This is a genomic window from Pseudoalteromonas sp. SCSIO_11900 (genome assembly GCF_000576475.1).
Classification (GTDB): Bacteria; Pseudomonadota; Gammaproteobacteria; order Enterobacterales; family Alteromonadaceae; genus Pseudoalteromonas; species Pseudoalteromonas tetraodonis.
Genome location: NZ_KK070023.1, coordinates 2,173,799 through 2,231,469 on the forward strand (window position 1 = coordinate 2,173,799; position 57,671 = coordinate 2,231,469).

Genomic DNA, 57,671 nt, shown 5'->3' on the forward strand with positions numbered 1-57,671 from the left:
TAATACGGTTGATGTCGGTCTTGTTATACTCGATCGAGAATACAAAGTGCATGTATGGAATGGTTTTATGGAAAATCATTCTGGTTTGTTACCGAGCGCTGTGAAAGACAAAGACTTATTTGATTTATTTCCGGCCATTGATGAAAAATGGTTTAGAAGTAAATCTGAGTCAGTGTTTGTATTAAAGAATCGTTCATTTACTATTTGGGAACAACAGCCTTATATTTTTCGTTTTAAAAACTACCGACCAATTACCGGTAAAGCGGACTATATGTATCAAAATGCCACGTTTATCCCACTTACCAATGTGCGAGGCGAAGTCGAGCATATTTGTATTATTATTTACGATGTGACAGATATTGCGGTTAACAAAAAAGAACTAGAAGAGTTAAATAAAAAACTAGAACAAGTAAGCCAAACAGATAGTTTAACCCAGCTTGCCAATAGAGGGCACTGGGAGCATTTATTGCACCAAGAATTTTTACGAACGAAGCGAAACGAAGGTTGTTGCTCGTTATTAATTTTTGATATTGACCACTTTAAAAAGGTAAATGATGATTTTGGACACAGTGCTGGAGATGTAGCACTTCGTCATGTAGCGAGTTTACTGAAAACTGCATTGCGTGAAACAGACATTGCTGGGCGATACGGCGGTGAAGAGTTTGTTGTTACTTTATTAGATACCGATAAACAAGGGGCTATTGTATTTGCTGAACGCTTACGCCAGCAAATTGAAACCTCTCCAGCGAAATACAATGAGCACACGCTGCATTTGGCCATTAGTGTGGGTATTGCGTGTTTTGATGGTCAATTTAAAGATCACGAACGTTGGATTGAAGCTGCCGATAAAGCGCTTTACCATTCAAAAGAAACGGGTCGAAATAAAGTGTCGGTATACGCTGATATAAAAAATGATGCTTAGGCATCATTTTTTAATTGGGGGGTAAAATAAGCAAGTCAGTTTTAAGTAAGCGCATTATTTTTTCTGCAGTATTACCAATGAGTTTTGCTTTAATTCCTACATTCCCAACAGATCCTATAATCACTAAATCAGCATTGAGCTTGGCTGCTAAGCTTGGGATCACCTGCTCAGGTAAACCCGCTTTAATATAAAGTTTGTCGCGTAAGTTATTATCAATAATGAGTTGTTGCTGTGATTGAGGTAATTTCTCAAAGGCATTGACTAGTTGCTCTTCTGAAAATACTAAGCCTAAATCTCTTAATATTGGAGAAATATACACTGTGTAGCCGGCATAAAATTCACAGTCTGTTCGCTGTGCGTATGCTAGACCATATTTAATAATTGACTGATTAAGTTTATGTTTTGCGGTTTTTTCGCTAGCTAAATCAAGTGCGGCGAGTATGTTGGTATGCTTGCGCCATTTGTTATCTGCCGCTAAATACAAAGCGATGGGTGTAAAGCGGATAAGTTGCCAATCAAGCTCACTAAATTGGCTATCGCTGTCGATATGGCGTGTTTTTATCACCATTTCGTAATCATCAGTATTAATATCTTCGTTAAGCCACTGCTCGGGGGCTTCATGCCATGCGGTTTGAAAGGTATAACTGCAACCCTCCAGTTCATCGCTGATCAGTGGCTCCAACTGAGCCCTTAATGATGAAAGGCATTTATCTTGGAGTGAAAGCAATTGTTCTGGCGACAGAGAAAATAAAATATTGCTGGTTTCTTCAAAGCTAAATGCAACAATATCAATATGTTTATTGCCTTGCAGCGCTTTTTGTTTAGCGTGCTGCAATGACGTTTTTGCAAATTCAACCGAATCAATCAGTACAAGAAGCTTTTTTTTGTCCATTATTTTTACTCTGTTGTATGGCGTGAATCATCAATTGGACATTGACCAATGGTTGAAATCTCACCCGAATTTGACTCCTGTTCCAGTTTTACCTTAAAGCCCCATAGTCTGTAAAGGTGTTTTAATACTTCCCCATGGGAGTTAGCCAGTGGAATAGCATTATGGGGTACATATCGTAGAGTTAAAGAGCGGTCGCCGCGTAAGTCAACATCGTAAACTTGTATGTTAGGCTCATGATTACTAATGTTATATTGTGCAGAAAGTGCTTCTCTAACCGATTTGTAGCCATTATCGTCGTGAATAGCGCCTATTTCTAAATGTGGGTTACTAGCATGGTCGACTATGGTGAATAATTTAAAGTCCCGAATCAGCTTAGGGGATAAAAATTGGCTAATAAAACTCTCATCCTTGAAATTTTGCATTGCAAAGTGGAGTGTCTCGAGCCAGTCACTGCCCGCATGCTCAGGAAACCAGCGTTTATCTTCTTCTGTTGGGTTTTCACAAATACGACGTATATCAACCATCATATTAAAGCCCAGTGCATAGGGGTTAATACCCGAGTAATAATCGCTATTGTATGGAGGTTGGTACACAACATTAGTATGGCTTTGTAAAAACTCCAACATAAATGAGTCGGTTAGTTTTCCCTCATCATATAAATGGTTCAAAATAGTATAGTGCCAAAAAGTGGCCCAACCTTCATTCATTACTTGGGTTTGTTTTTGCGGATAAAAGTATTGTGATATTTTTCGCACTATCCTGACGATTTCTCGCTGCCATGACTCGAGTAAAGGGGCATTTTTTTCAATAAAGTACAGAATATTTTCCTGTGGCTCTTGCGGGAAGTGGCGTTCGTGTTTTTTTGACTCTTGCTGTTGAGAAGGAATGGTACGCCATAATTCGTTAACTTGTGATTGCAAATACTCAGCCCGTTCTTGCTGACGCTTTTGTTCTTCAAATAACGAAATTCGTTGTGGACGTTTGTACCTATCAACACCGTAACTCATTAATGCATGACATGAGTCGAGTATGCTTTCTACTTCGGAAATACCGTACTTTTCTTCACAGCGGCTAATATAGTTTTTAGCAAACAATAAATAATCAATAATTGAGCCTGCATCAGTCCAAGCTTTAAATAAATAATTACCTTTAAAAAATGAGTTATGCCCGTAGCAAGCATGTGCCATAACCAGTGCCTGCATCGGAAGGGTGTTTTCTTCCATTAGGTAAGCAATACAGGGGTTGGAATTAATCACAATTTCATACGCAAGTCCCATTTGGCCGCGTTTATAATTTTGCTCTGTTTGAATAAATTTTTTACCATACGACCAGTGAGTGTAGCCAATGGGCATGCCTACACTTGAGTAGGCATCCATCATTTGTTCTGCGGTGATCACTTCAATTTGGTTAGGGTAGGTGTCTAACTTGTAATGCTCAGCCACACGGGCTATTTCGTCTTGGTATTGTTGCAATAGTTCAAAGGTCCAATCGGGCCCATCACTTATTCGATTATCGTTCATAATGCTACCTCGCTTTGGCTATGCAGCCCCTTGCTGTTGACGACCTTTTTTAAATAGCTCCCTAAATATAGGGTAAATATCTTCAACACCTTGGATATGTTGGATGGCAAAATTACTGTTCGTTTGGCTAATGCTTTTATACTCGCGCCATAAACTTTGATGGGCACGTGTGGTAATTTCTATATAGGCAAAATAGCGAACAGCTTTAAGTATTTTATTACGTAAAATGTGTCCACATTGGGGCGTGTCATCGGCCCAATTATCGCCATCAGAAGCTTGTGCTGCGTATATATTCCATTCATCAGCATTATAGCGCTCAGCTATTATTTCATTCATCAGTTTTAGTGCACTTGAAACAATGGTACCGCCTGTTTCTTGTGAATAAAAAAACTCCTGCTCATCAACTTCTTTGGCTTGGGTATGATGGCGAATATACACAACGTCGATGTCTTTGTAGCTGCGAGTTAAAAACTGATAAAGCAAAATGTAAAAGCGTTTTGCCATGTCTTTTGTTGCTTGATCCATCGAACCTGACACATCCATAATACAAAACATCACCGCTTTACTAGTTGGGTGTGGTTGCTTGTCGTAGTTACGAAAACGTAAGTCGTAATTATCGATAAAGGGCACGGTTTTTATTTGCTGTTTGAGTGTGTCGATTTCTTTTTGTAATAAGGCCACAGCGGCTTTATCACAGTGTGGTTGTTCAAGCAGCAGTGCTAGTTGCCCCTCAAGCTCGCTAAGGCGGCGTTTTTTACTTGCGGTCATTGCAATACGACGAGCTAGAGAGCCTTGTAATGAGCGCACTACATCAATATTGCTGGGCATACCATCACTGCAAAACCCAGCGCGATGGGTTTTCATTTGCACTAGCTTATCAAGCTGATTTTCTTGCAAATTAGGGAGTTCTAAATCCTCAAATAACAAATCAAGGTATTCCTCTTTAGAGATAGAAAAAACAAATTCATCTTGGCCTTCGCCAGAGTCACTTGCTTCACCTTCGCCTGCGCCACCGCCTTTGCCTCCTTTAGGGCGTTCTATTTTGTCGCCAGTAGAGAACTGATCGTTCCCAGGGTGTATTTGCTCTCTATTACCGCCTCTACCTTGATGAAAAGTAGGTTCGCTAATATCACGCTGCGGAATAGAGATACTCTCTCCAGAGCTTGAATCAGTGACACTGCGTTTATTGATCGCATCAGACACCGCTTCTTTGATCTGCTTTTTATAACGCCTAATAAAACGCTGGCGGTTAACTGTGCTTTTGTTTTTGCCATTTAAACGCCTGTCGATAAAATGCGCCATAATGACCTCCTAAAAACTGCAATTATGAAGGTTATTGCGATTTTCTAACCCGTAAATACCACTCAGATAGCAAGCGCACTTGTTTTTGCGTGTAGCCTTTTTCAACCATACGATTAACAAAGTCCTCATGCTTTTGCTGATCTTCAGCTGATGTTTTTGCATTAAATGAAATAACAGGGAGTAAGTCTTCCGTGTTTGAGAACATTTTTTTCTCAATAACCGTGCGTAGTTTTTCATAACTCGTCCACAGCGGATTTTTGCCATTGTTATGAGCGCGAGCACGCAGCACAAAGTTAACAATTTCATTTCTAAAATCTTTAGGGTTTGAAATACCTGCAGGCTTTTCTATTTTTTCAAGCTCAGCGTTGAGTGCATCACGGTCAAATAATTGCCCTGTATCAGGGTCGCGGTATTCTTGATCTTGAATCCAAAAATCAGCATAAATAACGTAGCGGTCAAAAATATTTTGGCCATATTCTGAATATGACTCTAAGTACGCGGTTTGTAGCTCTTTACCTATAAACTCAACATATTGTGGAATTAAATAGCCTTTTAAAAAGCTTAAATAACGTTCTTCAACCTCGGCACTAAATTGTTCACGCTCAATTTGCTGCTCAAGCACATAAAACAAATGCACAGGGTTGGCGGCCACTTCGGTGGTGTCAAAGTTGAATACTCGCGATAAAATCTTAAACGCAAAGCGGGTTGAAAGGCCGGTCATGCCCTCATCAACACCAGCGTAATCACGATACTCTTGATACGACTTCGCTTTTGGGTCGGTGTCTTTAAGGGTTTCACCATCGTAAACTCGCATTTTAGAGTAAATGCTTGAGTTTTCCGGCTCTTTTAAGCGCGAAAGAGTGGTAAATTGGGCTAAAATTTTAAGTGTACCTGGCGCACAGGGGGCGTTGTAAAGCTCACTGTGTTCAATCAGCTTATCGTAAATTTTAATTTCTTCGGTCACTCGTAAGCAATAAGGGACCTTAACAATATAAACACGGTCTAAAAAGGCTTCGTTGTTTTTATTGTTTTTAAAGGTTTGCCATTCTGATTCATTTGAGTGGGCGAGTATCATGCCGTTAAATGGCAGGGCGCTTATGCCTTCTGTGCCGTTATAGTTACCTTCTTGTGTGGCTGTTAGCAGTGGGTGTAACACTTTTATGGGGGCTTTAAACATTTCCACAAATTCCATTAAGCCTTGGTTGGCTAAACATAATGCGCCTGAATAGGCATAAGCATCAGGATCATTTTGTGCAAAGTGTTCAAGTTGGCGAATATCGACCTTACCGACAAGAGCAGAAATATCTTGATTGTTTTCATCTCCAGGCTCTGTTTTAGCAATCGCAACTTGATTTAAAATTGATGGGAAGCGTTTAACCACTCTAAATTGACTAATATCACCATTAAATTCTTGTAAACGTTTTGCGGCCCATGGCGACATTACCGTTTTGAGGTAACGAGACTTAATTCCATATTCTTTTTCGAGTAGGCTGGCATCTTCAACGGGATCAAATAATGACAGCGGATGGTCATTAACCGGGGAGCCCTTAATTGCATAAATAGGCACTTGTTGCATTAAATACTTTAACTTTTCAGCAATCGATGACTTACCGCCACCTACCGGACCAAGCAAGTAAAGCACTTGTTTACACTCTTCTAATCCTTGCGCGGCGTGTTTTAGATAAGAAACAATTTGCTCAATGGCGTCTTCCATACCATAAAAATCGGCAAATGCAGGGTAACGTGCAACAACACGGTTCGAAAATAAGCGACTTAAACGAGTATCGGTAGCGGTATCTACCATTTTAGGCTCGCCAATGGCCATCAGTAATCTTTCAGGAGCACTGGCATAAGCAGACTTATCGGTTTTACAAATTTCTAGAAACTCAGCAACACTGTACTCTTCTTCTTGTGTTGATTCATAACGTGCTTGGTAGTGATCAAAAATAGTCATAATGACCTCCGAAACCTACTTGGAAAATGTATTCACCATTTAAAGTCTAGTCACGAATTTAAATTTTTGTGCAATAAAATTAAAAATTTATATGAAAAATGATCATGATGCACTTTTAGAAAACAACCTACGTATAACCTTAATCAAATAAAGTAGCGGACATAAAAAAAGACGCCTAAGCGTCTTTTAAAGATTAGTTTAAAACTAATTATGCGAAGTTAGCGTTCGCGAATTCCCAGTTAACGAGTGACCAGAAACCTTTAAGGTAATCTGGACGCACGTTACGGTAATCAATGTAGTATGCGTGTTCCCATAAATCCACGGTTAGGATTGGTGTAACACCTGCATCTGTTAATGGTGTTGCAGCGTTAGATGTATTAACGATGTCTAGTGAACCATCTGCTAGTTTAACTAACCACGTCCAGCTTGAACCAAAGTTATTTACTGCTTTGTCGTTTAACGCGTCTTTAAATGCGTCAAATGAGCCCCATTTAGCGTTAATTGCATCAGCAATTGCACCTGTTGGAGCGCCACCGCCATTTGGAGATAGGCTGTTCCAGTAGAAAGTGTGGTTCCAGATTTGAGCAGCGTTGTTAAATACACCGCCTTCTGAAGAACATACGATCTCTTCAAGTGATTTACCTTCAAACTCAGTGCCTGGGATCAAACCGTTAAGTTTAGTCACATAAGTGTTGTGGTGTTTACCATGGTGAAACTCTAACGTTTCTTGTGAAATATGTGGCTCAAGTGCATCAATTGCATACGGTAGTGACGGTAGTTCAAATGCCATTTTTTATCTCCATCTTCTTTTGGTTGATAGTCTATTTAGTAATACGTAATGCCTGCGCAAACAGGGCACTTATCTATACCAAACAGGAATATAGTGTTACTATAATTGTTGAGTATTTTACTCAAGTTTTAGCAAACAGCAATGCTCTTGCTAAAGCTATTTAAGATTGAGGCTTTAATTGCCTATGTTAATCTATATATCTGAGGCCACAGTGAAACTTTTTCAAGGCCTAATGTGTTCGCTATCGTCATTTTGAGGTTGTAAATGGAAACCATCGATAAAATTAAACAGCAAATTGCTGAAAACCCAATCATCTTATACATGAAAGGATCACCAAAACTGCCTAATTGTGGTTTTTCTTCACAAGCATCACAAGCATTAATGTCGTGCGGTGAACCGTTTGCATATGTGGATATTTTACTTAATCCAGACATTCGTGCAGAGCTTCCTGCTTACGCTAACTGGCCTACCTTCCCGCAACTTTGGGTTGAAGGCGAGTTAATTGGTGGCTGTGACATTATCATTGAAATGTTTCAACGTGGTGAATTACAACCACTGATCACTGAAACAGCTGCAAAGCATAAACCTGCAGACGCTGAATAAGCGTTTAAGTAAAAAAAAGCTGCAATTTGCAGCTTTTTTTATGTCTATAAAGTATTTACTCATAGTTGCTTATACGATGACAGTACCGAATGAGTAGGCAGCTTTTCGCGGTTTTTACTTAGCTCACTAGGTCATAAACTTCAGAACGCGATTGTATCATTTCTAAATTGGATGAGTTTTCAGCCTTAAAGCTAAACAACTCTCAAGGTAAACTTACAAAAACACTGATCCCGCCGACGTCCCGATTGTGTAGGCTAATTTGCCCATGGTGGGCTTCAACAATTTCTCGACACAGTGCCAAACCTAATCCACTTCCTGCCACCTTGGTAGAACAAAAAGGGATAAGCGCACTAGCCATAACTGTTTCACTCATGCCTTTTCCTTTGTCGCTCACATTAATATGAGTGCCGAGACTATCTTGTGTTACTTTTAAACTAATATGCTCTGCTAGCGACTCTGATTCATGTGCATTATTCAACAGGTTAATGAGCAATTGTTCTATTTGGGTTTGATCGGCTTGTGTAGTGATGTCTTTTTGAAGGTCGAAATTAAATTGCCATTGGCTTTGTAATTGGTCGAGTAATGAATGCCAGTCAACCGTCGTTATTATAGGTGGTGGAAGTTTAGCAAACCCAACCATAGCCTTGAACGAACTCGTTTTTTAAGGTTTTGTGCACCTTGGTACAAGGTGAAATCAGCAAGTTGACCGTCTACAACTTGAATGTTTCGAGGGGCACGCCGAGCAAGTTCTGCATCATGGGTAACCATGACAATGGTTGCGCCATCACGATTTATTTGTTCAAGCAGCTCCATTATTTGACGAGCCATAAGGCTGTCGAGATTACCAGTTGGTTCATCGGCTAATAAAAATCGTAGCTCGCCTTCAAGACGAGCTAAAATAGTGTTGCTGCTTTAATTCGTTTGTGAACTTGGGGCTCTCAACCATGGCTATTACATCATTCAGTTTTACTGAGTCACCAGCATTTACCTTCAATGAAACAAAGCCTCGTTCAGGGCTGTAAACTTTTGGTGCTCTGGCGGCCACAATTTTACCGCTGGCTGCAGCATCGCGTATTAGCGATTGGCGCACCTCTGTGGCTATTTGTAGGCTTACTCTATCAACCGAGATAGTACCTTCTTGATCAGTATTTAATAATGCATATACACATAGAGCAACTAAGCCCACAATAAATATAAACAGCCATATGTTTTTTTAAAATTTATAGGTCGTGAGATTTGCATGTCTTGCCCGCTAGTGTCTTTAATCATTATTTGTTCTCTTTGCTTAGTGTTTTTCAAACACAGTAATCATTAGCGAGGCAATAAACAGAATAATTGGTGAAATTAAAAATAAGCCAATAGTAAACATTAAATGCCCTCAAAATTAATGTAGTTATGCGATACTCGAATAGCGCTCCATTTTTTATCTTTTTGAATTTAATTACTTTTTATTTTTATATGTCCGCGGACATAAAAAGTGTCCGCTGCGGGGTGAGATTACCTCAACGTAAAGCAAAGAAAGTTGATAATTAATGCATAGCATAAGACTAACGTGCAAATTCATTGAATAAACTATGTGCTAATAAAAGTCGATGTAATTAAATGTCATGTTTAGATGTATTACGAATAAAGCAAAAATGATTGAATGACATTCGGTGAATAGTTATTCACATTGTGGCTCGTTTACGTTTACGTAAACTGCTTATTGTGAGGAGGCTTTATTTACAAGTTATTAAAAATAACACCGGTGTCATTAAAGTTTTCGATCCAATATCTACTCAAATGTTAATATTTAGCATTGTTTTATGATTTTTAATGAAGTTGAAATATATTCAATATAATGAATATATATTCAGAAAGATATTGACTCAGTTTAGGAATAACGCTAATTTTGATCGTCTGTTAGCAAATCGTCGAGCCGTTCATCCACGTTAACAGTGCAGCAAGGGGAGGGGTCCATGTTATATGACTCAAAACTAGAAAAAGATAATTGTGGCTTTGGCTTAATAGCCCAAGTTAATAACAAAGCGAGTCACCGACTCATCCGTACGGCGATCACCGGTTTAGATCGCATGCAGCACCGCGGCGGTATATCTGCTGATGGTAAAACGGGTGATGGTTGTGGCTTGTTACTTCAAAAACCAGACAGCTTCTTTCGTGCTATTGCTGCTGAAAATAATTGGCATTTAGGTAAAAATTACGCCGTTGGGATGATTTTCCTCAATGCTGATCCGGTATTAGCACAAGCAGCTAAAGATGTTTTAAGCGAAGAACTAGAAAAAGAAACGCTTAATATTTTAGGTTGGCGTGTTGTCCCTACCGATCCATCAATGTTAGGACCTATAGCCCTAAAGCAATTGCCTGGGTTTGAACAAATTTTTATTAGTGCGCCTGAAGGCTGGCGTTCTAAAGATTTAGAGCGACGTTTATATGTTGCACGTCGTCGTGCAGAAAAGCGCTTGATGGATGATGAATCATTTTATATTGCGAGCTTATCTGGGCTAGTCACCATCTATAAAGGCTTAATGATGCCTGCTGACTTGCCAAATTTTTATCTCGATCTTGCTGATATTCGCATGACCAGTGCTATTTGTGTTTTTCATCAACGCTTCTCTACAAACACACAGCCTCGCTGGCCTTTAGCGCAACCATTTCGTTATTTAGCGCACAATGGTGAAATTAATACTATTGAAGGTAACCGTCAGTGGGCCCGTGCACGCTCTTATAAATTTGCTTCGCCGCTTATTCCTGATTTACAAAGCGCAGCGCCGTTTGTTAATGAAACAGGGTCTGACTCATCTAGCCTCGATAATATGCTAGAGCTGTTTTTAGCCGGTGGTATGGATTTATTCCGTGCGATGCGTATGCTGGTACCGCCAGCATGGCAAAAAAACCGTGCTATGGATGACGACCTTCGCGCATTCTATGATTTTAATTCTATGCATATGGAACCGTGGGATGGCCCTGCAGGGATTGTTATGTCGGATGGGCGTTTTGCTGCCTGTAACTTAGACCGTAATGGCCTGCGCCCTGCGCGCTATATCATTACTCAAGATGGCTTTATTACTTTAGCCTCTGAAGTTGGGATATGGGATTACACCGCTGACGAAGTGGTCGAAAAAGGACGTGTTGGCCCGGGCGAACTCCTCGTTATTGATACTAAATTAGGCAAAATTTGGCATTCAGATGAAATTGACCAAGATTTAAAATCACGCCACCCTTATAAGTCGTGGTTAGAAGAAAACGTTAAACGATTAACGCCTTTTGAAGCACTTACCGAGCAAGATGCGGGCAATCGCTCATTTGATGATGAAACCCTTGTCAAATACCAAAAGATGTTTGGCTATACTAACGAAGAGCTAGACAGCGTCATTCGTGTCATGGGTGAAAATGGGCAAGAAGCCACTGGCTCAATGGGTGACGATACGCCGTTTGCCGTACTGAGCGAAGGGCACCGTTCACTTTATGATTATTTCCGTCAAAAGTTTGCTCAGGTTACTAATCCGCCAATTGATCCGTTACGTGAAAACCATGTAATGTCGTTGGCAACGTGTATTGGCAGTGAGCAAAACGTATTTAATGAAACAACAGGGCACGCTAAACGCCTGCAATTTGATACGCCTATTTTAATGTACGCTGATATGCAGCAGCTACTTAACGCCGATGAAGCGCACTACAGCTATTGTAAGATTGATATTACTTATACCGTAGAAGAAGGCCTTGAGAATGCGGTAAAGCGCATCTGTGATGAAGCACAAGCAAAAGCCGCATCTGGCTGCATTATGCTGGTATTAACGGATCGTAACTTTGATGACAATCAATTACCTATTCCTGCTGCTATGGCGGTGGGTGCGGTACAAAAACGCTTGGTAGATAATAACTTACGCTGTGAGTCAAATATTATTATTGAAACTGGCAGCGTTCGCGATGCGCATCAATTTGCGGTACTACTTGGATTTGGTGCAACCGCAATTTACCCGTATTTAGCGTACGAGTCACTTGTGGCTATGAGCGATACCAAGGTAATTAATAAGTCATACAGTGAAGTTACACTGGCTTATCGTCAAGCAATTAATAAAGGCTTGTACAAAATCATGTCTAAAATGGGCATTAGTACCGTGGCTTCGTATCGTTGTTCAATGTTGTTTGAAGCGGTTGGTCTATCGGACGCTATTGTTGAGATGTGTTTTAAAGGCGTGGCGAGTCGTATTAAAGGGGCATGTTTTAGCGACTTTGATGACGATCAGCAAAGCTTGCATAAACTGGCGCTTAGTAAACGTAAATTATTAAGCCATGGTGGCTTGTTTAAATACGTTCACGGCGGCGAGTACCATGCTTACAATCCTGATGTGATTCAAACGTTACAAAAAGCAGTACGTAGCGGCGAGTACAGTGATTACAGCGAATACGCAAAGCTAGTTAATCACCGTCCAGTTGCGACTCTGCGCGATATGTTGACATTAAAGCTGCCAGAAAAGGGTATAAGCATTGATGAGGTAGAGCCTGCCACTGAGCTTTATAAACGGTTTGACTCAGCGGCCATGAGTATTGGTGCATTATCGCCAGAAGCGCATGAAGCACTCGCAATTGCCATGAATCGTTTAGGTGGCTGCTCAAATTCTGGTGAAGGTGGCGAAGATAAGCTGCGTTACGGTACAGAAAAAAATTCACGTATTAAACAAGTAGCCTCGGGTCGATTTGGTGTAACGCCCCATTATTTACGTAGCGCTGATGTTATTCAAATAAAAGTGGCACAAGGCGCTAAACCAGGGGAAGGCGGACAACTACCAGGTGAAAAAGTCACTCCCTATATTGCCAAGCTTCGTTACTCGGTACCGGGTGTGACACTTATTTCACCTCCGCCGCATCACGATATTTATTCTATCGAAGATTTAGCCCAGCTGATTTTTGACTTAAAACAAGTAAACCCGAATGCATTGATTTCTGTAAAACTGGTATCTGAACCGGGTGTTGGCACAATTGCAACCGGTGTAGCGAAAGCGTATGCCGACTTAATTACTATTTCAGGCTATGATGGTGGCACAGGTGCAAGTCCATTAACCTCGGTTAAATACGCTGGCAGCCCATGGGAGTTGGGACTTGCTGAAACACAGCAAGCCTTGGTAGAAAATGGCCTTCGCCATCGCATTCGCCTGCAAACAGATGGTGGTTTAAAAACGGGCCTTGATATCATCAAAGCGGCCATTTTAGGCGCCGAAAGTTTTGGTTTTGGCACAGGGCCTATGGTGGCATTAGGCTGTAAATACTTACGAATCTGTCACTTAAATAACTGTGCGACAGGTGTGGCAACACAAGACGAAACATTACGTCAAAAGCATTATCATGGCCTGCCAGAAATGGCGATGAACTACTTTAAGTTTATTGCTCAAGAAGCGCGCGAAATTATGGCAAGTTTAGGGGTTGCAAACCTAACCGATTTAATTGGTCGCTTAGACTTACTCGAAGCCATTGAAGGCAAAACAGCGAAGCAGCAAAAAATAGATTTATCAGCGGTTATCGCTCAGCCAAATAACCCAACAGGTGAAACTTTGTTTTGCAGTGCACCAAATAGCTCGCATTATTTAGGTGAGTTAAATGAGAGCTTACTAGGCAAGGCACAAGAGGCAATAGATAACTCAAGTGGCATTTCATTAGTAAGTCGTATTTGTAATACCGATAGATCGGTTGGCGCTATGCTCTCTGGTTATATTGCTGATAAACACGGTAATCAAGGCATGGCCGCAGATCCGGTAGTTATTGAATTACATGGTACAGCTGGTCAGTCATTCGGTGTATGGAATGCTGGTGGCCTTGAAATGACTTTGGTTGGCGATGCTAACGATTACGTTGGTAAAGGGATGGCGGGCGGTAAGCTAGTTATTCGCCCACCATTGGGTTCGTCATTTGAAAGTCATAAAGCAACAATTATTGGTAATACCTGTTTATATGGTGCAACCGGCGGTAAATTGTTTGCAGCAGGATGTGCAGGCGAGCGTTTTGCTGTACGTAACTCAGGCGTGCAAGCCGTTGTTGAGGGCGTAGGTGATAACGGTTGTGAATACATGACCGGTGGCGTTGTGTGTGTACTTGGTAATGTAGGAGTGAACTTTGGTGCAGGTATGACCGGTGGTTTCGCTTACATTTTAGATGAACGAGGTGATTTTGAGAAACGCATTAACCCAGAGTTGGTTGAAGTGGTTACTTTAGATGACTTAAGTTCACATCAAGAGCATTTACGCGGCTTAATTGCTGATCATTTAGAGCTAACAGGCTCATGCAGAGCAGAAACTATTTTAGCTAACTTTGAACTTTATTTACCGATGTTCAAATTAGTAAAACCTAAATCAAGTGACGTAAAAAGTTTACTCGGGCACCGCGCTCGCAGTAGCGCCGAACTACGTGTTCAGGCGCAATAAGGGGGCAGTATGAGCGAAAATGTATATCAATTTATAGACGTGCAGCGTGTAGACCCACGCAAAAAACCAATCTCGTCGCGTAAAAAATCGTTCGTAGAAATTTATGAACCCTTTTCAGAAAATCAGGTTAATTCACAAGCGGATCGTTGCCTTGATTGTGGTAACCCTTATTGTGAGTGGAAATGTCCAGTACATAATTATATTCCACAATGGTTAAAACTGATCCGTACAGGGCGTATTTTAGAGGCCGCTGAGCTATCGCACCGTACTAACAGTTTGCCAGAAGTGTGTGGACGAGTATGCCCGCAAGACCGCTTATGCGAAGGCTCATGTACATTAGATGAAGAGTTTGGTGCAGTAACAATCGGTAATATTGAAAAATACATCACCGACACCGCGTTTAAAATGGGCTGGAAACCAGACATGTCCTATGTGACATGGACTGATAAAAAAGTTGCCATTATTGGCGCAGGGCCTGCGGGCCTGGGCTGTGCAGATATCTTAGTGCGTAATGGCGTAAAGCCTGTGGTATTTGACCGTCATCCTGAAATTGGTGGGCTGTTAACCTTTGGTATTCCTTCTTTTAAATTAGAAAAAGAAGTCATGCAAAAACGTCGCGAAATATTTACCGAAATGGGTGTTGAATTCAAGCTTAATGTCGAAGTAGGTAAAGACATTAGCATGGATGAAATACTTAATGAGTATGACGCTGTATTTTTGGGCGTGGGGACTTATCAGAGTATGCGAGCGGGGCTTGAGAACGAAGATGCACCGGGAGTACATGATGCCCTGCCATTTTTAATTGGTAACACTAATCGTGTTATGGGTTACGATGAGTCTAAACAAGCTTGCATTGATATGGCAAACCAAAAAGTAGTGGTACTAGGTGGTGGTGATACAGCAATGGACTGTGTGCGTACCTCTATTCGTCATAACGCGTTAAAAGTAACGTGTGCTTATCGTCGTGATGAAGAGAACATGCCTGGTTCAAAACGCGAAGTAAAAAATGCCAAAGAAGAGGGCGTCATTTTTACTTATAACGTTCAGCCTAAAGGGATTGTACTTGATGACAAAGGTGCTGTAGCCGGTGTTAAAATGGTAAAAACTCAGCTTGGCGAGGCAGATGAAAACGGCCGCCGTCGCGCCGAGGAAGTACCGGGTTCAGAGCATATTATTGAAGCCACACAAGTGATTATGGCATTTGGTTTTAAGCCACATAAAATGGATTGGTTAGAGCAGTACGACGTAGAAATTAACCACTGGGGTGGTATTAATGCACCCGAGCAAGGTGAATTTACACATCAAACCACTAATCCTAAAATATTTGCTGGTGGCGATATTGTTCGTGGTTCAGACTTAGTGGTCACCGCTATATTTGAGGGGCGTAACGCTGCAGAAGGCATTATGGATTATTTAAAAGTGTAAATAATGCTTTTGTTAGAATGGAGTCAAAAGCAAACCTTCTGGTTTGCTTTTTTTATTTCCTCAGTTTTACAAACAAAGGTAAATATTTATGGTTCCATAGTCGGTGTTTAAGGTCTACAAAAAGGGACGTAGGTTTTGACCTAGCTATTTACAATTATAAGATTTTACAAATAAAAAAGCCCGCAATACATAGATTGTGGGCTTTTTTAAACGCGCTGTTAGTTAATCCATCGAGAAGTGATCTAGGCTCGGTTTCACTCTGGCTTGTCGGCGTTTCACACTTTTATAGCAAATAACGTTACAAACAAGCTGTAGGCCAATAACTAACCAACTTAGTGTTATTAAGCCACTAATAGCTGTGCTGCTAAAAACTAACATAACAGCAATAACAATATGTACAATTAATGCCACATTTAAAAAGCGATATAAGCTCTGCTTAAATTGTGTATGTTTAAACTTACTAAAAACAGCCAAAAGTATACTGACAATCAGTAGCAGCCAGTTAATTGCTAAGCCAAAATAAATGACCGTCGTTTGCATTAATGTATCCTCACCGTATCAAGGTAACGCACTGTAAAGCGATTCACTTTATCCGTGCGCTTTTATAAGCTCTTTTGCATTTGCTTTAGCTGTTTTGCTAATGTTATCACCACCCAGTAATCGAGCAATCTCATTTACTCGACCATCTTTATTCAATGCCAGCATATGCGTAAATGTTTCACCGTCTGCAATTTCTTTGGCAACAAAAAACTGCTGATGAGCGCTACTGGCCACTTGCGGTAAATGGGTCACACAAATTACTTGCGTAGACTTACCTAGTTGGCGCAGTAGTTTACCAACAGCAGCAGCTGTTGGGCCAGAAATACCAACATCCACTTCATCAAATATAAGCGTAGGGGTCGTGACTTTTTGCGCAATAATAACCTGAATAGCCAAACTAATGCGTGATAGCTCACCACCCGAGGCTACTTTTGCTAAAGGTTGCAATGGTTGCCCTGGGTTTGTTGATACTAAAAATGAAACATTATCAAAGCCTAAGCTATTTGGAGCGCGATCGTTTTGTGCAGTCAATGCTATTTCAAATACGCCATTTTCCATAGATAGATTAGCCATGCTTTCGCTGATCAATCCATTTAATGTATTCGCATATTGGTGGCGACTTGCACTTAATTGTTCACTGGCGTTTTGATAATCCTCAAGAGCATGTTCAATTTCACCTTCAAGTTGCTCAAGACGTGAGCTGTTATTACTTATCGACTCAAGCTCTTGTGCAATAGTTTGATGAAATTCAACGAGCTCTTGGGGTTTTATATGGTGTTTTCTGGCTAAGTCCATTGCACCACTGAGTCTGTTTTCTACCTCAGTTAATCGCTGAGGGTCCAAGTCGGCTTGTTCAGTGTAATTACGTACTTCTCGGCTTGCTTCTTCAACTTGGACAGCGGCTTCTGCTAATAATGTTGCCACACTGGCTAAGCTTTCATCATACTGTGCAAGTTCAGTAAATTGCTGGGCGCTGTGCTGTAAAAGGGAGCACGCATTTTGTTCATCACTTTCATATAAATGCTGCAACTCGTGCTGGCAGGCTTGCAATATAGTTTGGCTATTACTGAGTTTATAATGTTCGGCTTCTATTTGCTCAAACTCATCTGGCTGCAATGCAAATTCATCAAGCTCTGCAACTTGATACTCCAATAGCTGCTTTTGCGCGGCTTGTTGCTGCTGCTGTTGTTCTAGCTGTTTAAATTCTTTTTGTAAGTCAGCAAATTGTTTATAGCGCTGGCTTACAGCATTAACAAGATTATGATGGCCTGCATAAGCATCGAGTAGTTGTAGCTGGTGTTCTGCTTTTAATAGATGCTGGTGCGCATGTTGACCATGAATAGAAATTAAATATTGGCCTAGCTCTTTTAGTTGTGCAGCGGTAACAGGGCTGCCATTAATATAGCTTTTACTGCGACCATTTTTACAAACAACTCGACGAAGTAAACATTCGTTGTCGTCGTTATTAAGCATGTTCTCTTCTAAAAAGGCATGAGCGAGTGGTAAATTGCTTAAATCAAATTGTGCACTTACCTCTGCTTTATCAGTACCTGGGCGGACAGCAGACGCTTCTGCTCGCTCTCCAAGACACAATGATAATGCATCAATGGCTATCGATTTACCTGCTCCCGTTTCACCGGTGATAGCGGTCATACCCGAATGCCATTCTGTGCTTAAATTACTTACGATTGCAAAATTTTTAATTTCTAAACCAATTAACATACTGTTCATCCATTCAGTGAATTAACTGTTAATTTATACAGTGTTTTAGGTTTTTGCAAATTAAATTTCTATAATTTAAGCGAGTCTCGATTCATTAAGCGTTACTTTTTCATCATCAATAAGGGGTATTTCATCGCTAAGCTCAATATTATCAATTGGTTGCGCTATTTCTTCAGTTTTTAACTTTAAAATTAGCGTAGGAAGAACTTCTTGGTAAAAGTTTTTGTTATATAAAATACCTTGAGCTGGCAACTCTGCTATAAAATACTGAGTGGTGTCGGAAAAAGCTTGGCTGTTATTATTTTTATAGGTTTTTATTAGTTCTTCATTAAGTATATTAATAAGTAAATCGCATAGTGACTCTAGCTTATTTAAATTTTCATCGGTGTGTGGCTGTACCACAAAAAAATTACTGACGACTGCTTGAATTCGAGGAAGGTGTTTAGCACTAATGACTTTTGCATCAAGTAACTCGTTAAGTTTTATTTTTAAACGTGATTGAGTACTTGCAACGCGCTCGTTAAACAGCTTTTTCTTTGCTTCTATAGTCTTTTTACGATTACTTTCAATGAGTAAGTAACTGCCAAGTAAAGTAATTAACAATAATAAAGCAAGAAATACCACATAATTCATTACTACTTTTTCCTGACGATATTTAAAATTTCTAGTCCAATATTTTGCGCTAAAGTTGCACGTTTGGCAATAAAATTAGTATAACCGGCTACCCCAGTTTAACTTCTTACGAAGCACATTATAATAAGAGTAATTTTTTGGGTGAATTAATCGTAATTTTCTATCTGCTTTGCGAATAACGACCTCATCACCGGGTAATACGGCAAGTACAACATGGCTGTCGCAACTTACCTGTAAGCTATCGGTATTTTCTAAACTAAGCTTTAAACGTACTTCGTTATCGGCATCTACCACTAAAGGGCGGCTTGATAAAGTATGCGGGAACATAGGAACCAATGACATGGCGTTGAGTTCTGGGGTTAAAATAGGACCGCCGCCCGATAAAGAGTAGGCTGTTGACCCTGTTGGAGTGGATACAATCAAACCATCGGAACGTTGTGAAAATACAAAGTCATCGTTTATAAAGGCTTCAAACTCAATCATATGTGCTACTTTATCAGCATGGAGCACAGCTTCGTTTACGGCAGAATTAGCGCTTTTAAGTTCGTTATGTCGATACACTTCAACTTCTAATAGAAAACGTTTTTCTTCAATGTAATCGCCGCTGAGTACCTGCTCTAAACTGCCCTCAAACCCTTCTGGATTCAAATCAGTTAAAAAGCCTAAATTACCTCTATTTACACCAATTACGGCTATATCAAAGCGAGCAAGCACCCGTGCAGCACCCAGCATGTTGCCATCACCTCCAACCACAATCGCCAAGTCGGCACGCTCGCCTAAATCAACGAGCTTTACGAGTTTGTCGCTTGGTACATCGCTAAGTTGACTCCCTGTACGTTTTTCAACAATCACCTCAAAGCCTAAAGCTAATAAAAACGTATGTAATCGTTGTAAAGTAGCGGCAGCATTAGGGTGATTTTGCTTACCAATCAAGCCGATAGTATTAAAGGGAGAATCCATAATAAATACACTGAAAGTTCTAATATTTGTAGAGTAACCTAAAACAGAAGTGTTTGAAAACATGGATTTTAGTAATACCCAGCGGATTTAATTAATTCACTGTAAAATTTAGATTTATTGTATTTTTTTTACTTGAAATAATAATAGCTAGCCCCGATATAATAGTCATGTATAAAGATGTAGATAACATGAAACTAAATCCACGAGATCAGCAAATATTTGCCGCTGTTATGAGTATGTACTGTAACGGCGATGGTTTACCTGTGCCGTCAACAAAAATTGCAAAACAAAAAGGTATGGCGGTATGCTCTGCCACTGTGCGTAACGCGATGGCGCGCCTTGAAAAAATAGGCTTGTTGTATTCACCACACACATCGGCTGGTCGAGTGCCAACCAATGATGGGTTTGACTATTGGTTTGATGAGTTTTTTACTTTGGGTGCTATTGCTAATTATTGGCAGCCTGAACAGGCTGAGCTAGTCGAATTGGCCCATGGTTTGAGTCAACGTTACCAAGTGTGTTGTTGTGTGGGGCTACCGCAGGTTAGAACACAGCAGGTATTTAGAGTAGAAGTGCTCGACTTTGATGCAAACAACTGGCTTATCTTACTTTTAGACAGAGCAGGGCAAAGCCATAATATTTGCATTAACAAGCCTGATGATCCTAGTGACGGCCAGCGCTACGAGTTTGCCACTTGGCTTAACACTGTATTTAGTCAGCAAACGCTCATTGAAGGGCTATACAGAATGCAGGCCATGGCAAATACGGCACCGCGTAATTGTCATGACTCTTTAACTCAATGGACGCGTGAACTAAGCCAAAAATTAGGCTCAGATAACAGTATCGTGGTGGGCGAAAACTACCTTTATAAAAAAATAGATTGTGAGCAAAGTCTTAATATTGGTGTTTCATTTTTAAATTTTGTGGAAGATAAGCTTGCATTTAAAAATGGGGTCTCAATTCTCAGTGCTGAAAACTTACCTTTTAGCACCTGTGATGATCTCATTGTGATCACTGTGCCGTACTTTCAAAATCAGGAATATCAAAGTCGTTTTTGTGTTATTTGTCCGAAATCAGCGCAATTAGAGAAAATAATCCAAGAATTTAAACTATTAGAGCCATCGGGCTCTTGAATCTTTTTATTCAATCCCCATAATTACCGCAGTTGTAAAGAATTGGAGCGTATATTTTATGTCTGAGCAGACACAAAACCCAGAGCAAGAAGTAGAATTGAACGAAGAAGTGGCGCAAATGGAAGCCGACGTTGAGGCTGCAGTAGAAGCAGCAGAACAACACGCTGAGCAAGAGCAAAGCCCTGAAGCAGAAATTGCAATGCTATATGCTGAGTTAGAAGCGGCAAAACAAACTATTGCAGATCAGAAAGATAGCGTCGTTCGCGCTGCTGCTGACGTTGACAATATGCGTCGTCGTGCTGCACAAGATGTTGAGAAAGCGCACAAATTTGCACTTGAAAAATTTGCTAACGAATTACTTCCTGTTATAGACAACTTAGAGCGTGCTATTGAGTTCTCTGATAAAGAAAATGAAACGCTTAAGCCTTTGTTAGAAGGTATTGATATGACAGTAAAAAGCTTTAACGATGCAGTGGCTAAATTTGGCGTTGAAATTGTAAACCCACAAGGTGAGCAGTTTAACCCAGATTTTCATCAAGCAATGTCGATTCAGCCAAGTAATGATGTGACGCCTAATACTGTGTTAGCAGTAATGCAAAAAGGTTACACATTAAACGGTCGTTTATTACGTCCTGCAATGGTTATGGTATCTAAAGCAGCTGATGCTTAACTAAGTATACAATTAAAAAATGCCTCATTATGAGGCATTTTTTTTGTCTTTAAAATAATGAACTAACTGCACTAGAATAGTGAGTACAACTGCGCTGAACATTAAACTTGAAAATGGAACTGCGCTTTGTGCATGCATTACCGCTAATATAGGGCCTACTAATGCGCCACTACCAAAACGTAAGGTGCCAATAACCGCGGTTGCAGTCCCTGTATTTTGCTCAAATTTCATCAAAATCAACGAATCTGCGTTACTTGCTATTATACCTAGGCTCATCATCAACGGAGCAATAGCCGCAACAATAAAGTAAAGTGATAAGTTTAATACGCTAAAGCTAAGTAATGCTGCGCCAGAGATAAAGCCACACATTAAGCCATAATAAAGCATTTTGCGTGAGCCAATACGTGGCACTACGCGAGTATTTAAAAAATTACCAAACATCAACGCCATTACATTAAAAGCGAATAACAGGCCAAACAATCGTTCTGATACTTTAAATAGGTCGAGGTAAATAAAAGGGACGGACGTTAAAAAGCAAAAAAAGCCAAACGACACAAGCATCGAGCTTAAAATATCGGCGCGGGCGTGCGTATTACTTAAAACCACTTTATAACTTGAGAAGAATAATGCTAATCCTTTTCGCTCATTTTTAAATATTGGAATATCGATTAAGTAACGTTGCACAAAGAGTAAAATAACAAAGCTATAGCTCGCTAAAACAATAAAAATAGTCGACCATACCGAAAAGCCTAAAATAACCGAGCCGATAGAGGGGGCAAGTAAAGGCGCTATCATCATAATCATAGACACGTAAGACATACCTTTAGCAGTATTTTTTTGATATATATGCCTAATGATCCCTGGGACGACAACCGTAGCGGCCGCGCCTGTAAATGCCTGTACAGCTCTTAACCCCCAAAAAGCATGCACTTCAGTGGTAAATGCTAACGCCAGTGAACTTAAGCCAAATAAAATGAGACCTATCCGTGCCAGTTTACGCCTGCCAATTTGATCCGCTATAGGACCAAAAAACAACATGCCCAATGCATAACCCGCTAAGTATATACTCAACGATATTTGAACATTTGGCATGCTGGTATTGAGATCATTGGCAATCACCAGCATCGCCGGTAAATACATATCAATGGCTAAAGGCGTGATCGCGACAATACTGGCTAATAAAGGCAATAAAATACGGGTATTAAAAGAAGAAGCCGAAGCACTCATTTAAAAACTCAAAACAACGAATATAGGCCCAGCATTATAACAGGGCAGTAGCCTTGGATAAACTTAGTTTGCCTGCTAACTTAATTGTTTAATCGCAAAAAGCAAAGATTTTAAAATAACACCGCGTTTGGTATTCTATACTTAGTAACAAACTTTTTTAGGGTAACACAATGAAAAAATTGGTTTTGGTAGTTCTAGCCAGCGCAGTATTAGCAGGTTGTAAAACATCACCAACTGGGCGCACGCAAATTGCGCTTTACTCAGATCAGCAAATGACTCAAATGGGCACTGCCAGTTTTGCAGAGATGAAAAAAACGCAGCCGATAAATAAAGACCCAAAAGTAAATAGTTACGTCAATTGCATTGCTGAAAAAGTCGTGGCCGTGCTTCCTACAGAATATGCATCTCAAAATTGGGAAGTGGTGGTATTTGAAGATGAATCTGCAAACGCCTTTGCATTGCCTGGCGGTTATATTGGTGTACATACGGGGCTCTTAAAAATAGCCACAAATCAAGATCAGGTTGCCACTGTTTTAGGCCATGAAGTTGGACACGTGATTGCTGAGCATTCAAATGAACGGGTCTCACAAAGTTCTATTTTACAAACGGGAATGCAGCTGGGCAATGCGGCGCTTGAAATAGGTAACGTGCAATACCGTGATGAAATTATGCAAGGCCTTGGTTTAGGTGCTCAATATGGTGTGGTTTTACCCTTTAGTCGTTCACACGAGTCAGAGGCGGATACAATTGGTTTAGATCTTATGGCGCAAGCAGGGTTTAATCCCAAAGAGTCTGTGACGCTTTGGCAAAATATGAGCCAAGCGGGCAGTGGGGCTACGCCAGAGTTCTTATCAACTCACCCAGCACCGACCAGCCGTATTAGCAATTTGCAGTCACAAATGAGTAAAGCGCTTAGTGAGCAAAAAGCAGCTAAGGCAAAAGGTAAAAACCCGCAGTGTAAGTTGTAATTTAAATAGTCATTATACAATTAAAAAAGCCTGTAGATATAAACTGACAGGCTTTTCAATTATCATGTTACTAGAACCTAGAACCTAAAAAGTCCACTCTAAGTGAACTTGTGGTACTGATTCGCTAACATCAGTACCAAATTTATTGTGCCAGTATTGCCATTCCATACCTAACAGTAAGGTATTTTCTTTCATTTCTAGCGCATGTCCCATATCCCATACAATAATAGGTTGGGCTAAAAACCAAGCACGCACATCGTTACCAAACTCATCTTTTCGTTCAGCAATGTACTCTGCATGGCCTTTTACGTTAAACTTTTGCGAGCCAATCATGAACGGGTAATCAAAGGCTACATCAAACATCCAGCTGTTAGTTTCAATGGGGGCACCGCCTTTTGCAACGCCTTCGCTATCATCAATGTATGCACTGATAAGGGTTGAAAAGAAATTAAAACCAGGCACATCCCAGCTTAATTTTACGCCTGGTAAATATTTAACTACTTTAGCATCGCCAGCAGCATTAATACCCATGGTTAGACCAACATCAACGAGGGCCCCTGACGCTACTTTTTCGTCCATTACAGCAGATAAGCTAAGGGTAGAGTAACCTTCAAAATAAAAGTCTTGATCTTGAAAGCCATCATCGTTGCTGTCGGTACTGTAATCAATAAAGAAAAAGTTATCGCCATAATCATGCCCAGAAGCATGTTCAATTGAGTACACCGTGGTATTAGATTTTTGTTCAGTAAATGGGTTTTTGTGGTTGCCGTTGTTAATATGAAGCGCCGTATTGCTCCAATTAGCAGCGGTAGCTGTTGAACTTAAGGCACACACACTTAGTGCAACGAGAGGAAGTAAGTTTTTAATTTTCATAACCATATTTTATGTGACACGCTGAATATCACATTATAGCAAACACGGTTAATTTGTTAATTATTTATTGAGATAAACAGTGCATTAGCACGCAGCTAATACACTGTTTAAACAAGCTTTAAGCTTTATTACGACGTAAGCAAATCACCGCAATCGCGGTAAAAGCTAAAATAAAGCAGTAGTAAGATGAGGTTGAAACATCCCATGGGCTAATTTTAAATGTAGCACCGAGTAATAATGCTTGCGCGCCATAAGGCAAAGACCCTTGGGTTACACAAGCAAAAATATCTAATAAACTGGCAGAGCGTTTACCACTAATTTCGCCATCATCAGCCAGTTTTTTAGCAATAGGACCTGTCACAATAATAGACACAGTATTATTGGCAATACACATATTACTGGTGACAACTAACGCCGCGATCCCTAACTGATCAGCTACTTTACGGTGCCATTTGGCAATGACTTTAGTAATAGCTTGAATCTTTTGAGCGATGTAGTCGAGGCCGCCATTAATACGAATAAACTCAGAGAGGCCACCAATAAATATAGACAGTAAAAATATTTCCTGCATTTCACTAAAGCCTTTGTAAATATCTTTTACAAAGCTTGCACCTTCATAGCTGCCAGTAAAGCCCATTAATGCGGCAAACACAATACCGCTTAACAGCACGACAAACACATTAAAGCCCATTACCGCCAAGACTAAAATAAAGGCATACGGAAGTACTAATAAAATATCGTAGTCTTTGGTATTAACTACTTGTGCTGCAGGCGTTAAAAGTAATAGCAATGCAATAGTGAGTATGGCGGCCGGAACTGCAATTTTAAGGTTTTCTTTAAACTTATCTTTCATTTCACAGCCTTGCGTACGCGTAGCAGCAATCGTGGTGTCAGAAATTATTGATAAGTTATCACCAAACATAGCACCAGATACAATGGTACCGGCCATTAAAGCAGGATCAATCCCTGTTTTCATTGATACTGCATAAGCAATTGGGCCAATAGCACCGATAGTTCCCATTGACGTGCCCATCGCAGTAGAAATAACCGCCGCTATTAAAAACAAACCAGGCAGAAGTAATGAAGGGGGAATAAGTGAGAGACCAGCATTAACAACCGCGTCAACGCCACCGGTTGCACCTGCAACCGCAGAAAAAGCACCTGCTAATAAATAGATAAGACACATGGTAATAATATTGTTATTACCCACGCCTTTAATAAAGGTTTCTACACTTTGATTAATACTGGCTTTATTTAAAATAAAGGCTAAAACAATCGCAGGTAAAATAGCGACCGGTGCTGGGAGTTGATAAAATGCATAATCAACCCCTTGAGATTGCAAATATAAGCCTGAGCCTAAAAAAATAGCAACAAAGGTGAGTAGGGGGAGCAAAGAAAATCTTGCTTTATTTTTATCAAATGATGGCTGCATTGTATTCCTCATAACCAGTTAATATAACCACAGCCAAAACTCCTCTTTTAGCTGAATTTAGTAGATCACTCTTTAATTGAAAAGTAGATGACCACAGCGCCCGCAAGCCAAAGACCAAATCGACGCGAAAGAGAAGTTTAAATGTATAGATGGCTAAAGTAAACTGGTATTGTTATTATTATTTAATTAAGGGCTTACCTGACTATTGCACGACTTTTAGATAATATCTACCGGTGTGCGATTATATGCGGCTAATAATTGCTCAAAGCAAGTTTAGGTCGGCAAATTAGTCAGGGTACGCAACAACAGATCCAACTAAATCAGATTAAGGCAATAACAATGAATCGAATAGGTGTTTTTGGTGCTAACGGCAGAATGGGCTTAGCCCTATTAGAAGCCGCGACAATTAAAGAGCAAACACAACTTGGTGGTGCGTATGTTCGCAGCAGCTCATCGTTATTGGGTATTAATGTAAATCAAGTAAACAGTGCAGCCGACAAAGCCATTAGCTTTAGCGACGAGAGCAAGGTTGCTGATGTTGATGTGCTTATAGACTTTACTTTGCCTGAAGGCATGAGAAATCATTTAAAAACAGCCGTTGAGCAAAAAACACCTATGGTAATTGGCACCACCGGCTTAACTCATGACGATATGGCGCTATTAACGGATGCCGCTAAACATATTCCGATTGTATTTGCGCGTAATTATAGCGTGGGCGTAAATTTACTGCTTAACTTAGTGCAAACGGCAGCGACAAAACTAGGCGATGATTTAGATATAGAAATTTTTGAGGCACATCATCGTCATAAAATTGATGCGCCATCGGGCACTGCACTTGCCATTGGCGAGTCGATTGCTCAGGCAAAAGGGTGGGATCATGATGAGGTTGCCGTTTATGATCGCAACAATATAGAGCAGGCCAAATCACAAAATGAAATTGGTTATTCGGTGCTAAGAGGCGGTGATATAGTAGGTGAACACACGGCCTACTTCGCTACAATGGGCGAAAGACTTGAATTAACCCATAAAGCAAGTTCGCGAATGACCTTCGCGCTAGGTGCTATAAGAGCTGCGCAGTGGTTGAAAAATAAACCCGCAGGACTTTATGACATGCAAGATGTGCTAGATTTAAAGTAGTTAAGTTCCTTTTTTAACGCTTTGAGGTGGTTTTTTGCTATAACCACTTATTTATTGCAACTTACTAATTAGCGTTAGACCTAAAAGCCAACTTCATGTAGAATGCAGCCAATTTGCCAAAAATTACTAAATGCGTGTTTCCAATTATACTCATGTGGTTAGCAAAACCGGGGTTTGTGTGGGAATGAAAAGAGTTTTAGGCAAGAAAAATGAATGAAGGTTTAGTGGTTTACATCGGCATCATTTAAGACTGCGTAAAACAATTTAAGCTCACAGAAATCAGGTTTTGACCAATTATCTGAGTATTGGCGGGGTGTTAAGCAATTTGCTTACTCCCGTTTTTTACTGTTAGGAGGTTTAACTTGACTAAATCCGCTCTGTTAGTCCTAGAAGACGGCACAGTGTTTCGCGGTACTGCAATCGGCGCTGACGGCATGTCAGTCGGTGAAGTAGTATTCAATACGTCTATGACTGGTTATCAAGAAATTTTGACTGATCCATCGTACGCGGAACAAATCGTAACTTTGACGTACCCACATATCGGTAATACGGGTACCAACAGCGAAGACGAAGAAGCGAGTCATATTTGGGCTAAAGGCCTAGTGATCCGTGATTTGCCACTGCTAGCGAGTAATTTTCGTAACGAGCAATCGTTAGATGATTACTTAAAAGAACGTAATATTTTAGGTATTGCGGACATCGACACCAGAAAACTAACCCGTATTTTGCGTGATAAAGGCGCACAAAATGGCTGTATTGTTGCCGGTGACGAACTAGACGAGAAAAAAGCGCTTGAAGCTGCGCAAGCCTTCCCAGGCTTAAAAGGCATGGATTTAGCAAAAGTTGTCTCAACCAAGGAAAATTTCCAGTGGCGCGAATCAAGCTGGACATTAGGTGAAGGGTTTAAAACCTTACACGCTGATGATGAAAAGTTTCATGTTGTTGCCTACGACTTCGGTGTTAAACGTAATATTTTACGTATGCTTGTAGATCGTGGTTGTAAACTAACGGTTGTACCCGCACAAACCTCTGCCGCTGACGTACTAGCCTTAAACCCAGATGGTATTTTCTTATCAAATGGCCCTGGCGATCCTGAGCCATGTACTTATGCCATTGATGCAATTAAAACCTTTTTAGAAACCGACACGCCAATTTTTGGTATTTGTTTAGGGCATCAACTACTAGCGCTTGCCTCAGGTGCTAAAACAGTAAAAATGAAGTTTGGCCACCATGGTGGTAACCACCCAGTTAAAGATCTTGACCGTGATGTTGTAATGATCACCGCACAAAACCATGGTTTTGCTGCAGATGAAGCCACATTACCAGATAACTTACGTGCAACGCATAAATCGTTATTTGATGGCACATTGCAAGGTATTCATCGTACAGATAAACCAGCGTTTAGCTTCCAGGGTCACCCTGAAGCAAGCCCAGGCCCGCACGATGCAGCCCCATTATTTGACCACTTCATCGATTTGATGCAAGCGCGTAACCACTAATTTAACCGGAGTAATAATGCCAAAACGTACCGACATAAAAAGCATTCTTATCTTAGGCGCAGGCCCAATTGTAATTGGTCAAGCTTGTGAATTTGACTACTCTGGTGCTCAAGCGTGTAAAGCACTAAGAGAAGAAGGCTATCGAGTTATACTCGTTAACTCAAACCCAGCCACTATCATGACTGACCCAGAAATGGCCGATGCAACATACATCGAACCAATTCACTGGGAAGTGGTAGAAAAAATCATTGAAAAAGAAAAGCCAGATGCTGTCCTGCCTACAATGGGTGGCCAAACAGCATTAAACTGTGCGCTTGATTTAGACAAGCACGGTGTATTGGCTAAGCATGGCGTTGAGCTTATTGGCGCAACAGCCGATGCAATCGATAAAGCAGAAAACCGTGAGCGCTTTGATGTTGCTATGCGTAACATCGGCCTTGAATGTCCACGTGCTGAAATTGCCCATTCAATGGATGAAGCGCGCGATACTATGAGCCGTATCGGCTTACCATGTATTATTCGTCCTTCTTTCACAATGGGCGGCACCGGTGGCGGTGTGGCTTACAACATGGAAGAGTTTGAAGAAATCTGTGAGCGCGGTTTAGACCTTTCACCAACCAGCGAGTTATTAATAGATGAATCGTTAATTGGTTGGAAAGAATACGAAATGGAAGTTGTTCGTGACAAAAAAGACAACTGCATCATCGTTTGTTCTATTGAAAACTTTGACCCAATGGGTGTGCACACAGGTGACTCAATCACGGTTGCGCCAGCACAAACATTAACCGACAAAGAATACCAAATCATGCGTAATGCCTCTATGGCCGTATTGCGTGAAATTGGTGTTGAAACTGGCGGTTCAAACGTACAATTTGGTGTAAATCCAGTTGATGGCCGTATGGTTATCATTGAAATGAACCCACGTGTATCACGTTCATCGGCACTGGCGTCTAAAGCAACGGGTTTCCCTATTGCTAAAATCGCCGCTAAGTTAGCGGTAGGCTACACGTTAGATGAGCTTCAAAACGATATCACTGGTGGTAAAACCCCAGCATCGTTTGAACCGTCAATCGATTACGTGGTAACAAAAATTCCTCGCTTTAATTTTGAAAAATTTGCTGGTGCAAACGACCGTTTAACGACGCAAATGAAATCAGTGGGCGAAGTAATGGCGATTGGTCGTAACCAACAAGAGTCATTACAAAAAGCATTACGTGGTTTAGAAGTAGGCGCAACAGGCTTTAACCCAATTGTGGCACTTGATGACCCTAAAGCAAAAGAAAAAATCATTCGTGAATTACGTGAGCCAGGTGCAGAGCGTATTTGGTACATTGCCGATGCAATGCGTCATGGTATGAGTGTTGAAGATGTGTTCGAACTGACTAAGATTGACCCTTGGTACTTAGTACAAATTGAAGATATCTTAAAAGACGAAGCTAAAATTTCAGAAGTCGGTATGGCCGGCTTAAATGCAGACTTCTTGCGTAAACTTAAACGCAAAGGGTTTGCCGATCCGCGTATTGCAGAAATTGCCGGTGTGTCAGAAGCTGAAATCCGTAAAAAGCGTCATCAACTCAATATTGTGCCTGTGTACAAGCGCGTTGATACGTGCGCTGCCGAATTTAGCTCAGACACGGCTTACATGTACTCATCTTACGATGAAGAGTGTGAAGCTAACGCATCTGACCGTGATAAAATCATGGTGATTGGTGGCGGTCCTAACCGTATCGGCCAAGGTATTGAATTTGACTACTGTTGTGTTCATGCTGCGCTTGCGCTTCGTGAAGACGGTTACGAAACTATTATGGTTAATTGTAACCCTGAAACGGTATCTACCGATTACGATACGTCAGACCGTTTATACTTCGAACCAATTACACTTGAAGACGTACTAGAAATTGTACGTGTTGAAAAGCCAAAAGGCGTTATCGTACAGTACGGTGGTCAAACGCCACTTAAACTTGCGCGTGAGCTTGAAGCGAACGGCGTACCAGTAATTGGTACTTCGCCAGATGCGATTGACCGTGCAGAAGACCGTGAACGCTTCCAACAACTTGTTGAGCGTTTAGACCTACTGCAGCCAGAAAATGCGACGGTTACCTCTACTGAAGAAGCACTACTTAAATCAGCTGAGATTGGTTTCCCACTGGTAGTACGTCCTTCGTACGTATTAGGTGGTCGTGCGATGGAAATTGTATACGATGAGCAAGACTTACGTCGTTATATGACCGAAGCTGTATCTGCATCAAATGAAGCACCCGTGTTACTTGACCGTTTCTTAGATAACGCAATCGAAGTTGACGTTGATGCTATTTGTGATGGCGAGCAAGTCATCATCGGCGGCATCATGGAGCATATTGAACAAGCAGGCGTTCACTCTGGTGACTCAGCGTGTTCATTACCAGCTCACTCGCTAACGCAAGAAGTACAAGATGTAATGCGTAAGCAAGTAACTGATATGGCCCTTGAGCTTGGCGTAGTTGGTTTGATGAATACACAGTTTGCGGTTAAAGATGGCAAAGTGTATTTAATCGAAGTAAATCCACGTGCAGCACGTACAGTTCCATTTGTATCTAAAGCGACGGGTGTAGCACTTGCAAAAGTTGCGGCACGTTGTATGGCAGGTCAATCTTTAGCAAGCCAAGGCATTACTAAAGAAGTGATTCCACCGTACTACAGCGTAAAAGAAGTGGTATTGCCATTTGCTAAGTTCCAAGGTGTGGATCCTATCCGTGGCCCAGAAATGCGCTCTACGGGTGAAGTAATGGGTGTTGGTGATACTTTCGCCGAAGCGTTCGCAAAAGCACAATTAGGTGCAAGCAACACTTTACCACGTGGTGGTCGCGCGTTACTATCTGTACGTAATAGCGATAAGCCACGTATTGTAGAACTAGCTAAAACCATGACAGACCTTGGTTTTGAGCTAGATGCAACAGGTGGAACAGCTGCTGCACTTGAAGATGCTGGAATTACGGTTCGCCGTGTAAATAAAGTATATGAAGGTCGTCCGCACATTCTTGATAGAATCAAAAATGGCGAGTATAGCTATATCGTTAATACCACCGAAGGTCGCCAAGCGATTGAAGATTCGAAGGTGTTACGTCGTGGTGCATTGCAGCACAAAACCAATTACACTACGACATTGAATGCGGCATTTGCTAACTGTACTGCTAACCAAGCAGATGACCGCAGTAAAGTGACGTCTGTTCAAGAACTACACCTGCGATTGAACTAAGGAAATGTGCCAAGGCCGTAACCACGGCCTTGGGATTAAGTGAGAAAAGTATGCAATCAATTCCAATGACAGTTCGTGGCGCAAAATTATTGCGCGATGAACTTAACGAATTAAAAACTGTTACCCGTCCAAAAATTGTATCTGATATTGCTGATGCACGTGAACACGGCGACTTAAAAGAAAATGCTGAGTATCACGCTGCGCGTGAGCAACAGGGTTTTTGTGAAGGCCGTATTCAAGAAATTGAAGCAAAACTTTCAAACATGCAGATGATTGACGTAACAAAGATGCCTAATACAGGTAAAGTGATTTTTGGTACTACAGTAACCATCGTTAATGTTGAAACCGACGCTGAAGTTAAATATCAGATTGTTGGCGATGATGAAGCAGATATTAAAAGTAATTTAATCTCTGTTAATTCACCAATTGCTCGCGGCTTAATTGGTAAACAAGCGGATGACGCTGTGATTATCAAAACGCCAAAAGGTGATGTAGAGTACGAAATCATTGAGGTTGAGTATATTTAATTAGTTAACTCACTTTAGCGTTTTATAAAAACCAGTGCTTAGCAACAAGCACTGGTTTTTTTATGCTTGGTTTTTATATTTGGTTTAGATACCGGTCAATTATTATTCATTGTTTGTAAATGTAGGCTATGTTGTTATGGTAGTAGCCTATTCTTCAATAAGGAAATAATATGGCAAATATACTGTATCCAGCACCTTTAAAAATGGGATCTAAAATCGCCGTGTGTTCTTTATCAGCGGGGATCAAATCAAAATATCACCCACGGTTAGACATCGTCATTAACGGCTTAAAACAAAGAGGTTATGAGGTTGTTGAGGGGGAGTTTTTACGTCAAAACGAACCGCGAACTCAGCTAACAGCCAAGCAGCATGCCAAGCAACTAATGGACTTTTTATTAGATGATGAAATAGATGCGATTATGCCGCCAATGGGCGGAGAGCTGGCAATGGAAATATTGCCGTTACTTGATTTTGGCGCAATTAAAAATGCCAAACCTAAATGGTTGGTGGGTTATTCAGATGTCAGCACGATTGCTTGTGCACTGACAGCAAAATGTAACTGGGCAACACTGCATAGCGCCAATTTAATTCAGTTACACCCCGATGAAAAAGATCCGTATTGTTTACAAATTTTTGAAAGTCTAAGCTATGAGGCTAATAGTGAGTTTGAGCAAGCCCCCTCTGTTTATCACCAGCATAGTAAACCTGATTATGCACAAAACCCAAACGCATTATTTGATCACAGCGTGCCCACCCAATGGCAATGTTTAAATTACACCGATAAACGCAGTATCGAAATGTCAGGGCGATTGTTTGGTGGATGTCTTGATACGGTTGGACTGTTGCTCGATTCGCCTTTTTTGGCACTGCATGAGTTTAAAAAGCACAGTGCCTCGCAAGGTATTGTGCTTTATTTAGAAAGCGCAGAGCTCACGCCTGCGACGGTTGCACGGTTTTTATTGTCACTCAAATTAGCCGGTATGTTTGATGATATAAACGGGGTGATTATTGGCCGCCATGTAACCTTACAGGGGCAAGATCTGGGGTTTGATTATCGCCAAGGCTTAAATGCTGCTTTTGGCGGGTGTTTATTTCCGGTGATCATTGATGCCGATATTGGTCACATCCCTCCTAATTTAAATTTAATCAATGGAGCTTTATGCACTGTTACCGCAGATGTTGATCAAGGCAAAGTTATTAGTGCGTCTGTGGTCACAAAACTAGCCTAATGAAGTGAGCTGCTCACTAACAATTTAAAGTGAGCAGCTTTGACTTATAAAACCTGAATTACTTGTTCTTTGCTTAAACGTGATTTTGGCAGCTTAGCATTGTAGTCTTCTTCTGCATCATGGTAACCCAGCGCAAGTGCCACATCACAGATGTAGCCGTCTAATTCGCTTGCGAACTCCTCACCAATCAGCTGTGCATCAACGCCTTCCATCGGCGTGGTATCAATCCCTAAGCGTGCTGCTGCATGCATAGTATTGCCTAAAGCAATGTAGGTTTGTGCTTTGGTCCACGCGGCATTATTACCTTGCTCATCGGTATTTAAATCAACAAACGCAAAGGCGCCAAAAGCTTGCTCGCGGTTTTCTCTTTGAGTTCGGCCATTCTTTATATCGGCATCAATTACGTGTCCGTAATCTTCACGAGTATATTGCGGATTATGAGCAAATAAAATAATGTGCGACGCCGCTTTAATGTGTGGCTGATTAAATTGAAACTTATTAGCAAAGGTAGTGTGCATACGCTCTTTTGCAGCGTCTGATTCAATCACTACAAATTTCCAAGGCTGCGAATTAATTGACGAAGGAGAAAGACGCATCGCGTCATACAATATCGCTAAATCGTCTTGAGAAATGCGCTTTGTCGCGTCGTAACGTTTAGCAGTATGGCGGCTTTCAAGGTCGCGAATAATAGGGTGAGTCATAGTCTCTCCATAATAAAAAAGGGCTAATAAACAGTGTTCACTGAGTGTATGAGCAACATAATACAATTTGCTTTATTTAAAATAAACAGCATAATTATTGAATCATTATCAAATAAAAATAGATAATATGCAGATTGATGACTTAAAACTGATTTTAAAAGTAGCAGAGTGTCGAAGTATTACTTTAGCTGCTGCTAAGTTAGATATGCGCACAGCAACCGCCAGTGCGGCTATTAAGCGCGTAGAATCAGCCCTTGGCTGTGAATTATTTATTAGAACAACTCGGCACTTGCGTTTATCCAGTGCAGGGGAGCGATACATACCCCAATGCGAACAAGCGCTGGCTGTACTTGAAACGGCGAGGCAAAACCTCAAAGGAGAACATGATGCTATTGAGGGAGAATTGCGGGTGGCTACTTCATCTGATTTAGGGCGCAACCTAGTGATCCCCTGGATTGATGACATTATGGATAGGTACCAAAGTGTGAGCTTGCGTATGCACATTAGCGACAGTAATATCGATTTTTTTCGTGATTCGGTTGATATTGCACTGCGTTATGGCTCACCCAGTGATAGCAGTGTATATGGATTTAAAATTTGCAACGTACCGCGACTACTCTGTGCTACACCAACCTATTTAGCTAAATATGGTGAACCTCAGCACCCTGACGATTTAGCGCAGCATCACGGATTATTTTATCAGCTGCAGGGTATTATCAATAATGTATGGGAGTTTACCGATGGCCAAAAAAAATACAAAGTAAAAATGCAGGGCAGACGTGCCTCAAACGATGGCGATTTAGTCAGGCGTTGGTGTTTAGCAGGCAAAGGTTTAGCGGTTAAATCAGCGTTAGATATTGCCGATGACTTATTAAATAAACGCGTTGTGACTGTGATGCCTAACTATCAGCACACCCAAGGGGAGCTGTGGCTAATTTGCCCAAGCCGACAATCGATTACTCCCGCTGTACGACTACTACGCGATGTGTGCAGAGAAAAAACCGCTCACTTATTGAACCAGCTAGTAAAGCAGGGAATTGTTGATAAACGTGTATTAATTAACGAGTAACAAATTCACGCTTAGTAATGTTAACTTAAGTGGTTATTAAAAAACGCTAATGTACGCTGCCATGCAAGTTCGGCATTTTTTTCATCGTAGCGGCCAGTCGAATCGTTATGAAAACCATGATTTGCGCCTTCGTACATGTGCATAGTGTAATCAACATTGTTTGATTTTAAGCTCTGCTCATACTCAGGCCATGTGGCGTTTACACGTTTATCCAGCTCGCCTAATTGAATCATTAACGGTGCTTTAATGTTTTTATGTAAGCTTTCACTTGCAGGTGTACCATAAAAGGGCACGCCTGCAGTCAATAAATTACTGTCTACGGCAGCTAAATAGTTAACAATATAGCCACCAAAACAAAAACCAACCGCGCCTAATTTACCATTACTATTTGGATGTGCCTTCAAAAAATGCGCGGCGGCAACAAAATCATTTTGTATTTTAGCGCGATCCATTGTGCGTTGCATGGCACGACCTTCATCGTCGTTACCTGGGTAGCCACCCAATGGATATAACGCATCGGGTGCAAAAGCGATAAATCCGGCTTTAGCCAGTCGCCTTGCAACATCTTTTACATACGGATTTAAGCCGCGATTCTCGTGTATTACTAATACAACAGGTAGTTTGCCTTGTGTATTTTTTGAAACCACTAAGTAGCCTTTGCCTGAACCATGGCCATCAGGTGAATCAAACGCTTGGTAAGTGGCTTTTATGTCATCGTCGTTAAATGAGACTTGCTCAGCTTGAGCGTAATTAGGTAATAATGCACCTGTAAGCACCGTCATTGAAAAGCCCAATGCGGCTAAGCCACCGAGCTTTTTCATAAACGTGCGTCTATCAATTAAACCGTGAGCGTATTCGTCATACCAATCAAATGCTTCTTGAGGAATGTGTTCAGACTGAGGGGAATTCATAGTTGTGCCTTACTTTATTATGATTATTAAATACCATAACGTAAAAAGCGTAAAAAACGAGCAGTTTTCCTTTAATTATTGTAATTGTTATAAAACTACTCGTTAAGTAATAAAAGAATAGCCTCTCTTTGTTGCTTTGATATTAAAGCAACCATTTCAGGATGATTTAAACTTTTTACCTCGTTAATAGTTATATTTTTATTATTGAGAGTGTATAAATCACTATATGGACTTACTTTGTCAGCGTTACTTGCAAAGATGTAAGTTTTTTTAGTGTAACTAGGTGCACTAAGTATATTGAATAGATTAAGCTTGTAAGACGGAACTCCACTTTCTTCAATTATTTTATTAGCCACTTCGTTCAAATAATCACCCCCTAAAAACGTGCTATAAATAGGGTGGGTTAACCTAGCAATAGTATTTAATGCAGTTTTAAAATTAATCATAGGAGCAATAAGTATGTGTTTATTAATATTCAGCTTGCCTATTATGTGATTGCTCGCAACTGCACCCATTGAATAGCTAACAAGAGATATCTTTTCATATTTTTGCGACTTTATATATTCACTCACAATATTTGCATTTACTAAACCAAAGTCAAATGGTTCATTTTGGTTAGGCGAAGGGGCAACAACAACGTCGGCTCCCGTAAAATGAGCAAGCCAGCGTGATTGTATTCCATAGATTGTATAATCAATACCATAACCTGGAAGTAAAATGATTAAATTATTGTTTTTAATAGAGTGTTTATTTGTATGATTTAAGGTTTCCTCAAACGTTTTAATTGTTGTGCCATTTTTTAATTCAAAATTGAGTGTAACCGTTGAAATTTCTTTGCCTTTATAAAGTATTGTTGGTGAGGTGTATAAAAAGTTTACACACTGTTTTTTACTTATACAGTATTGGGTTTTCTGGCCCATTACATTGCTATTCAATACCGATTTATCAAAAATTACTGGTCTAACAGGCTTAGTTATTTGTTTGGCAATAAAGTTCTGGCATCCACTCAAAAGAACTATAAAAGACATGATTAGTGTTATAAAGCGCATTAAAACTCCTTTTTCTACATATACAATTTTTTGTAAAAAGCTAAAACCTTAATTGCCTAATATTTAAGAACCCATAGAGTCTGAGTCAAAGTGAATTTGAATAATGTGAGCTTATATAGCTTTATAAGTTTTATCCATAATCAGTCCCTGATAATCCTTCATCAAACCCGAGTAAAAATTCTAACCCGGCAAATGAAAAAGAAATAGTTATTGCACCCAGTAGCGTAAAAAACGAGCAGTTTATTATGCTCATCATAGGATCTTTTTAATCACGCAATTAAACGTTGAAAAACATAGATAAAGCTAACCCAGTAATGAGTAATAAAAATCCGATAATTTGTGTTGCTATATCTCTTTTGCGAACGAGAGTTTCCGCTATAGGGCTAGTTAGTTTACGAGTAAGAAAGTTTGCTGGGATTAAGCGAATGCTTGCAAAGCCCATAAAACTAAAGCCAAAGCCAATGAGGAAGCTCGAATAGGTGGAGTCAATAATGCCACCGATAAACGTGAATAAGGCGATTAAATAAAGTGATATACTTGGCCAATGTATTACTTTTTTATTCATAGTCAGTCCCTGATAATCCCTCATCAAACCCGAGTAAAAATTCTAACCCTACAAATGCAAAAGAAATAGTTATTGCACTCAATAGCATTAAATTACGGTTGTTCTTTTTGTAACCCAGAGTAGTCAATACGGCAAAGACGATAAATAAGATAAGCTGAAATGTGCCCATGGTTAATCCTTTAAGAGCAAAATTTAGAGTTAAATTACCAGTAGGGAGACAAACTGGCAAATAGTTGAATGCTATTTTATAACTATAAATAAAAAGCTCGGCATAATAATACCGAGCTTTTTGGTTGGGATTTTACTTAATTTAGTGATTTATCGTTGCTGGTTGGCCATCGACTAGGGCATCTTTACCGCGCCATTTGCGGATCAGGCGTTTTGCATCTTCAAGCGCAACATATTGACACGGTATAAGAATAAGCGTTATTACCGTGGCAAACAGCACACCAAAAGCGAGCGATACCGCCATCGGTATTACAATTTTTGCTTGTAAGCTGGTTTCCATAATAATCGGCATGACCCCAATAAAGGTGGTGATTGAAGTTAGTAATATGGCTCTAAAGCGACGTGCACCGGCTTGCATTACCGCTTGTTTTATTGCCACACCTTCAGCACGCGCTTTGTTTACAAAATCTACCATCACGAGTGAGTCATTAACTACCACACCGGCTACCGCAATAATGCCAAACATCGATAAGCTGCTCATGGTCATACCTAGTACCATGTGGCCAAACATGGCACCAACCACACCAAATGGAATGACCGACATAATAATTAATGGTTGCGAGTAAGAGCGCAGAGGAATGGCCAATAATGCAAAAATTATGATCATCGATAGCGCAAAGTCACGTAATTGCTCATCAGCGCTATCCATTTCCTCTTGAATACGACCAGCCACATTACTTTGCACCCCTGGATAGTTTTTAAGTAATGAAGGTAAGTACTCATCACGAATTTGTTGTGCAATCGCAAATGGCTCTACTTGGTCAGTATTTACCGCAGCCCATACGTTTACTGTGCGTTTTGAATTTTCACGGCGAATACGATTAACCCCATCAACTAATGAAATATTAGCAACTTCACTTAATGGTACTTCAGCGCCTGTGGGGGTGATAATACGTACGCTGTCAATATCGCTGATTGAGTTACGCTCATCTTCTGGGTAGCGGATCATCACTTTGATTTCTTCACCTTCGCGAAGAATACGTTGTGCTTCTAAACCGTAATAACTAAAGCTCACTTGTGAGGCCACATCTGCAAGGGTTAGCCCCATGCTGTAAGCAAGTGGTTTTAAATCTAGCTGTACTTCATCGGTAGCGCTTTGCATTGAGTCATTAACATCGCCTACGCCTTCCATACTTTGCAACTTGGTTTTAAGTTTACCAGCGACTTCTTTAAGTACTTGTGCATTTTTACCTTCGAGTTTAAAGCTTACATCGCCATCGTCTCGACCCCCGTTCATAATACTGTCTTGAATGGTTAGGGTTTTAACGCCCGGTAAGTTAGGCATTTGTTCGCGCCATAATGCACTCAGTGCAAAGGTATCAATGGGGCGCAGGTCGGGTTCAACTAAAATAGCCATAATGTTTGCTTGCGTTCGCCCACGTAAACTAACTGATAAATCGTGGATCATCGGTTTACCGTATTGCTCTTTGAGCTGGTTATCAACGCTCAGTATTAGCTGCTCTATTTTTTTAGCTGTCTCAAGCGTTGCTTGCTCAGAAGACGCTAAGTTCATTTCTATATCAATGCGTGGAAAATCGTGCGGTATTTTAGGGTTAGGCACAAATTTAACTAAACCACCGGCAAACATTCCCGCACTGACAATCAGTAAACACATAAAACCGACAATTACGGTATAGCGATAATGAATGCAGCGGCCAACAAACGGGGTGTAGTAGTTATCAACAAAACTTTTTAGGCCGTTATCCATTACTTTACGTGCACGGTGAAGCGGGTTTTTTGGATTTGCTTTACGATCTTTCATTGCCGCAATATGTGCCGGCAAAATAAGTTTTGATTCAATTAGTGAGAAAATTAAACATAAAATAATCACCCCACCAATGGCTTTAGAAAAAGCCGCACTTGGGCCTGTGGCAAGAGTTTGCGGTAAAAATGCCGCAATAGTGGTAAGTACGCCAAATGTTGCTGGCATTGCCACGCGCTTTACGCCGCGTACTACGTTATCGAGTGTATGGCCATGTTTTTCTATTTCAGCACTAGCAGATTCGCCCACAACAATGGCGTCATCAACCACTATCCCAAGCACCAGTATAAAGGCAAATAACGAGGCTAAGTTAATGGTAACATCTAAAAAGCCAATTGGCATAAACAAAAAGGCACCTAAAAATGACACAGGTAAACCCATCATTACCCAAAAAGCTAAACGTAATGGTAAAAACAGCGCTAATACCAACATAACTAGTAAGCCACCCCAAATCATATTGTCGACCATCATATTGAGGCGACCTTCGAGGTAGTAAGTTAAATCAACAATAGGAGAGAGCTTAACACCTGCGGGCAGTTGCGATTCTTTTTCAGCCATATAGGTTTTAAGTACTTTAGCAACATCGGTAATATCTTGATCTTTGGAGGCGTTTACTTCAAACGACAATGAGTTTTTACCATTGTATTTTGAGTATTGTAGGCCTTCTTCAAAGCCATCATTTATAGTGGCAACATCACCTAAATATACTTGCGCGCCATCGGCAAGGGTGATCAGTGGTAGCTTTGCAAACTCGCTACCACGGTAGGCTTGTTTCTCAACGCGCATTGAAATATAGCCATTTTCAGAGCGAATTTGCCCAGCTGACATATTGGCAGAAAAGCTTTGCACTGCACTGGCAATATCTCTAAATGTTAATCCATAAGCACGCAGTTTATCAGGGCTTACTTCAATACCAATTTCGTAATTAAGGCCACCATTAAAGTTAACTAAATTAATATTAGGTAGTGCCTGAAGCTCGTCTTTTATATCGTTTCCGAGCTCTTTAAGTTGGTAGTTACTCATGTCACCGTAAAGCGCAAGTATCATTACTTCTTGTTTGTACTTATCGCGACGAACAATAGGGCGCTCCATACCCGCAGGAAACGTATTAATTGAATCTACTTGTACTTTAATTTCATCGAGTACTTCTTGCGGATCAAACTGCTCTTCTATTTCAATCCATGCTTGTGAAGAGCCTCTATTGGAGTAGGTGATAAGGCGCTTTATTCCCTCTATACCCTCAAGGTTCTCCTCAACTTTTATAGTAATGCCCTCCTCAACCTCTTGCGGGGCTGCGCCAGGGTATACAGCGGAGACACTGATCCAGTTACTTTCAAATTGTGGAAACATTTGTTTGCGAATAGTAAACGCCGTTAAAATGCCACCAATAAGTATAAATATCATCAATAGATTTGCTGCAACAGGGTTGCGCGCAAACCATGCAATTAGGCCTCTTTCACGTGTAGACATAAGTTACTCCTGTTTCAATGCAAGTTGAGTAACGTCTGGGGTTGTTACAACGTCTTCAATTTTTACCGCCATTCCCTCGGTGGGGTATTCAAGGGCAGAAGTAATTAGCTGTTCACCTTCATTAAGCCCTTGGTCTGCGATCACCATGCCGTTTTGTTCACGTATAATATTGAGAGTTTTAAACGACAGGGTTAAATTGTCGTTTAATATTGCAATTTTATTTTCTTTGACTAAATGATGTGGCACAACAATGGCGTTATTAACTGCACGACCTTCTATGCTAGCGTTAACATAGGAGCCAAAACGCAATGGTTGAGTTTTGTTAGCATATGGGATTGGTAATTGTGCCACTAAGTAGCTCATACGGCTTTTTTGATCTATCACCCCTTCACTGCGTACCACTTTAGCCTGCCATGTGGTTTCTTTGCCCGCGAACTGCGCACTAAATAACACTGTTGCACCAATGCCGCCATTATTTAAGTATTGCAGTTCTTTATCGGCAACCGGTAAACGTACTTCAGCGACCGAGGTGGCACTGAGTGAACCAAAGCTATTACCTGGATTTACAACAGAACCCAAACTAATGCTGCGTGCGTTAATAATCGCGTCGTAGGGGGCTTTAATATAAGTGCGTTCTAAATTACGTTTAGCACGTTTTACACTTGCTTGCGCTGAACGATAACGTGCCATTTTCTCTGCTAATTGCGGTTTACGTAAATAAAGCGCAGAAGCGGTGATATCGCTTGAGTCTGATTTAATGCGTTCCCATTCAGCTTTAGCAACATGTGCTTGAGCACGTTCAATCTCAAGCGCTGAACTTGCTTGGGCGAGCCCAGCCTGGGCTTCAATTAAATCAGCTTCGTAATCATTTGGGTCAATTCGTGCTAAAATATCCCCTTGCTTTACGAAGGCACCTTCAACAAATTGCCCTGCAACAGAAATAACTTGGCCACTTACCTGAGCAATCAGTTCAGTGCGGTCTTTAGGTTGCACAATACCGTACGATTTAACATCGAGAGTGATTGCATCAAGGTGAATAGGTTGTGCTGCAACCAATGGGCGAGTATCTTGTTCTGGTTTTTCTTCTGGTGGTTTTTTCATTGCTGAAAAGCCCGCCGCAAGGGCGATGCCACCAACAAGGACCGCGATAGGGAGTATTATTTGTTTTTTAGTCGCCACAGGGCATTCCTTCATAAATTGTGCTGATGGGCTAATGATACGCAATAAAGTGTTTACAGTGTGTTTGAAGATGTAACAAGTCATTGCATAATGCGGTTGCAAATAGAACAAATTGCTCTGTTTGTATGCAAAACAGCAACAATAGAATTGAAATTTATTACTGAGGTTATAATGAAAACACAATCAATGGCGTGCCGTTTAGGCTGTGGAGCATGTTGTATTGCACCAAGTATTAGCTCGCCAATACCGGGTATGCCAAATGGTAAAAAGGCCGGAGAACGTTGTATTCAGCTAGATGAGCGTAATTTATGTAAACTATTTGGTGATGAGTCGCGCCCTAAAGTGTGTAGTGATTTTAGCGCCACTTTAGATGTATGCGGGACAACCAATGAACATGCATTAACGTTAATTACAGAATTAGAGCAATTAACCTAATTTATTGTATTAAATACACATATATTTACAATTTATACCCTTGAAAAGTGTAGACACGTACTTTTTGTTTCTAAAAATAGTACTAAGAGAGTGCAATTCCGTATCCACTTAGCATTGTCGCTAATGTTTTTTCTCATTCAATCCTCTTTGTTCATACGGTTTTAATGATAAATGTACAACAAGGGCGAAGAGACGCTGCGCTTTAAGAGTAAGTGACTTAGACACAAAATCACTTGGTTTAGTGAGTCGTGTTTTTCTCACTTTCTTCTCATTCAATCCTCTTTGTTCATGCCGTTTTTAATGATAAATGCACAAAGAGGGCGAAGAGGCGCTGGGCTTTTAGAGTACGTAAAGTAGGGTGAGCTGTGGTATAAAATTTTTAAGTCAGTTTGTTGCTAGTCTGTTTATTATTTCAATTTAAAAAACACGCTCAGCGTGGGATACACCCTCGCCGAGCTAAATTGTTACCAGCTATACGTGGCGCTTAGCGTATATTGCTCACCGCGACCCGGCGTGCCTGGAATTTCTTCAAACGACTCATCCCACAAGTTATCAGCTGCAAGACTAATAAAGAAGTTAGGCAGGGCTGGTGGAGTTATTTTTACTGTCAGTTGAGTAAATAACGCCTCGTCACCTGAACGGCGTAGCGCATTTCTATGCTGTTTACGCCATTCATTATCTACTCGAAACTCTAACAGATCCGTCGGGTTCCAAATTGCACCGAGCGTTACACGATGATCAGGAAAGTTTAAGGCGTAAAAGCTAGCATCAATATTTTCAGCGCCGTAGGTTTCTGTTTTATGTAAGTACGCATAGCTGGCAATAATTTCTGCGTTATCAAATTGCTTAGTGGCTAAAAACTCAAGGCCTGTGGTATCAATATCAACAGGCTGTGCAAATCGTGCTGAGCTTGAATCAAAGTTAAATGTCCAATCGGTTAGGTTGTTATCTTTACGATAAAAAAGCGCTGAATTGAGTTGCCAGCTTTGTTGCTCGAGTAATAAGCCCAGCTCTAAGTTTTTGGTGGTTTCACGCTCAAGATTAGCGTTACTTCTGAACAACCCACCAGTCTCGCTGCCACCAATAGCAGTATAACCGGCTACTTGGCTTGCCTCGGCATACGACAAATACAATGTTCGCTCAGTGCCATCGTTATTTTGGGTATTTAAACTAACATCACCAATTAACGATAGCTCAGAATCATCACGATTGGTGTTATCAAATGCAGCCCCTAAACGCACCGTTAGTTGCTGGTTGCTTGCTAGTGCTGTTGTGTATTCAGGCAATACACTAAGCTTAAAGTAGTTACGTGAAGTAAAGTTATTTTCAAGGGTGGTGGAGTCAATACTGTCTTCCATATATTGCGCAGAGTAATTAACCGCAACTGACTTTGTTTGCGCATGGCGACCTGAAATAGCCAGTGATGTTACTTGCGTTTCATGAAATGCTTGGAACGCGCTTGGGTTCTCTCTTGAATAAACATAATGGTCGTTATGCTTGCGGTAATAAGCCGATACTTCAAATTCACTGTTGGTAGCATAGGCTTGCTTATGGTTGAGCATCCATAATTGGGTTTCTAAGTCTTCGGTTTCATTTACACCAAAGGGGGTATAAAGGTTTGGCCAACCAAAAAACTTTTCTTGTAAGCCGTAAAATAAATCAGTTTGTGAATCGCTCCCGGTTAACTGCACTCTTCCAGAAGTACGGGTAAAGTCATGATCGCCAAAATCAATTGAACCATCACTTTGTGAGTGCGAATATTCACCTTCAAAACCAATACGCCAATTAGCGTTTGCTTCAATTGGAGTACTCACACCTGCATGAATTGTTTGTAGGTTAAAGTCATTTGAGCCAGCGCCCAAAGAGACACTGCCACCCGTTGTTATTGGTTTCCAATTAAACGACACAGTACCTACCGAGCTATTCATGCCATAAAGTGCATTATCGGCTCCGGTTAATACGCTGGCACCCGTTAGCATTTGTGGTGCAATAGGAATTTCTGCAAAGTAGTGACCAGACTGCGGGTCTAGTAGAGTTGCACTGCCGACTCTAAAGCCGGTATTTTCAAAAATACCACCGCGTATCGTTACATCAGCTTGTGCTTCAGCCATATTGCGTGATTGCAAGTCAACACGCGGGTCGTACTCTAAATTTGAAATAGGCGAATCAAATGTACCAACAGGTAATGTATTGGCGGTGGGTGACGCCTCAATTGTTATTTGTTCTATGGTTGCTGTTTCTTTACTCTGCTCTGCATAAGCAACAGTTGAAATACTGGCTAGTACGGCCGGTATTATAAGGTGCGGGGCACGATTCATATCATTACTCTCATTTTATGCAATGGCGCTAACAATTAAATACCTTTCATTTTTTATCACATGATAAGGTAAGCTCACTAAGCTAGGGTGATTTTGGGCGCTATTGTACATTAATGATAAAAAACTGCATTTGATAATCAAATCTAGCGTTACAAAATAGTAACTCTGCATCCTATAAGTTATTTACATTGGTCACTTTATTATGCAAACACAACAACCGAGCCATTCATTAAATCAGCACACACTTTATTTTGCTGGTGGTTGCTTATGGGGCGTGCAAGAATTTATGAAGTATTTACCTGGAGTAGTGACTACTGAGGCGGGGCGTGCCAATGGCACTAGTAACACAACACAAGGTGAATACGATGGCTATGCCGAATGCGTGAAAGTAACCTTTGATAGCCAAGAAGTGACCTTAAATGAATTAATCGGCTATTTTTTTGAAATTATTGACCCATACAGTATCAATAAGCAAGGTAACGATGTAGGCGAAAAATACCGTACCGCCATTTTTAGCCAAGACAGTAATCATCTAAACATCGCCAGAGACTATATTAGCCAGCGGGACGATGCAAAAAAAATAGCGGTACAAGTAGCGCCATTGACTAATTATGTCCCTAGCGATCCCGAGCATCAAGACCGTTTAACCAATCACCCTGATGATTATTGCCATATCCCGCTTGATTTATTGCACAAGTATAAATCGTGATAGCTTTAAGGGTACTCAGGCCTTTCAAAACGATATAATTTGAACGAGCCAGTTTGAAGTGTTGTGCCTTTGTGGTTTGAGTACATATAGCCTTTAAGTTCTCGGTTGTCTTTATGAATAATTAGCTTATTTGCGAAAAGTGGGTGGCTGGTGGTTATTTCCAATATCCTCTCTTTTTCTTGAATGTCTTGTGGCATAAAAGAGGTGCTAATTATGTCATTGGTCCCATTTGTAAAATAATTGAAATACGACTTTTTATTGGGGTGAAATTCAATACTTGCTAGTTCTTGCTTGCCGTCTAAATTTAATAATCCTACCCAAAAACCATGTAGGCCCGTCTTTTCTATAGCAGCTAACTCATCTATTTTAGAGCGGTATTTACCTATAAATGTACGAACGGTAGATTGCCCTTTTTGTTCTTCCAATCGGTATGTTTTTGACATTACAAAATTATCGTCTGCATTAGAATAAATTTCTAACACCTCGAATGAATTATCTAAAAAGGGGCTTAAAATCAATGTAAATTGCAGATGTTCTTTATTAGGGCTAACAAGTTTGATAGTGCAATTAATGCGACTGCATTTGATATCATTATTGCTAAACGCAATTGATTTATTTCTATAAAATGCATTGGCGATACTTGCTATTATTAAACGGTGTTCTCCGTTTTCTTTAATTTCCAGTACATTGTACTCAAAATGATCTTTATAAATTCCTTGCCATATACCAGGCTTTAACTGTAGTTGAGTGCCGTACGCATGGAACGCACAAAGCAGGGGTAAAAATAAGCTAAGGGTTAGGAGCTTTTTAAATGTCACCGAAAAATTCCTTTTCTCACAAAAAAGCCCGCGAGCCTGCGGGCTTTTTAAATATTAATTAAAACTTACTGCTGCTTTTTTGGCGGGAAGTTGCTTAAAATATTGGCAACCGTTTCTTTAATAGCGGCTTCACGCTGTGATGGTGTTTGTTTTTTCTTTAAACGACCATCTTTAGCACCACGCCAAATTAATTGGTTTGACTCACGATCAATAATATCGATAACTAACGTGCCTACTTCATACTCACGTGCGCTTACATCGTGGTTAAAGCCTGTGCCCCAGTAACCCCAACGTGCACCGTAGCCTACGTTAAAGGTATCTACTTCTAGCTCTTTATCAACACTTGCATGGTAATTAACAAGTACATCAGCTTGCGCTACGTCAACCAATTGCATACCTAACTGTTGGCTTAGTTGGTTGTTTACCGCATTGCGAACGCGTTTTTCCATAAGGCCACTGATTTGGTAGTTATTCGTGTCTTTGGTTAGGCTCGCGTTTTCTACCCAAGCAAACGTTTTGTAGTTACTAAAGTTTGCTGATTTATCGTAATCCCAATCGGGCGTTTGTGTACAGGCGGTAAGTAGCGCCAGTGCTGCGACAATAAATATATGTTTCATACCGTTTGCTCCAATAAAGTGCGTTTGTTTAAACTACCATGGGCGAGGGTAATTTAAAATCTAAAAATAAGTGTAGCTGGCTAAGATGAATAGCCAATTAATTCTTAGTCCAGTAGAGAGGCTTTATGTTCAACCTCAATCCAATCTTTTTCATCTACCCAGTTTTGTGCGCCGTCTTTTACTGAACGAATTGGCACAATATAATCACAACTTATTTGCGGTTTAACCGAAGCAAATATTGGCACAAAGCCAAAGCTCAGGGCGGTTTCTATAATTGCTTTTTGGTTTTGCGGATCGATATCAGCCGCTTCATCTATGTAAATAGGTATACGGTATAAGTTTTGTTCCTGATCGCTTAATAAGTAACGAATAAACAACATGCCACATAACAGCTTAATGGTGATACGCGTACCATTTGAACCAGCCGAATCTATTTTTTCAAAGTGCTCGGTTTCGCCCGCGCGGTTAACCACTTCAAAACGAATATCAAATAAATCGGTAAGGGTCAGGCCTGCTTTGTCTGAGGCGAGTTTAATTAAATGATCTTTTGCGTCGTTTACCGCACTTTCGCTGTACGGCTCATGGCTGAGTAAATCCAGGGTATCGCCTTGTTCAATTTGGTTAGAGGTACTGATAATGGTATCAATGCTATCTACCAACATTTTGCGCGGGATAATATTAATTTTAAACGCTTGCAGGTTTGAAATGCGGTGCTGGCTTATGCCTTTATTAAAGTTATTCATTTCACGGCGTAGGCGGTCTAAATCTTCACGTAAGCCTTTAATCGTGGCGGCCACTTCGGTGAGGGCAACGCGACCTTGGCGCTCAACGGCATCACGTTCGTTATCAATATTATGAAACGCGCTAATAAGTTTTTGGTATTTACTAAACTCATCGTTTTCGTTATCGAACTTGGTAATACCTGCATTGTAAATATGCATATAGGTATTACGTACATTTATATCGAAATTACGAAGCTCTTGGCAGTCTTTATTAAAGTGATGAATTAAATCGCTTAAATTATCAAAATCGATTTTTATATCAATCATGTAAGGCGTCACTTTACCACTGTATAAATCTAACGTGTGGTCAATACGCTCGGTTTTAACTTGGCGCAGGCGCTCTGTTTGACGATTAATTTGCGCTTGTTTTGATTTGATTAGTGATCGTCTGTCAGCAATTGAGCCACTGTTTTTTTGAATATCTTGTAGGTAGTCGTCAACTTGTTCGCGTTCGGCTAAAAGCTGCTCTTTTAGCATCGCCTGCGCGTCAACCGATTGTTGCATCACTTCAAATTGCTCTAAGCGTTTAAGTGCACTTTCAGCACTCATAAGCTCATCGTATAGCGCGTCTTTTTCTTTTTGCTTATCTGCAACATTGGCGGCCACTTCGCGCTGTTGTTTAAACTCTTTTAATGATTGCTCAAGCGCGGTTAATTGAGCACTCAGTTGCTCTTTGTTTTCGCCGCTTTGCATTTGCACAGGTGAGAGTTTTTTAAGTTTAATACTGGCACCGGGCAGGGTGAGCACACCGCCTTTCACGTTTTCACTAAGCTGTGATAAAAATTCACCAAAGGCATCTTCGTCATCAATGGTTATATCGCCATTGCTGGTGGTGGCAAAGGAGAGAAGATCGGGGTTTAATAGCCGCGATATTTCTTCAACTTCTTTCAGTGATAAGTCTTCACGCATACGAGTGAATAAATTATATTCTAAGTTTTTAAGTTGTAACTTTAAGCTTTTAATTTGTTTTTGTGTTTCGCCAATTCGGTAATCAAGGGTGTGCAGGCTTTGCCCTTGAGCACTCGTTATTGAGTGTGACAACGACTCGTAGTCATTTTTTAACTGCGTTAAGCCGGTTTTTAGCGTGGCTTTATTAACCAGCTCAAACTCACTTTTAAGGGCGTTGTAATCTAAAAACCACTGTTCAATTTGGGTTTGTTTGCGCTCTATATCGCGTGATTGCTGTACGTATAGGCTTTGTTTTTGTTCAAACTCGTGTTTTTCTTGCTCAATATCTTCAAGAGCGATGTTGAGCTCGCTTAGTTGCTCTTCCTGATACGTATCAAAATCAATCAGTGCTTGGTCAATTTTTGGCGCATAAGCGGCCAGTTTACCTTTAAGTACTGTTTGGTTTTCAAGCATTGATTCAAGGGCGGCTATGGGCTCTTGCATTGACTCGAGGGCTTTTAATTCACGTTTTGCGCGGTTTACTTTATCAAACGACCGGCGCCATACTTCGTAAAAGTCGACCTTTGAATTTGACATGTGGCGTTCAAACACACGTAACATAAAGCGCTTAACGTCGTTTGCACCTAATTTATGTAAATTAAGAATACGACGAAATATTTCTTTGTATATTGCAGAGTCTTGAACGTTGTTAAGGGGGATCATTTTTAAATTGATCTCACCATCAAATTGCGTTGCACCGCCTGTAAGTAGGGCGTTTAACTCTTGCGCTTTAAGCTCTATCGGGTTGTAACCTTGCTGCTTTAAGTGATTAAACAGCTTGGTAAACTTAATAATGGTATTGCCTTGGGTGTACTGGGCTAAATCAAGTTTGCCTTGATAGCAAAAGTATTGGTGTGCATAACCGGCAATTTTACCTAAGCCGGCTACGCCAATGACAACTGAGCCATGGGGTAAATCGGCTTGCAATAAAATGTACGATTGATCTGATGAAAAATAAAACTTACGGGTTTCATCTAAATCGTGGCCATCCCACTCGGTTAGGCGTAAATCATTAATTAGCGGAAATTGCAGTGCATTAATTACTGAGCTTTTACCTGTGTTGTTAGGTGCACAAATCGAGCTACTTTTATCAAGTGGGATCACACACTTTGCATAGCCTGCAGTATTAAGTAGGGCGAGTTTACTCAGTCCGTATAAGTTTTTCATTCCTCGTCCTCTCCTAAAAAGGTTTCTTCATTTACTTCCATTAAGGCATCAATATAGCGATGAATTGGCGCCTGTAGCATAAAGCCGCCTTCCACTTCGCGGGCAAGGCCTAAACGTACCATGCGTAAATACACATCTTTGCGTAAATCAGAACCCGAGAATATTTCAAGCTGATCAAATAAATGTTTATTAAGTTGTACCAAGGTTTGCATTAGCTCTAAATCGTTTGGCTCATCAAATAATGCACGCATTGGGTCTTTACCTGTGTTGGCAAAGTGTTCGATTAAAATATAAATAGTGAGCGCTATCGCGCGCGATATTTTGCCCATATTGGGGGTGCTTTCATCGCTAGCAAAATAATAAAAGCCACGACTGTCGTGCTTTAAATCATGGCCTAATGCTGTGAATAAGGCGCTGTAAGCTTCAATTTGTTGGTCAAGCTCTTGCCACATTAGGGTGTCTTGTTCGCAAATGTGGTAACCCGCGACTAATTTTTTATTAATGGCTTGTAAGTGAGAAAGCTCATTTAAGTTTATCTGTGTCATGGTGATTACTCGTGCTCGGCTTTATCAGCCTGAGGCTCTGAATTAAAGGGGTACAAAGAAAAGTGCTGGCCTGCAATGTTAACGCGGGCTTTTTTATCGCTTTGGCTAATGTGTAGGGTGTTATCGCTCACTAGCTTTTGATATAAAAACAGCATTTCATCGGCTTCAAGCTCAGGGTAGCTTTCGTCTAAAAATTGCAGCAGAGGCTGTGGTTTTTTACGCTGCTTTTTGAAGCGTTTTGCAAACTGCGCTTTTACATCGTGATAGTCAGGAATGTTTGGCGTGACAAACGCAGGCACATCGTTTTGCTCTGGTAGCTGATATTCGTGATGCTCAAACTCAGCCAGGCTTGCCATGTAGGCTACTATATGGCGCTGTTGACCCAATGAATACTTTTGCGCATCGCTTACAAAATGCGGCTGCACGGCGCTGAGCATATTATCTACCCCATTTTTACGTATTAGTCCTAATACTTTTGCTACTTGGCGGGTAACAAGGTTGTTACGGCGCAACTCTTCACGCAGTGGCATAAGCATATCGGCACTTTTTCGTAAGCTTGTCCGGCCAACTAAGTGCATTTCTAGAATGCGGGTACGCAATTGCTCAAGCATGCGTTTATCGTTGTACGCTTTGCCTGAGCGTTCAATGTGTTCTATTTGGGTGCTAATTTGTTGCTCAATAAGGGTAAAGCAGGCATGAAAGTCGCCTCTAATATCCACCATTTCCAGCATGGGTTCTATATACTCATCAAACGCTTCTATCACGGCTTTATAGCGTTTTTGTAGCGACTGCACCGCATTATTAGATTTGGCTTGCTCAACAATATTTAAAATAGCGTTTTCGTTGTGTAAAAACAGTTTGATTATTTTACGCACCCGATCATCCATAATACGGCTAAAGCGGCGTAAATCATCAAAATCTTCCATTTCACCGGCATTGAATAGCCGATTACCTAAACGGGCCAAATCATCAACCAAGACACTAATTTCTTGTGCTAAGCCTAAATGCTCTTCTTGCAGTAAAAAGGTGGCAAAGTCGGCAATGGCGCGGTTAATTTCCAGTTGTGACGATTTAGCCAGCGGAATAATAATTTCTTGATTCAATAACCGGTTGGTTTCTTTATAAATACGCTCATTATTCCACGTGGGTTGCTTTTGCTTAATGGCATTTTGAAGATCTTTAATACTAAAGTCGGCCATTTTAAAGCGCTTAAATAATAGCTCTAATACACCCCAGTGTTCATTTAGGGTATTAAGTAGCTTTTTAGCTGGGATCATAAGGCGTTGCAACTTCCTAGTATTCGTTATTTTATATTTCTCGAACTTATATGGTATTCGTTTTTGCGACGATTTAATAATAGTTTTTACACCCGCTTAGTGATAGTATCCGCGCCGAATATAGGCACATAGAGTTTGTGGGTATATTTTTTACATGGTTTCAATTTTTACTTAACCCCGAAGGTTGTTTAATATCATGGTTTCCTCGATTATCCTGACGCTGATAGCGATTGCATTTTTGCTTATCGTTATTGAGGATGTGATCCACGTAAACAAAGCAAAAACGACATTATTTTTTGGTACACTTTGTTGGATTATATCCTTTATTTTTCCTCTTAATGGGCAAAGCCCCGAAACGATTCAAACCCTCCTAGACCACAATATTTTAGAAATTGCTTCTTTATGGCTGTTTTTAATGGCCGCAATGACCTTTGTTGCCTATTTAAACTCTAAAGGACTTATCGAAAATGTTGTGAACCGGATTATGCCAACCAGCATTAGTGAGCGTAAGCTGATGTTTTTGGTGGGGTGTTTTGCGTTTTTATTTTCATCTATTTCAGACAACGTTACGGCCACGCTAATATCACTGGCAGTGATTATGTCATTAAAACTTGAAGCCAAAAAGTTAGTTAAGTACGCCACGCTTATTGTATTTGCTGTAAACTCCGGTGGTGTATCACTTATCACGGGTGATGTAACCACACTTATGATTTTCCTTGATGGTAAAGTATCAATTAGCAATTTATTACTGTTAATTGTGCCTGCGTTACTAAGTGTATTATTACTCGCTACTTTGTTATCAATTGGCATGAATAAGCAACTCGAGTTTAAAAAAACTAAATTTAAACGTATTGAAAAAACCGACATAACCATTGCGGTTATTTTCTTCACTACGGTTATTGCTACGCTTACATTGAGTGTTTTATACAGTGTACCGCCTCTGCTTACTTTTTTATTGGGTTTATCTATTATGTTTTTAGTCGCGCAATTTTTAATGCGCAAAAAAGACATCAACAAAGATATGATCGATTTTATACGCGACATAGAGTACGACACCTTATTGTTTTTCGTGGGTGTGTTACTGCTTGTTGGTGCGTTAAAAGAAGTTGGGGTACTGAGCCAATTTACTAATTTGTATACGGTAATGGCGCCAGAGTACGCAAACTACTTAATGGGTATTTTATCTGCAGGTGTTGATAACGTGCCACTAACGGCAGCGTTATTAAAAGCCGACATTGTAATGAGTCAACAGCATTGGTTGTCGTTTACGTATGCAACCGGTGTAGGTGGCTCTATGCTAATCATTGGCTCGGCAGCCGGTATTATAGCCATGAGTAAGGTAAAAGAGCTGACGTTTGCAAGTTACCTTCGCTTATCGCTATATTTATTACTGTGTTACACCTTTGGTTATGCGGGCTCTTACTTAATGGGTAGTTTTATTTGATTTTAGTGTAAAACGACTTGACAGCTAGACGTCTAAACGATAACTTTCAAAGCCGCACTCTTAGTGCGGTTTTGTTTTATTAGCCACAGGTTAATAATACATTCAGAAGAGGTGCGATACTTAGGTACTTAATGTGAGGCAACGACAGCCTGCGACCATTAAGGAGGGAAGTACTCGCCGAGGAAAATAATGGGTCGTTACCATTGTTTTTCGGTTTATGGGGCTGAATCCTCAAAACTGTCACCAATTTAGGTGGAGAGCTTCTGGCAGTAGATTTTTCTTATCTTTATTTCCTGCCAAGTTCTTCTTGTTTTATTGCGGTTTGGATGCCGCGAAAGGAGACGAAATGACTACCCAATCAGTGCCACAAAGTTCACAGTGCACAAAATCAGATTACATTGTTGCCAAATTTGGTGGCACCAGCGTTGCTAACTTTGAGGCGATGAGCCGTTGTAGCGAAATTATCGTAAACGATAAAAATGTACGTATTGTTGCAGTAAGCGCCAGTGCCGGAGTGACCAATCATTTAGTGGAGCTTTGCAAAGCGGGTATTGAAGCCGCTAAACGCCAACAGCATATTGATGGTGTACTTGCGATTCAGCAGGCTATTTTAAATGACCTGTCGTTAGATAATGATTTAGCCCTTGGGTTTAATCAAACGCTTGATGCATTTCAAACGTTGGCGGCACAAACACTCAATACTGAGCAGCAGTTCGATGAGCTACTTAGCTTTGGCGAGCGTTTATCGTCGTACTTATTTACCCAAGTACTAAGGTTAAAGGGTTTAAATGCCACTCGTTTTGATGTGCGCCAGGTGCTTAAAACCGATAGCCAATTTGGTAAAGCAACACCAAATGTGGGCGCCACAGCGCAAGCCGCTAAAGCACATTTAATTCCGCTGCTTGATGATAGCGTTATTGTAACCCAAGGGTTCATCGGTAGCGATGCAAACAATTTAACGACCACGCTCGGTCGAGGTGGCTCAGATTATAGTGCTGCACTGCTTGCTGAGGCTATTAACGCTAAAAGTGTGCATATTTGGACTGACGTAGTGGGTATTTTTAGCACCGATCCTCGTTTGTGTGTAAAAGCTACTCCTATTGCGCGTTTAAGTTTTGATGAAGCAGCAGAAATGGCGACCTTTGGCGCTAAAGTGCTGCACCCAGCTACAATTTTACCTGCCAGTCGCAGCCATATTAATGTGTTTGTTGGCTCAAGCACAGAGCCTGAACTTGGCGGTACGTGGATTGAACGTGAAAAATCGCAGCTACCTGGTATACGTGCGGTAACGCAACGTAAAAATCAAATATTATTAACCCTTAAAAGCCCAGAAATGTTATTAGCCAGTGGCTTTTTAGCGCGTATATTTACTATTTTAAGTGAGTGCAATATTTCGGTAGATTTGGTCACCACCTCTGAAATTAGTGTAGCAATTACCCTTGATAATGCGCCTAATGCATCACGTCCAGAGCTTGATCAAGCATGTTTAGATAAGCTTGCTGAATTTTGCCATGTATCGGTTGAAAACAATTTAACGCTGGTAGCGTTAATTGGCTCTGAAATTGTTTTGCGCCAACATGAAATGAATTTAATGAAAGTGTTAAGTGATTTTAATATTCGACTCATTTGCCATGGTGCAAGTAAACATAACTTGTGCTTTTTAGTTGAGCAAAGCGAGTCTGATGCTGTGGTTCAAGCGATTCATAGTCGATTACTAGAAAGTGATTGCGCTGCGTAAATCGTTAATAGTTATTATTGAGCACCGCCAGTCGGTGCTTTTTTTTGCCACAACGCTAATATCAAACATGTCGTTATGTGCTCCAACCACGGTATTGCTACAAGCTGTAAGCTGAGTGTTATTAAGTTCGTTAAACACATTAGGGCTTAATAATTGAGCAATGGGGCGGCTGGTGGCTTTAGCCAGCGCTTCTTTTAATGTCCAAATCCTAAAAAAATGATGTGCTTGAGTTGTTATGTTATCTGAATCGATTATTAAGCTCACTTCGGCTGGATGGTAAAAGTGTTTAGCGAGTTTATTAAAAGGGCGCTTTAAATTAATTTTTTCAATATCAAAGCCAAATTGAGTTGATGCTACATTTAACGCTGCACCTACAAAACCATGAGAATGAGAAATACAGCAACTGATCACGCCTGTTGTATTTTTAATATGTAATTCTAATTTACTGTTATCGGGGTTAAATTCAGAACTAATATCACACAGCTTTAATGATGCGTAAGAAGAACAAGCGGTTTTTACTAGGTATTTAAGCACTAAACGTGTGGCTAAATATTCTTGTTTAGCTTGTGGGGTTTTACGCCGATTAATAACATTGAGCTCAAAAGGGCTTAAATAGTGGGGTAAATCAAATTCACCCACATTGAGGGTGGTCGCGTTAAGCAACGCAATGCAATGGCTGTTATTTGCTAAAGCGGGTGTGACTGCTAGCTGGTTTTCAAAGTAAGTTACACTCATCATTGCTCGTTATAAATGACGACCGATTACATATTTATTACCCAAAGCTGGATAGTTTGTGAGCGGTTGTTAGTTGTTGTGAGCGCTAAGTACATTTTTATTACTCAGTCGCTCTTAAATATGGTTTAATTCGCATTCGTTAAAATAATAACAGATTTGTAGGTGTATGGCACAAGTGCGTGATGGTTTTCAAAGTCGACTAGGTTTTGTATTGGCAGCAGCCGGTGCAGCGGTAGGCTTAGGTAATATATGGGGTTTTCCTACGCAGGCTGCTAATCATGGTGGCGGCGCATTTTTACTGGTTTACTTTATCGTTATTTTTTTGCTGGCGTTACCTGCTTTGTACACCGAGCTGTATTTAGGTTACAAAGCCCAAGCTAACCCTGTTAAAGCGCTAAGCCAAGCATGGCAAAATCACGCCCCTAAAGTGGGAGCCGCAGCAGGCTATATTGGCCTTGCCGGTGCCATCGTTATGTTAAGTTTTTACTCAATTGTGGCCGGTTGGATGCTTTCCTACGCTATAGAGCCTATAAGTAGCTTTTTTGGCTTGCAGAGCTTGAGTGAGTTTTTACATAGTGACTCTATGTTACGTAATTTTATTTTTACGCCGCTTATGCTTATTCTAACCGCCAGTATTATTTTAAAAGGGGTGAAGTCGGGAATAGAAACCTGGTCACGCCGTTTAATGCCGCTTTTACTTGTTCTCCTCATTGGGCTTATTATTTATATTGCAACGTTAGATGGCGCAAGCGAAGGGTTTGCTGCCTATTTAGTGCCTGACTTTAGTAAAATACTCGACCCTGATTTAATTATTGCCGCAATGGGGCAAGCGTTCTTTTCGTTGTCGCTTGGGGTAGGCTGTATGATGATTTACGGCTCATATTTAAAACCCGGAGCTAACTTACCAAAATTAACCGCAAGTGTTGCGCTACTTGATACCAGCGTGGCGTTTTTGGCGGGCTTATTAATAATTCCGGCTATTTATGTTGCCCAGTACAATGGCGTTGAAGTATTTAATAACGGTAAATTAATTGGTGAGGGACAACTTATTTTTGCCATATTACCTGAGCTATTTGGCACTATGGGTGAAATTGGTTTATTGGTTGGCTTATTATTTTTTGTATTGATGTCGATAGCTTCAGTTACCTCAACTATTTCGTCAACTGAGATCCCTGTGGCATTTTTGGTTGAAAACCACAGTGTAGATAGAACCAAAGCAACATGGGCAGTCAGTGCTGTTGTGCTTATTTGTGCCAGTACCATTATTTTAAACTTTGATTGGTTGTTTGGTTTAGTGATTATGGTATTTACCCAATACCAATTGCCGTTAATGGGGCTGTTTTACTTTATAACGGTAGGCTGGCTATGGCAACGTGGTAATAAGCTGCACAAAGCAAGTAGTGGGCCGCACTATTGGTTTGCACAATATATTCGCTTTGTGTGTCCTATACTTATGACCTTAGTATTTATAAATGTAGCGTTTGGTTAAAAACTTTTAAACGCGAATTTAAAAATGCCGTTTTAAAAAGCGAACTATTGGGAGTCACCCGAAAGTTCGCTTTTTACAGTTTAAATGACTTGATATTACAATACTT

The 57,671-nt window shown here is 40.6% G+C and carries 46 protein-coding genes, 2 pseudogenes and 1 riboswitch (2 of these 49 running past the window's edge); of the genes and pseudogenes, 18 read left to right on the plus strand and 30 right to left on the minus strand.

Annotated features, from left to right (window positions below):
- Positions 1–922: the 3' portion of a sensor domain-containing diguanylate cyclase gene (locus BG00_RS10125; protein WP_036982349.1), read on the plus strand. 50 nt of this gene lie to the left of the window's left edge; only the last 922 of its 972 coding nucleotides appear in the window; its start codon lies off the left edge, out of view; it ends in the stop codon at positions 920–922.
- 10 nt (positions 923–932) lie between these two features.
- On the opposite strand, the gene BG00_RS10130 is transcribed toward BG00_RS10125, so the two are convergent.
- The 5 genes from BG00_RS10130 to BG00_RS10150 form a co-directional block, all read right to left on the minus strand.
- Complete coding sequence (locus tag BG00_RS10130; RefSeq protein WP_036982352.1) at positions 933–1,814, minus strand: universal stress protein; 882 nt, start codon at positions 1,812–1,814, stop codon at positions 933–935.
- A 5-nt stretch (positions 1,815–1,819) separates the two neighbouring features.
- Complete coding sequence (locus BG00_RS10135) at positions 1,820–3,334, minus strand: SpoVR family protein (protein WP_036982355.1); 1,515 nt, start codon at positions 3,332–3,334, stop codon at positions 1,820–1,822.
- An 18-nt stretch (positions 3,335–3,352) separates the two neighbouring features.
- Positions 3,353–4,636: a YeaH/YhbH family protein gene (locus BG00_RS10140; RefSeq protein ID WP_036982357.1), complete on the minus strand. Its 1,284-nt coding sequence runs from the start codon at positions 4,634–4,636 to the stop codon at positions 3,353–3,355.
- A gap of 31 nt (positions 4,637–4,667) precedes the next feature.
- Positions 4,668–6,590 carry a PrkA family serine protein kinase gene (locus tag BG00_RS10145; RefSeq protein WP_013465180.1) on the minus strand — a complete coding sequence of 641 codons (1,923 nt, stop codon included), beginning with the start codon at positions 6,588–6,590 and terminating at the stop codon, positions 4,668–4,670.
- A gap of 208 nt (positions 6,591–6,798) precedes the next feature.
- Positions 6,799–7,380 carry a superoxide dismutase gene (locus tag BG00_RS10150; protein ID WP_010388603.1) on the minus strand — a complete coding sequence of 194 codons (582 nt, stop codon included), beginning with the start codon at positions 7,378–7,380 and terminating at the stop codon, positions 6,799–6,801.
- Between the two features lie 264 nt (positions 7,381–7,644).
- On the opposite strand from BG00_RS10150, the gene BG00_RS10155 reads away from it, so the two are divergent.
- Complete coding sequence (locus BG00_RS10155) at positions 7,645–7,983, plus strand: Grx4 family monothiol glutaredoxin (protein WP_008113155.1); 339 nt, start codon at positions 7,645–7,647, stop codon at positions 7,981–7,983.
- Positions 7,984–8,185: 202 nt separating this feature from the next.
- Here BG00_RS10155 and BG00_RS10160 read toward each other — a convergent pair.
- The 3 genes and pseudogenes from BG00_RS10160 to BG00_RS17410 form a co-directional block, all read right to left on the minus strand.
- Positions 8,186–8,642 (minus strand): annotated as a pseudogene (locus tag BG00_RS10160) (sensor histidine kinase); the annotation flags it as partial.
- Between the two features lies 1 nt (position 8,643).
- A pseudogene (locus BG00_RS17785) lies at positions 8,644–8,883 on the minus strand (ABC transporter ATP-binding protein); the annotation flags it as partial.
- Positions 8,867–9,169, minus strand: a complete 303-nt coding sequence (locus BG00_RS17410; RefSeq protein ID WP_036982358.1) for a hypothetical protein — start codon at positions 9,167–9,169, stop codon at positions 8,867–8,869. The gene BG00_RS17410 and the pseudogene BG00_RS17785, both read right to left, overlap by 17 nt.
- A 772-nt stretch (positions 9,170–9,941) precedes the next feature.
- On the opposite strand from BG00_RS17410, the gene gltB reads away from it, so the two are divergent.
- Positions 9,942–14,399 (plus strand): glutamate synthase large subunit, encoded by a 4,458-nt coding sequence (gene gltB, locus BG00_RS10175; protein ID WP_036982359.1) that lies wholly within the window; start codon positions 9,942–9,944, stop codon positions 14,397–14,399.
- A 9-nt stretch (positions 14,400–14,408) separates the two neighbouring features.
- Positions 14,409–15,824 (plus strand): FAD-dependent oxidoreductase, encoded by a 1,416-nt coding sequence (locus tag BG00_RS10180; RefSeq protein ID WP_013465171.1) that lies wholly within the window; start codon positions 14,409–14,411, stop codon positions 15,822–15,824.
- Between the two features lie 222 nt (positions 15,825–16,046).
- On the opposite strand, the gene BG00_RS10185 is transcribed toward BG00_RS10180, so the two are convergent.
- From BG00_RS10185 to nadK, 4 genes are all read right to left on the minus strand, one after another.
- Positions 16,047–16,364 carry a hypothetical protein gene (locus BG00_RS10185; protein ID WP_013465170.1) on the minus strand — a complete coding sequence of 106 codons (318 nt, stop codon included), beginning with the start codon at positions 16,362–16,364 and terminating at the stop codon, positions 16,047–16,049.
- 48 nt (positions 16,365–16,412) lie between these two features.
- Complete coding sequence (gene recN / locus BG00_RS10190) at positions 16,413–18,086, minus strand: DNA repair protein RecN (RefSeq protein WP_036982360.1); 1,674 nt, start codon at positions 18,084–18,086, stop codon at positions 16,413–16,415.
- Between the two features lie 75 nt (positions 18,087–18,161).
- Positions 18,162–18,719: a hypothetical protein gene (locus BG00_RS10195; protein WP_036982362.1), complete on the minus strand. Its 558-nt coding sequence runs from the start codon at positions 18,717–18,719 to the stop codon at positions 18,162–18,164.
- 75 nt (positions 18,720–18,794) lie between these two features.
- Positions 18,795–19,679: an NAD(+) kinase gene (nadK, locus tag BG00_RS10200; RefSeq protein WP_036982364.1), complete on the minus strand. Its 885-nt coding sequence runs from the start codon at positions 19,677–19,679 to the stop codon at positions 18,795–18,797.
- Positions 19,680–19,846: 167 nt separating this feature from the next.
- On the opposite strand from nadK, the gene BG00_RS10205 reads away from it, so the two are divergent.
- A complete protein-coding gene (locus BG00_RS10205; RefSeq protein ID WP_036982366.1) occupies positions 19,847–20,812 on the plus strand; it encodes an HrcA family transcriptional regulator in 966 nt (321 codons plus the stop codon).
- Positions 20,813–20,870: 58 nt separating this feature from the next.
- Positions 20,871–21,482 carry a nucleotide exchange factor GrpE gene (gene grpE, locus BG00_RS10210; RefSeq protein WP_013465165.1) on the plus strand — a complete coding sequence of 204 codons (612 nt, stop codon included), beginning with the start codon at positions 20,871–20,873 and terminating at the stop codon, positions 21,480–21,482.
- Positions 21,483–21,509: 27 nt separating this feature from the next.
- Here the strand turns inward: grpE and BG00_RS10215 are convergent, their stop codons facing one another.
- Positions 21,510–22,709 carry a Bcr/CflA family efflux MFS transporter gene (locus tag BG00_RS10215; RefSeq protein WP_036982367.1) on the minus strand — a complete coding sequence of 400 codons (1,200 nt, stop codon included), beginning with the start codon at positions 22,707–22,709 and terminating at the stop codon, positions 21,510–21,512.
- Positions 22,710–22,879: 170 nt separating this feature from the next.
- On the opposite strand from BG00_RS10215, the gene BG00_RS10220 reads away from it, so the two are divergent.
- On the plus strand, positions 22,880–23,677 hold the full coding sequence (locus tag BG00_RS10220) for a M48 family metallopeptidase (RefSeq protein ID WP_036982369.1): 798 nt from the start codon (positions 22,880–22,882) through the stop codon (positions 23,675–23,677).
- 84 nt (positions 23,678–23,761) lie between these two features.
- Here BG00_RS10220 and BG00_RS10225 read toward each other — a convergent pair whose 3' ends face one another.
- Both BG00_RS10225 and BG00_RS10230 read right to left on the minus strand, forming a co-directional pair.
- Entirely contained in the window at positions 23,762–24,550 is a 789-nt protein-coding gene (locus BG00_RS10225; protein ID WP_036983441.1) for a nucleoside-binding outer membrane protein, read from the minus strand.
- 118 nt (positions 24,551–24,668) lie between these two features.
- Positions 24,669–25,982, minus strand: a complete 1,314-nt coding sequence (locus BG00_RS10230; protein ID WP_036982371.1) for a Na+/H+ antiporter NhaC family protein — start codon at positions 25,980–25,982, stop codon at positions 24,669–24,671.
- A 339-nt stretch (positions 25,983–26,321) separates the two neighbouring features.
- Between BG00_RS10230 and dapB the strand changes: the two genes are divergently transcribed.
- From dapB to BG00_RS10255, 5 genes are all read left to right on the plus strand, one after another.
- The gene (dapB, locus tag BG00_RS10235; RefSeq protein WP_036982374.1) at positions 26,322–27,119 is read left to right on the plus strand and encodes a 4-hydroxy-tetrahydrodipicolinate reductase; all 798 of its coding nucleotides are present in this window, start codon (positions 26,322–26,324) and stop codon (positions 27,117–27,119) included.
- A gap of 362 nt (positions 27,120–27,481) precedes the next feature.
- Entirely contained in the window at positions 27,482–28,618 is a 1,137-nt protein-coding gene (gene carA / locus BG00_RS10240) for a glutamine-hydrolyzing carbamoyl-phosphate synthase small subunit (RefSeq protein WP_036982376.1), read from the plus strand.
- Between the two features lie 16 nt (positions 28,619–28,634).
- The gene (gene carB / locus BG00_RS10245) at positions 28,635–31,853 is read left to right on the plus strand and encodes a carbamoyl-phosphate synthase large subunit (protein WP_036982378.1); all 3,219 of its coding nucleotides are present in this window, start codon (positions 28,635–28,637) and stop codon (positions 31,851–31,853) included.
- A gap of 50 nt (positions 31,854–31,903) precedes the next feature.
- Positions 31,904–32,380: a transcription elongation factor GreA gene (gene greA, locus BG00_RS10250; RefSeq protein ID WP_010388635.1), complete on the plus strand. Its 477-nt coding sequence runs from the start codon at positions 31,904–31,906 to the stop codon at positions 32,378–32,380.
- Positions 32,381–32,550: 170 nt separating this feature from the next.
- Positions 32,551–33,609: a S66 family peptidase gene (locus BG00_RS10255; protein WP_036982379.1), complete on the plus strand. Its 1,059-nt coding sequence runs from the start codon at positions 32,551–32,553 to the stop codon at positions 33,607–33,609.
- 44 nt (positions 33,610–33,653) lie between these two features.
- Here the strand turns inward: BG00_RS10255 and BG00_RS10260 are convergent, their stop codons facing one another.
- Positions 33,654–34,310 carry a nitroreductase family protein gene (locus BG00_RS10260; RefSeq protein WP_036982382.1) on the minus strand — a complete coding sequence of 219 codons (657 nt, stop codon included), beginning with the start codon at positions 34,308–34,310 and terminating at the stop codon, positions 33,654–33,656.
- 127 nt (positions 34,311–34,437) lie between these two features.
- On the opposite strand from BG00_RS10260, the gene BG00_RS10265 reads away from it, so the two are divergent.
- Positions 34,438–35,379 carry a LysR family transcriptional regulator gene (locus BG00_RS10265; protein ID WP_036983442.1) on the plus strand — a complete coding sequence of 314 codons (942 nt, stop codon included), beginning with the start codon at positions 34,438–34,440 and terminating at the stop codon, positions 35,377–35,379.
- 20 nt (positions 35,380–35,399) lie between these two features.
- On the opposite strand, the gene BG00_RS10270 is transcribed toward BG00_RS10265, so the two are convergent.
- From BG00_RS10270 to BG00_RS10290, 6 genes are all read right to left on the minus strand, one after another.
- Entirely contained in the window at positions 35,400–36,290 is an 891-nt protein-coding gene (locus BG00_RS10270) for a dienelactone hydrolase family protein (protein WP_036982384.1), read from the minus strand.
- Positions 36,291–36,385: 95 nt separating this feature from the next.
- Complete coding sequence (locus BG00_RS10275) at positions 36,386–37,339, minus strand: alpha/beta hydrolase (RefSeq protein ID WP_036982387.1); 954 nt, start codon at positions 37,337–37,339, stop codon at positions 36,386–36,388.
- A gap of 277 nt (positions 37,340–37,616) precedes the next feature.
- Entirely contained in the window at positions 37,617–37,904 is a 288-nt protein-coding gene (locus BG00_RS10280) for a hypothetical protein (RefSeq protein WP_036982391.1), read from the minus strand.
- Positions 37,897–38,073 carry a hypothetical protein gene (locus tag BG00_RS17790; RefSeq protein ID WP_175610051.1) on the minus strand — a complete coding sequence of 59 codons (177 nt, stop codon included), beginning with the start codon at positions 38,071–38,073 and terminating at the stop codon, positions 37,897–37,899. Before BG00_RS17790 ends, BG00_RS10280 begins: the two co-directional genes overlap by 8 nt.
- A gap of 141 nt (positions 38,074–38,214) precedes the next feature.
- Positions 38,215–41,364: an efflux RND transporter permease subunit gene (locus BG00_RS10285; protein WP_036982393.1), complete on the minus strand. Its 3,150-nt coding sequence runs from the start codon at positions 41,362–41,364 to the stop codon at positions 38,215–38,217.
- 3 nt (positions 41,365–41,367) lie between these two features.
- Positions 41,368–42,543: an efflux RND transporter periplasmic adaptor subunit gene (locus tag BG00_RS10290; RefSeq protein WP_036982394.1), complete on the minus strand. Its 1,176-nt coding sequence runs from the start codon at positions 42,541–42,543 to the stop codon at positions 41,368–41,370.
- 171 nt (positions 42,544–42,714) lie between these two features.
- On the opposite strand from BG00_RS10290, the gene BG00_RS10295 reads away from it, so the two are divergent.
- Entirely contained in the window at positions 42,715–42,978 is a 264-nt protein-coding gene (locus BG00_RS10295) for a YkgJ family cysteine cluster protein (protein ID WP_008109286.1), read from the plus strand.
- Positions 42,979–43,442: 464 nt separating this feature from the next.
- Here BG00_RS10295 and BG00_RS10300 read toward each other — a convergent pair whose 3' ends face one another.
- Positions 43,443–45,296, minus strand: coding sequence for a TonB-dependent receptor plug domain-containing protein (locus tag BG00_RS10300; protein ID WP_036982395.1), 1,854 nt, complete (start codon positions 45,294–45,296; stop codon positions 43,443–43,445).
- A 202-nt stretch (positions 45,297–45,498) separates the two neighbouring features.
- Between BG00_RS10300 and BG00_RS10305 the strand changes: the two genes are divergently transcribed.
- The gene (locus BG00_RS10305; RefSeq protein WP_036982396.1) at positions 45,499–46,005 is read left to right on the plus strand and encodes a peptide-methionine (S)-S-oxide reductase; all 507 of its coding nucleotides are present in this window, start codon (positions 45,499–45,501) and stop codon (positions 46,003–46,005) included.
- 5 nt (positions 46,006–46,010) lie between these two features.
- Here the strand turns inward: BG00_RS10305 and BG00_RS10310 are convergent, their stop codons facing one another.
- The 5 genes from BG00_RS10310 to BG00_RS10330 all read right to left on the minus strand — a co-directional run bounded on the left by BG00_RS10310 (position 46,011) and on the right by BG00_RS10330 (position 52,159).
- A complete protein-coding gene (locus tag BG00_RS10310; protein WP_033103309.1) occupies positions 46,011–46,823 on the minus strand; it encodes a hypothetical protein in 813 nt (270 codons plus the stop codon).
- A gap of 65 nt (positions 46,824–46,888) precedes the next feature.
- Complete coding sequence (locus BG00_RS10315) at positions 46,889–47,440, minus strand: DUF4136 domain-containing protein (RefSeq protein ID WP_036982398.1); 552 nt, start codon at positions 47,438–47,440, stop codon at positions 46,889–46,891.
- Positions 47,441–47,544: 104 nt separating this feature from the next.
- On the minus strand, positions 47,545–50,337 hold the full coding sequence (locus tag BG00_RS10320; RefSeq protein ID WP_036982400.1) for an AAA family ATPase: 2,793 nt from the start codon (positions 50,335–50,337) through the stop codon (positions 47,545–47,547).
- Positions 50,334–50,882 (minus strand): condensin complex protein MksE, encoded by a 549-nt coding sequence (locus BG00_RS10325; RefSeq protein WP_028835095.1) that lies wholly within the window; start codon positions 50,880–50,882, stop codon positions 50,334–50,336. Before BG00_RS10325 ends, BG00_RS10320 begins: the two co-directional genes overlap by 4 nt.
- Before the next feature lie 5 nt (positions 50,883–50,887).
- Positions 50,888–52,159, minus strand: coding sequence for a hypothetical protein (locus tag BG00_RS10330; RefSeq protein WP_036982402.1), 1,272 nt, complete (start codon positions 52,157–52,159; stop codon positions 50,888–50,890).
- A 196-nt stretch (positions 52,160–52,355) separates the two neighbouring features.
- Between BG00_RS10330 and nhaD the strand changes: the two genes are divergently transcribed.
- Both nhaD and lysC read left to right on the plus strand, forming a co-directional pair.
- Positions 52,356–53,603, plus strand: coding sequence for a sodium:proton antiporter NhaD (gene nhaD, locus BG00_RS10335; RefSeq protein WP_036982403.1), 1,248 nt, complete (start codon positions 52,356–52,358; stop codon positions 53,601–53,603).
- 98 nt (positions 53,604–53,701) lie between these two features.
- A riboswitch (Lysine riboswitch) is annotated at positions 53,702–53,874 on the plus strand.
- Between the two features lie 75 nt (positions 53,875–53,949).
- Complete coding sequence (lysC, locus tag BG00_RS10340) at positions 53,950–55,341, plus strand: lysine-sensitive aspartokinase 3 (RefSeq protein ID WP_190276265.1); 1,392 nt, start codon at positions 53,950–53,952, stop codon at positions 55,339–55,341.
- Here lysC and BG00_RS10345 read toward each other — a convergent pair.
- Positions 55,318–56,076, minus strand: coding sequence for a 4'-phosphopantetheinyl transferase family protein (locus BG00_RS10345; RefSeq protein ID WP_036982407.1), 759 nt, complete (start codon positions 56,074–56,076; stop codon positions 55,318–55,320). The genes lysC and BG00_RS10345 overlap by 24 nt on opposite strands.
- Before the next feature lie 166 nt (positions 56,077–56,242).
- Between BG00_RS10345 and BG00_RS10350 the strand changes: the two genes are divergently transcribed.
- A complete protein-coding gene (locus tag BG00_RS10350) occupies positions 56,243–57,565 on the plus strand; it encodes a sodium-dependent transporter (RefSeq protein ID WP_036982409.1) in 1,323 nt (440 codons plus the stop codon).
- A 95-nt stretch (positions 57,566–57,660) separates the two neighbouring features.
- On the opposite strand, the gene BG00_RS10355 is transcribed toward BG00_RS10350, so the two are convergent.
- On the minus strand, positions 57,661–57,671 hold the final stretch of the coding sequence (locus BG00_RS10355; RefSeq protein WP_036982411.1) for a 2-hydroxyacid dehydrogenase. The gene runs 970 nt beyond the window's last position; 11 of the gene's 981 nt are visible here — the last part of the coding sequence; its start codon lies beyond the right edge, outside the window — the gene reads right to left on this strand; it ends in the stop codon at positions 57,661–57,663.

Excerpts from the sequence above, each read along its gene's own strand:
- BG00_RS10130 (WP_036982352.1), bottom strand. The coding sequence starts at position 1,814 with ATGGACAAAAAAAAGCTTCTTGTACTGATTGATTCGGTTGAATTTGCA.
- BG00_RS10135 (WP_036982355.1), bottom strand. The coding sequence starts at position 3,334 with ATGAACGATAATCGAATAAGTGATGGGCCCGATTGGACCTTTGAACTA.
- BG00_RS10140 (WP_036982357.1), bottom strand. The coding sequence starts at position 4,636 with ATGGCGCATTTTATCGACAGGCGTTTAAATGGCAAAAACAAAAGCACA.
- BG00_RS10145 (WP_013465180.1), bottom strand. The coding sequence starts at position 6,590 with ATGACTATTTTTGATCACTACCAAGCACGTTATGAATCAACACAAGAA.
- BG00_RS10150 (WP_010388603.1), bottom strand. The coding sequence starts at position 7,380 with ATGGCATTTGAACTACCGTCACTACCGTATGCAATTGATGCACTTGAG.
- BG00_RS10155 (WP_008113155.1), top strand. The coding sequence starts at position 7,645 with ATGGAAACCATCGATAAAATTAAACAGCAAATTGCTGAAAACCCAATC.
- gltB (WP_036982359.1), top strand. The coding sequence starts at position 9,942 with ATGTTATATGACTCAAAACTAGAAAAAGATAATTGTGGCTTTGGCTTA.
- BG00_RS10180 (WP_013465171.1), top strand. The coding sequence starts at position 14,409 with ATGAGCGAAAATGTATATCAATTTATAGACGTGCAGCGTGTAGACCCA.
- BG00_RS10185 (WP_013465170.1), bottom strand. The coding sequence starts at position 16,364 with ATGCAAACGACGGTCATTTATTTTGGCTTAGCAATTAACTGGCTGCTA.
- recN (WP_036982360.1), bottom strand. The coding sequence starts at position 18,086 with ATGTTAATTGGTTTAGAAATTAAAAATTTTGCAATCGTAAGTAATTTA.
- BG00_RS10195 (WP_036982362.1), bottom strand. The coding sequence starts at position 18,719 with ATGAATTATGTGGTATTTCTTGCTTTATTATTGTTAATTACTTTACTT.
- nadK (WP_036982364.1), bottom strand. The coding sequence starts at position 19,679 with ATGGATTCTCCCTTTAATACTATCGGCTTGATTGGTAAGCAAAATCAC.
- BG00_RS10205 (WP_036982366.1), top strand. The coding sequence starts at position 19,847 with ATGTATAAAGATGTAGATAACATGAAACTAAATCCACGAGATCAGCAA.
- grpE (WP_013465165.1), top strand. The coding sequence starts at position 20,871 with ATGTCTGAGCAGACACAAAACCCAGAGCAAGAAGTAGAATTGAACGAA.
- BG00_RS10215 (WP_036982367.1), bottom strand. The coding sequence starts at position 22,709 with ATGAGTGCTTCGGCTTCTTCTTTTAATACCCGTATTTTATTGCCTTTA.
- BG00_RS10220 (WP_036982369.1), top strand. The coding sequence starts at position 22,880 with ATGAAAAAATTGGTTTTGGTAGTTCTAGCCAGCGCAGTATTAGCAGGT.
- BG00_RS10225 (WP_036983441.1), bottom strand. The coding sequence starts at position 24,550 with ATGAAAATTAAAAACTTACTTCCTCTCGTTGCACTAAGTGTGTGTGCC.
- BG00_RS10230 (WP_036982371.1), bottom strand. The coding sequence starts at position 25,982 with ATGCAGCCATCATTTGATAAAAATAAAGCAAGATTTTCTTTGCTCCCC.
- dapB (WP_036982374.1), top strand. The coding sequence starts at position 26,322 with ATGAATCGAATAGGTGTTTTTGGTGCTAACGGCAGAATGGGCTTAGCC.
- carB (WP_036982378.1), top strand. The coding sequence starts at position 28,635 with ATGCCAAAACGTACCGACATAAAAAGCATTCTTATCTTAGGCGCAGGC.
- greA (WP_010388635.1), top strand. The coding sequence starts at position 31,904 with ATGCAATCAATTCCAATGACAGTTCGTGGCGCAAAATTATTGCGCGAT.
- BG00_RS10255 (WP_036982379.1), top strand. The coding sequence starts at position 32,551 with ATGGCAAATATACTGTATCCAGCACCTTTAAAAATGGGATCTAAAATC.
- BG00_RS10260 (WP_036982382.1), bottom strand. The coding sequence starts at position 34,310 with ATGACTCACCCTATTATTCGCGACCTTGAAAGCCGCCATACTGCTAAA.
- BG00_RS10265 (WP_036983442.1), top strand. The coding sequence starts at position 34,438 with ATGCAGATTGATGACTTAAAACTGATTTTAAAAGTAGCAGAGTGTCGA.
- BG00_RS10270 (WP_036982384.1), bottom strand. The coding sequence starts at position 36,290 with ATGAATTCCCCTCAGTCTGAACACATTCCTCAAGAAGCATTTGATTGG.
- BG00_RS10275 (WP_036982387.1), bottom strand. The coding sequence starts at position 37,339 with ATGCGCTTTATAACACTAATCATGTCTTTTATAGTTCTTTTGAGTGGA.
- BG00_RS10280 (WP_036982391.1), bottom strand. The coding sequence starts at position 37,904 with ATGAATAAAAAAGTAATACATTGGCCAAGTATATCACTTTATTTAATC.
- BG00_RS17790 (WP_175610051.1), bottom strand. The coding sequence starts at position 38,073 with ATGGGCACATTTCAGCTTATCTTATTTATCGTCTTTGCCGTATTGACT.
- BG00_RS10285 (WP_036982393.1), bottom strand. The coding sequence starts at position 41,364 with ATGTCTACACGTGAAAGAGGCCTAATTGCATGGTTTGCGCGCAACCCT.
- BG00_RS10295 (WP_008109286.1), top strand. The coding sequence starts at position 42,715 with ATGAAAACACAATCAATGGCGTGCCGTTTAGGCTGTGGAGCATGTTGT.
- BG00_RS10300 (WP_036982395.1), bottom strand. The coding sequence starts at position 45,296 with ATGAATCGTGCCCCGCACCTTATAATACCGGCCGTACTAGCCAGTATT.
- BG00_RS10305 (WP_036982396.1), top strand. The coding sequence starts at position 45,499 with ATGCAAACACAACAACCGAGCCATTCATTAAATCAGCACACACTTTAT.
- BG00_RS10315 (WP_036982398.1), bottom strand. The coding sequence starts at position 47,440 with ATGAAACATATATTTATTGTCGCAGCACTGGCGCTACTTACCGCCTGT.
- BG00_RS10320 (WP_036982400.1), bottom strand. The coding sequence starts at position 50,337 with ATGAAAAACTTATACGGACTGAGTAAACTCGCCCTACTTAATACTGCA.
- BG00_RS10325 (WP_028835095.1), bottom strand. The coding sequence starts at position 50,882 with ATGACACAGATAAACTTAAATGAGCTTTCTCACTTACAAGCCATTAAT.
- BG00_RS10330 (WP_036982402.1), bottom strand. The coding sequence starts at position 52,159 with ATGATCCCAGCTAAAAAGCTACTTAATACCCTAAATGAACACTGGGGT.
- nhaD (WP_036982403.1), top strand. The coding sequence starts at position 52,356 with ATGGTTTCCTCGATTATCCTGACGCTGATAGCGATTGCATTTTTGCTT.
- lysC (WP_190276265.1), top strand. The coding sequence starts at position 53,950 with ATGACTACCCAATCAGTGCCACAAAGTTCACAGTGCACAAAATCAGAT.
- BG00_RS10345 (WP_036982407.1), bottom strand. The coding sequence starts at position 56,076 with ATGAGTGTAACTTACTTTGAAAACCAGCTAGCAGTCACACCCGCTTTA.
- BG00_RS10350 (WP_036982409.1), top strand. The coding sequence starts at position 56,243 with ATGGCACAAGTGCGTGATGGTTTTCAAAGTCGACTAGGTTTTGTATTG.